At 64.4% G+C, this 41,487-nt stretch carries 57 protein-coding genes; 38 read left to right on the top strand and 19 right to left on the bottom strand.

The window, feature by feature from the left end; all coding sequences use genetic code 11:
* Positions 1-364 precede the first annotated feature (364 nt).
* The 7 genes from pstS to HMPREF2886_RS03005 all read left to right on the top strand — a co-directional run bounded on the left by pstS (position 365) and on the right by HMPREF2886_RS03005 (position 9,197).
* Entirely contained in the window at positions 365-1,336 is a 972-nt protein-coding gene (gene pstS / locus HMPREF2886_RS02975) for a phosphate ABC transporter substrate-binding protein PstS (RefSeq protein ID WP_003096673.1), read from the top strand.
* A 422-nt stretch (positions 1,337-1,758) separates the two neighbouring features.
* Complete coding sequence (locus HMPREF2886_RS02980) at positions 1,759-3,792, top strand: ABC transporter permease subunit (protein WP_083318513.1); 2,034 nt, start codon at positions 1,759-1,761, stop codon at positions 3,790-3,792.
* 19 nt (positions 3,793-3,811) lie between these two features.
* On the top strand, positions 3,812-5,488 hold the full coding sequence (gene pstA, locus HMPREF2886_RS02985) for a phosphate ABC transporter permease PstA (protein ID WP_033978494.1): 1,677 nt from the start codon (positions 3,812-3,814) through the stop codon (positions 5,486-5,488).
* Positions 5,489-5,503: 15 nt separating this feature from the next.
* The gene (pstB, locus tag HMPREF2886_RS02990; RefSeq protein ID WP_003096663.1) at positions 5,504-6,337 is read left to right on the top strand and encodes a phosphate ABC transporter ATP-binding protein PstB; all 834 of its coding nucleotides are present in this window, start codon (positions 5,504-5,506) and stop codon (positions 6,335-6,337) included.
* A gap of 95 nt (positions 6,338-6,432) precedes the next feature.
* Positions 6,433-7,161 (top strand): phosphate signaling complex protein PhoU, encoded by a 729-nt coding sequence (gene phoU, locus HMPREF2886_RS02995; RefSeq protein WP_003096661.1) that lies wholly within the window; start codon positions 6,433-6,435, stop codon positions 7,159-7,161.
* 118 nt (positions 7,162-7,279) lie between these two features.
* Positions 7,280-8,182 carry a response regulator gene (locus HMPREF2886_RS03000; RefSeq protein WP_003096657.1) on the top strand — a complete coding sequence of 301 codons (903 nt, stop codon included), beginning with the start codon at positions 7,280-7,282 and terminating at the stop codon, positions 8,180-8,182.
* Positions 8,183-8,297: 115 nt separating this feature from the next.
* The gene (locus HMPREF2886_RS03005) at positions 8,298-9,197 is read left to right on the top strand and encodes a peptidoglycan DD-metalloendopeptidase family protein (protein ID WP_033973161.1); all 900 of its coding nucleotides are present in this window, start codon (positions 8,298-8,300) and stop codon (positions 9,195-9,197) included.
* Between the two features lie 22 nt (positions 9,198-9,219).
* On the opposite strand, the gene HMPREF2886_RS03010 is transcribed toward HMPREF2886_RS03005, so the two are convergent.
* The 3 genes from HMPREF2886_RS03010 to phoB all read right to left on the bottom strand — a co-directional run bounded on the left by HMPREF2886_RS03010 (position 9,220) and on the right by phoB (position 12,756).
* Positions 9,220-10,560: a hemolysin family protein gene (locus HMPREF2886_RS03010; RefSeq protein WP_003096655.1), complete on the bottom strand. Its 1,341-nt coding sequence runs from the start codon at positions 10,558-10,560 to the stop codon at positions 9,220-9,222.
* A gap of 102 nt (positions 10,561-10,662) precedes the next feature.
* A complete protein-coding gene (gene phoR, locus HMPREF2886_RS03015; protein WP_003121316.1) occupies positions 10,663-11,994 on the bottom strand; it encodes a phosphate regulon sensor histidine kinase PhoR in 1,332 nt (443 codons plus the stop codon).
* 72 nt (positions 11,995-12,066) lie between these two features.
* On the bottom strand, positions 12,067-12,756 hold the full coding sequence (gene phoB / locus HMPREF2886_RS03020) for a phosphate regulon transcriptional regulator PhoB (RefSeq protein ID WP_003096653.1): 690 nt from the start codon (positions 12,754-12,756) through the stop codon (positions 12,067-12,069).
* Positions 12,757-12,932: 176 nt separating this feature from the next.
* Here phoB and HMPREF2886_RS03025 point away from each other — a divergent pair, with 176 nt between their 5' ends.
* On the top strand, positions 12,933-13,316 hold the full coding sequence (locus HMPREF2886_RS03025) for a COG4315 family predicted lipoprotein (RefSeq protein WP_033973159.1): 384 nt from the start codon (positions 12,933-12,935) through the stop codon (positions 13,314-13,316).
* A gap of 23 nt (positions 13,317-13,339) precedes the next feature.
* On the opposite strand, the gene ubiA is transcribed toward HMPREF2886_RS03025, so the two are convergent.
* The 3 genes from ubiA to glcC form a co-directional block, all read right to left on the bottom strand.
* Positions 13,340-14,230: a 4-hydroxybenzoate octaprenyltransferase gene (ubiA, locus tag HMPREF2886_RS03030; protein ID WP_033973158.1), complete on the bottom strand. Its 891-nt coding sequence runs from the start codon at positions 14,228-14,230 to the stop codon at positions 13,340-13,342.
* Between the two features lie 26 nt (positions 14,231-14,256).
* Positions 14,257-14,793, bottom strand: coding sequence for a chorismate lyase (locus HMPREF2886_RS03035; RefSeq protein WP_070746783.1), 537 nt, complete (start codon positions 14,791-14,793; stop codon positions 14,257-14,259).
* A gap of 79 nt (positions 14,794-14,872) precedes the next feature.
* Positions 14,873-15,628 carry a transcriptional regulator GlcC gene (gene glcC, locus HMPREF2886_RS03040; protein ID WP_033973156.1) on the bottom strand — a complete coding sequence of 252 codons (756 nt, stop codon included), beginning with the start codon at positions 15,626-15,628 and terminating at the stop codon, positions 14,873-14,875.
* A gap of 204 nt (positions 15,629-15,832) precedes the next feature.
* Here glcC and glcD point away from each other — a divergent pair, with 204 nt between their 5' ends.
* The 8 genes from glcD (at position 15,833) to HMPREF2886_RS03080 (ending at position 22,385) form a co-directional block, all read left to right on the top strand.
* Entirely contained in the window at positions 15,833-17,332 is a 1,500-nt protein-coding gene (glcD, locus tag HMPREF2886_RS03045) for a glycolate oxidase subunit GlcD (RefSeq protein ID WP_039028181.1), read from the top strand.
* A complete protein-coding gene (glcE, locus tag HMPREF2886_RS03050; protein WP_039028182.1) occupies positions 17,332-18,411 on the top strand; it encodes a glycolate oxidase subunit GlcE in 1,080 nt (359 codons plus the stop codon). The genes glcD and glcE overlap by 1 nt, the downstream gene beginning before the upstream one ends.
* 9 nt (positions 18,412-18,420) lie before the next feature.
* Positions 18,421-19,647, top strand: a complete 1,227-nt coding sequence (gene glcF / locus HMPREF2886_RS03055; protein ID WP_033978490.1) for a glycolate oxidase subunit GlcF — start codon at positions 18,421-18,423, stop codon at positions 19,645-19,647.
* Positions 19,648-19,651: 4 nt separating this feature from the next.
* Positions 19,652-20,053, top strand: coding sequence for a heme-binding protein (locus HMPREF2886_RS03060; protein ID WP_003098332.1), 402 nt, complete (start codon positions 19,652-19,654; stop codon positions 20,051-20,053).
* A 133-nt stretch (positions 20,054-20,186) separates the two neighbouring features.
* Complete coding sequence (locus HMPREF2886_RS03065; protein WP_003098330.1) at positions 20,187-20,354, top strand: rubredoxin; 168 nt, start codon at positions 20,187-20,189, stop codon at positions 20,352-20,354.
* Between the two features lie 183 nt (positions 20,355-20,537).
* Positions 20,538-20,705, top strand: a complete 168-nt coding sequence (locus HMPREF2886_RS03070; RefSeq protein ID WP_003098329.1) for a rubredoxin — start codon at positions 20,538-20,540, stop codon at positions 20,703-20,705.
* Between the two features lie 51 nt (positions 20,706-20,756).
* On the top strand, positions 20,757-21,911 hold the full coding sequence (gene alkT / locus HMPREF2886_RS03075; RefSeq protein ID WP_070746785.1) for a rubredoxin-NAD(+) reductase AlkT: 1,155 nt from the start codon (positions 20,757-20,759) through the stop codon (positions 21,909-21,911).
* Between the two features lie 201 nt (positions 21,912-22,112).
* A complete protein-coding gene (locus HMPREF2886_RS03080; RefSeq protein WP_003096630.1) occupies positions 22,113-22,385 on the top strand; it encodes an HU family DNA-binding protein in 273 nt (90 codons plus the stop codon).
* A gap of 112 nt (positions 22,386-22,497) precedes the next feature.
* Here the strand turns inward: HMPREF2886_RS03080 and HMPREF2886_RS03085 are convergent, their stop codons facing one another.
* From HMPREF2886_RS03085 to HMPREF2886_RS03140, 12 genes are all read right to left on the bottom strand, one after another.
* Complete coding sequence (locus HMPREF2886_RS03085; protein WP_033983168.1) at positions 22,498-23,547, bottom strand: phage integrase; 1,050 nt, start codon at positions 23,545-23,547, stop codon at positions 22,498-22,500.
* The gene (locus HMPREF2886_RS03090; protein ID WP_033983170.1) at positions 23,547-23,789 is read right to left on the bottom strand and encodes a DUF4224 domain-containing protein; all 243 of its coding nucleotides are present in this window, start codon (positions 23,787-23,789) and stop codon (positions 23,547-23,549) included. Before HMPREF2886_RS03090 ends, HMPREF2886_RS03085 begins: the two co-directional genes overlap by 1 nt.
* On the bottom strand, positions 23,773-24,549 hold the full coding sequence (locus HMPREF2886_RS03095; protein WP_033983173.1) for a hypothetical protein: 777 nt from the start codon (positions 24,547-24,549) through the stop codon (positions 23,773-23,775). The genes HMPREF2886_RS03090 and HMPREF2886_RS03095 overlap by 17 nt, the downstream gene beginning before the upstream one ends.
* On the bottom strand, positions 24,546-24,737 hold the full coding sequence (locus HMPREF2886_RS03100; protein ID WP_003085682.1) for a hypothetical protein: 192 nt from the start codon (positions 24,735-24,737) through the stop codon (positions 24,546-24,548). The genes HMPREF2886_RS03095 and HMPREF2886_RS03100 overlap by 4 nt, the downstream gene beginning before the upstream one ends.
* Positions 24,738-24,849: 112 nt before the next feature.
* Positions 24,850-25,512 (bottom strand): hypothetical protein, encoded by a 663-nt coding sequence (locus HMPREF2886_RS03105; RefSeq protein WP_033983175.1) that lies wholly within the window; start codon positions 25,510-25,512, stop codon positions 24,850-24,852.
* A complete protein-coding gene (locus tag HMPREF2886_RS03110) occupies positions 25,509-25,844 on the bottom strand; it encodes a hypothetical protein (RefSeq protein ID WP_033983176.1) in 336 nt (111 codons plus the stop codon). Before HMPREF2886_RS03110 ends, HMPREF2886_RS03105 begins: the two co-directional genes overlap by 4 nt.
* Positions 25,845-25,846: 2 nt before the next feature.
* Positions 25,847-26,077 (bottom strand): Arc family DNA-binding protein, encoded by a 231-nt coding sequence (locus HMPREF2886_RS03115; protein ID WP_033983177.1) that lies wholly within the window; start codon positions 26,075-26,077, stop codon positions 25,847-25,849.
* 43 nt (positions 26,078-26,120) lie between these two features.
* Positions 26,121-26,957, bottom strand: a complete 837-nt coding sequence (locus HMPREF2886_RS03120; RefSeq protein ID WP_033983179.1) for an SPFH domain-containing protein — start codon at positions 26,955-26,957, stop codon at positions 26,121-26,123.
* Complete coding sequence (locus tag HMPREF2886_RS03125) at positions 26,954-27,208, bottom strand: hypothetical protein (protein WP_023085535.1); 255 nt, start codon at positions 27,206-27,208, stop codon at positions 26,954-26,956. The genes HMPREF2886_RS03120 and HMPREF2886_RS03125 overlap by 4 nt, the downstream gene beginning before the upstream one ends.
* Before the next feature lie 99 nt (positions 27,209-27,307).
* Positions 27,308-27,541 carry a hypothetical protein gene (locus HMPREF2886_RS03130; RefSeq protein ID WP_023085534.1) on the bottom strand — a complete coding sequence of 78 codons (234 nt, stop codon included), beginning with the start codon at positions 27,539-27,541 and terminating at the stop codon, positions 27,308-27,310.
* Positions 27,542-27,543: 2 nt separating this feature from the next.
* On the bottom strand, positions 27,544-27,924 hold the full coding sequence (locus tag HMPREF2886_RS03135; protein ID WP_031691378.1) for a response regulator transcription factor: 381 nt from the start codon (positions 27,922-27,924) through the stop codon (positions 27,544-27,546).
* 114 nt (positions 27,925-28,038) lie between these two features.
* Complete coding sequence (locus tag HMPREF2886_RS03140) at positions 28,039-28,809, bottom strand: XRE family transcriptional regulator (RefSeq protein ID WP_078451236.1); 771 nt, start codon at positions 28,807-28,809, stop codon at positions 28,039-28,041.
* A 78-nt stretch (positions 28,810-28,887) separates the two neighbouring features.
* Here HMPREF2886_RS03140 and HMPREF2886_RS32830 point away from each other — a divergent pair, with 78 nt between their 5' ends.
* The 18 genes from HMPREF2886_RS32830 to HMPREF2886_RS03220 all read left to right on the top strand — a co-directional run bounded on the left by HMPREF2886_RS32830 (position 28,888) and on the right by HMPREF2886_RS03220 (position 38,480).
* On the top strand, positions 28,888-29,193 hold the full coding sequence (locus HMPREF2886_RS32830; protein WP_046094960.1) for a helix-turn-helix domain-containing protein: 306 nt from the start codon (positions 28,888-28,890) through the stop codon (positions 29,191-29,193).
* A 525-nt stretch (positions 29,194-29,718) separates the two neighbouring features.
* Positions 29,719-30,030: a hypothetical protein gene (locus tag HMPREF2886_RS03145; protein WP_031691380.1), complete on the top strand. Its 312-nt coding sequence runs from the start codon at positions 29,719-29,721 to the stop codon at positions 30,028-30,030.
* Positions 30,027-30,314 (top strand): DUF3077 domain-containing protein, encoded by a 288-nt coding sequence (locus HMPREF2886_RS03150; protein WP_003119033.1) that lies wholly within the window; start codon positions 30,027-30,029, stop codon positions 30,312-30,314. The genes HMPREF2886_RS03145 and HMPREF2886_RS03150 overlap by 4 nt, the downstream gene beginning before the upstream one ends.
* A complete protein-coding gene (locus HMPREF2886_RS03155) occupies positions 30,311-30,619 on the top strand; it encodes a hypothetical protein (RefSeq protein ID WP_023085532.1) in 309 nt (102 codons plus the stop codon). Before HMPREF2886_RS03150 ends, HMPREF2886_RS03155 begins: the two co-directional genes overlap by 4 nt.
* On the top strand, positions 30,616-30,894 hold the full coding sequence (locus HMPREF2886_RS03160) for a hypothetical protein (protein ID WP_031691381.1): 279 nt from the start codon (positions 30,616-30,618) through the stop codon (positions 30,892-30,894). Before HMPREF2886_RS03155 ends, HMPREF2886_RS03160 begins: the two co-directional genes overlap by 4 nt.
* Entirely contained in the window at positions 30,887-31,120 is a 234-nt protein-coding gene (locus tag HMPREF2886_RS03165; RefSeq protein WP_003119035.1) for a hypothetical protein, read from the top strand. Before HMPREF2886_RS03160 ends, HMPREF2886_RS03165 begins: the two co-directional genes overlap by 8 nt.
* Entirely contained in the window at positions 31,117-31,881 is a 765-nt protein-coding gene (locus tag HMPREF2886_RS03170; RefSeq protein WP_033983181.1) for a Rha family transcriptional regulator, read from the top strand. Before HMPREF2886_RS03165 ends, HMPREF2886_RS03170 begins: the two co-directional genes overlap by 4 nt.
* Positions 31,878-32,108 (top strand): hypothetical protein, encoded by a 231-nt coding sequence (locus HMPREF2886_RS03175; RefSeq protein WP_010791987.1) that lies wholly within the window; start codon positions 31,878-31,880, stop codon positions 32,106-32,108. The genes HMPREF2886_RS03170 and HMPREF2886_RS03175 overlap by 4 nt, the downstream gene beginning before the upstream one ends.
* A complete protein-coding gene (locus HMPREF2886_RS03180; protein WP_023086959.1) occupies positions 32,105-32,944 on the top strand; it encodes a helix-turn-helix domain-containing protein in 840 nt (279 codons plus the stop codon). The genes HMPREF2886_RS03175 and HMPREF2886_RS03180 overlap by 4 nt, the downstream gene beginning before the upstream one ends.
* Positions 32,925-33,740, top strand: coding sequence for an ATP-binding protein (locus HMPREF2886_RS03185; RefSeq protein ID WP_033983184.1), 816 nt, complete (start codon positions 32,925-32,927; stop codon positions 33,738-33,740). Before HMPREF2886_RS03180 ends, HMPREF2886_RS03185 begins: the two co-directional genes overlap by 20 nt.
* Positions 33,737-35,134 carry a replicative DNA helicase gene (locus HMPREF2886_RS03190; protein ID WP_033983186.1) on the top strand — a complete coding sequence of 466 codons (1,398 nt, stop codon included), beginning with the start codon at positions 33,737-33,739 and terminating at the stop codon, positions 35,132-35,134. The genes HMPREF2886_RS03185 and HMPREF2886_RS03190 overlap by 4 nt, the downstream gene beginning before the upstream one ends.
* Complete coding sequence (locus HMPREF2886_RS03195) at positions 35,131-35,409, top strand: hypothetical protein (protein WP_023086962.1); 279 nt, start codon at positions 35,131-35,133, stop codon at positions 35,407-35,409. The genes HMPREF2886_RS03190 and HMPREF2886_RS03195 overlap by 4 nt, the downstream gene beginning before the upstream one ends.
* Positions 35,406-35,795: an antiterminator Q family protein gene (locus tag HMPREF2886_RS03200; RefSeq protein WP_004353175.1), complete on the top strand. Its 390-nt coding sequence runs from the start codon at positions 35,406-35,408 to the stop codon at positions 35,793-35,795. The genes HMPREF2886_RS03195 and HMPREF2886_RS03200 overlap by 4 nt, the downstream gene beginning before the upstream one ends.
* A gap of 529 nt (positions 35,796-36,324) precedes the next feature.
* Positions 36,325-36,969 carry a hypothetical protein gene (locus tag HMPREF2886_RS03205; RefSeq protein WP_031691161.1) on the top strand — a complete coding sequence of 215 codons (645 nt, stop codon included), beginning with the start codon at positions 36,325-36,327 and terminating at the stop codon, positions 36,967-36,969.
* Positions 36,944-37,117 (top strand): hypothetical protein, encoded by a 174-nt coding sequence (locus tag HMPREF2886_RS34550; RefSeq protein ID WP_153575909.1) that lies wholly within the window; start codon positions 36,944-36,946, stop codon positions 37,115-37,117. The genes HMPREF2886_RS03205 and HMPREF2886_RS34550 overlap by 26 nt, the downstream gene beginning before the upstream one ends.
* Positions 37,118-37,294: 177 nt before the next feature.
* The gene (locus HMPREF2886_RS03210; protein ID WP_003123976.1) at positions 37,295-37,627 is read left to right on the top strand and encodes a phage holin, lambda family; all 333 of its coding nucleotides are present in this window, start codon (positions 37,295-37,297) and stop codon (positions 37,625-37,627) included.
* Complete coding sequence (locus HMPREF2886_RS03215; RefSeq protein ID WP_031691159.1) at positions 37,624-38,241, top strand: glycoside hydrolase family 19 protein; 618 nt, start codon at positions 37,624-37,626, stop codon at positions 38,239-38,241. Before HMPREF2886_RS03210 ends, HMPREF2886_RS03215 begins: the two co-directional genes overlap by 4 nt.
* A complete protein-coding gene (locus HMPREF2886_RS03220; RefSeq protein WP_023099060.1) occupies positions 38,241-38,480 on the top strand; it encodes a hypothetical protein in 240 nt (79 codons plus the stop codon). Before HMPREF2886_RS03215 ends, HMPREF2886_RS03220 begins: the two co-directional genes overlap by 1 nt.
* Here HMPREF2886_RS03220 and HMPREF2886_RS34555 read toward each other — a convergent pair.
* On the bottom strand, positions 38,474-38,734 hold the full coding sequence (locus HMPREF2886_RS34555; RefSeq protein ID WP_031691157.1) for a hypothetical protein: 261 nt from the start codon (positions 38,732-38,734) through the stop codon (positions 38,474-38,476). The two genes, HMPREF2886_RS03220 and HMPREF2886_RS34555, sit on opposite strands and share 7 nt — an antisense overlap.
* A gap of 28 nt (positions 38,735-38,762) precedes the next feature.
* Between HMPREF2886_RS34555 and lysC the strand changes: the two genes are divergently transcribed.
* From lysC to HMPREF2886_RS03240, 4 genes are all read left to right on the top strand, one after another.
* The gene (gene lysC, locus HMPREF2886_RS35260) at positions 38,763-39,026 is read left to right on the top strand and encodes an Rz1-like lysis system protein LysC (RefSeq protein ID WP_216356158.1); all 264 of its coding nucleotides are present in this window, start codon (positions 38,763-38,765) and stop codon (positions 39,024-39,026) included.
* A complete protein-coding gene (locus HMPREF2886_RS03230; protein WP_031691155.1) occupies positions 39,023-39,760 on the top strand; it encodes a hypothetical protein in 738 nt (245 codons plus the stop codon). The genes lysC and HMPREF2886_RS03230 overlap by 4 nt, the downstream gene beginning before the upstream one ends.
* A 214-nt stretch (positions 39,761-39,974) precedes the next feature.
* Positions 39,975-40,520, top strand: coding sequence for a terminase small subunit (locus tag HMPREF2886_RS03235; RefSeq protein ID WP_031691153.1), 546 nt, complete (start codon positions 39,975-39,977; stop codon positions 40,518-40,520).
* On the top strand, positions 40,492-41,487 hold a 996-nt coding region (locus HMPREF2886_RS03240; RefSeq protein ID WP_139148384.1), incomplete at its 3' end, for a phage terminase large subunit family protein. The genes HMPREF2886_RS03235 and HMPREF2886_RS03240, both read left to right, overlap by 29 nt.

Here is a 41,487-nt window from a genome sequence, read left to right on the forward strand (position 1 = left end):
TTTGCTTTTGCGCTCGGAAAAAGCGTGCTTGCTCGCTTCTTTTCTCGACGGCGGATGCCGGCGGCGACTGTCACAATTGCCCTGGAAACTACCCATCCTGCATGAAGCGGATGGACGGCTACCTCCCCCAGGCGGATCGAAAACGCGCTCCAGAGGGCCTCCCCGGCCCCTCCATGAAAGGCTGGAGCCCTAGTGTTTCCAGGCTTTTAGGGGTGTGGCAGGGCTTCTCCCAAGGCTTGCGGAAAAATGTCGGAAGGCTGATGGCATTTCATCCAACTGTCACATTCCTTTCATAGAGTCTTCATGCGGCCTGACGATACTGGCCCCCGTTCCATCCAACCCCATCCTGTCCAAGGAGCAAGGCATGAAACTCAAGCGTTTGATGGCGGCCCTGACGTTCGTCGCCGCAGGCGTAGGCGCCGCTTCCGCGGTAGCCGCGATCGACCCGGCGCTGCCGGAATATCAGAAGGCCAGCGGTGTGTCGGGCAACCTGTCGAGCGTCGGCTCCGACACTCTGGCCAACCTGATGACCATGTGGGCCGAGGAGTACAAGCGCCTCTATCCGAACGTGAACATCCAGATCCAGGCTGCCGGTTCTTCCACCGCGCCGCCGGCCCTGACCGAAGGCACCGCCAACCTGGGCCCGATGAGCCGCAAGATGAAGGACGTCGAGTTGCAGGCTTTCGAGCAGAAGTACGGCTATAAGCCGACCGCCGTCCCGGTCGCTGTCGACGCCCTGGCGATCTTCGTGCACAAGGACAACCCGATCAAAGGCCTGACCATGCAGCAGGTCGATGCGATCTTCTCCGCTACCCGCCTGTGCGGCAGCAAGCAGGACGTGAAGACCTGGGGCGACCTGGGCCTGACCGGCGACTGGGCGAAGAAGCCGGTGCAACTGTTCGGCCGCAACTCGGTTTCCGGCACCTACGGCTACTTCAAGGAAGAAGCCCTGTGCAAAGGCGACTTCCGTCCGAACGTCAACGAGCAGCCGGGTTCGGCTTCCGTGGTGCAGTCGGTCAGCCAGTCGCTGAACGGCATCGGCTACTCCGGTATCGGCTACAAGACCGCCAGCGTGAAGACCGTGGCCCTGGCCAAGAAGGAAGGCGCTGCCTTCGTCGAGGACAACGAGCAGAACGCCCTGAACGGCACCTATCCGCTGTCGCGCTTCCTCTACGTCTATGTGAACAAGGCGCCGAACAAGCCGCTGGATCCGCTGGAGGCTCAGTTCCTCAAGCTGGTCCTGTCCAAGACCGGCCAGCAGGTCGTGGTCAAGGACGGCTACATCCCGCTGCCGGCCAAGGTGGCCGAGAAGGCGATCAAGGAACTGGGCCTGTAATCCAGTGACTTGAGCGGATGGCCCAGCGATGGGCCGTCCAGGCATGAAGGCTCTGCCGGCGGGCGCTAGGACCCGCCGGCCTTTCCCGCCAGCGAGGCTCTGCTGGCGGGCTTTGTTGCGTCATGTTGCTGTCATCTGTCTGTCATACAGAGCCTTTAGGGTGTCACCCCATGAACGACATGGCCAACTCCCCGATGAACTCCTCCCTTGCTCCCGAGCGGATTGACTTCAATACGCCAGCCCTGCAACGCAAGCGCCGCATCCGTGCCCTCAAGGACCGCCTGACCCGCTGGTACGTGCTGGTCGGCGGCCTGGCCGTGCTGGCGGCGATCACCCTGATCTTCTTCTACCTGGCCTACGTCGTGCTCCCGCTGTTCCGCGGCGCCGACCTGGAGACCCGCGAAGCGCTGACCCCGGCCTGGATGCAGCAGGCGCAGGTGCCCCTGCTGCTCAGCATCGAGGAGCAGAACCAGGTGGCCATGCGCGTCGGCGGCCAGGGCGAGATCCTCTTTTTCAACGCCAAGACCGGTGTCGAACTGAAGCGTGTCGCTCTGCCGCTTCCGGCGGGCAGCGAGATCCGCTCGATCGCCCAGGACCAGCCGGGCAGCCCGACGGTCGCCCTGGGCCTGTCCAACGGACAGGTGCTGGTGTTCCAGCACACCTACAAGGTCACCTACCCGGACAACAAGAAGACCATCACCCCGGAGATCGCCTTCCCCTACGGCGAGACCCCGATCGGTCTCGATCCGCAGGGCCGCCCGCTGGAGCATGTGAGTATCAATGCCGGCGACGACAGCCTGCTGCTGGCTGGCTCCGTCGACAAGCAACTGCTGCTGTTGAGCATGACTCGCGAAGAGAACATGCTGACCGGCGAAAGCACGCTGGACGAGGAGCGCATCGAACTCCCGCAGATCGCCGAACCGGTGAAAGCCATCTACCTCGACCCGCGCAAGCAGTGGCTGTACGTGATCAACGGACGTGCCACCGCCGATGTGTTCGACCTGCACAGCCGCCAGTTGAACGGTCGCTACAAGCTGCTGGAAGACCCCAACGCCGAGGTCACCGCGAGCACCCAACTGCTGGGCGGAATCTCGCTGCTGGTGGGCGACTCCAAGGGTGGCATCGCCCAGTGGTTCATGGCTCGCGATACCGACGGTGAGCCGCGCCTGTCGCACGTTCGCGACTTCAACCTGGATGGCGCGCCGATCAGCGCCATCGCTCCGGAACAACGGCGCAAGGGCTTCATCGCCCTGGACGAGAAGGGCAACCTCGGCGTCTTCCACAGCACCGCGCCCCGTCCCCTGCTGGTCCAGCCGGTAGCCGACTCTTCCGGGATCATCACCCTGTCGCCGCGGGCCAACCGCCTGCTGCTGGAGCAGGGTGGCAAGATCCACCGTTTCGCCCTGAGCAACCCGCACCCGGAAATCTCCTGGAGCGCGCTCTGGGGCAAGGTCTGGTACGAGAGCTACGACAAGCCGGCCTACGTCTGGCAGTCCACCGCCGCGACCACCGACTTCGAACCGAAGCTGAGCCTCTCGCCGCTGACCTTCGGCACGCTCAAGGCCGCCTTCTACGCGATGATCCTGGCAGCTCCGCTGGCCATCGCGGCTGCCGTCTACACCGCCTATTTCATGGCTCCGGCGATGCGCCGCAAGGTCAAGCCGGTGATCGAGCTGATGGAGGCGCTGCCGACGGTGATCCTCGGCTTCTTCGCCGGCCTGTTCCTGGCACCCTACGTCGAAGGCCACCTGCCGGGGGTGTTCAGCCTGCTGTTGCTGACGCCGCTGGGCATCCTTCTCGCCGGCCTGCTCTGGAGCCGCCTGCCCGAGCGTATCCGCCTGAGCCTGCCGGCCGGCTGGGAGGCCGCGCTGCTGATCCCGGTGGTGCTCGCCGTCGGCGCCTTCGCCCTGTGGCTGAGCCCGCACCTGGAGACCACCTTCTTCGGCGGCGACATGCGCCTCTGGCTGAGCCACGACCTGGGCATCACCTACGACCAGCGCAATGCCCTGATCGTCGGGCTGGCAATGGGCTTCGCGGTGATCCCGAATATCTTCTCGATCGCCGAGGACGCCATCTTCAGCGTGCCGCGCAGCCTCACCTACGGCTCCCTGGCCCTGGGCGCCACGCCCTGGCAGACGCTGACCCGCGTGGTGATCCTGACCGCCAGCCCAGGCATCTTCTCGGCGCTGATGATCGGCATGGGCCGCGCCGTCGGCGAGACCATGATCGTGCTGATGGCGACCGGCAATACCCCGGTGATGGAAGTGAACATCTTCGAGGGGATGCGCACCCTGGCGGCCAACGTCGCGGTGGAGATGCCCGAGTCGGAGGTCGGCGGCAGCCACTACCGCGTGCTGTTCCTCTCGGCGCTGGTACTGCTGACGTTCACCTTCGTGATGAACACCCTGGCAGAGCTGATCCGTCAGCGTCTGCGCAAGAAATACGCGTCGTTGTAAGCGGCGGAGGTATAGCTCTGTGAAACAGAAACAGGAAACCGTCAAAGCCTGGTTCGGCAGCGGCTCGCCCTGGGTGTGGATGAACGCCGGCGCGGTGTCGATCGCGGTGATCATGACCATCGGCCTGCTGGCGGTGATCGCGGTACGCGGCCTCGGCCACTTCTGGCCGGCGAACGTCATCGAGGCGACTTACCAGATCCCTGGCGAAGCCGCCAAGACCGTGATCGGCGAGGTGGTCCAGGCCGAGGAAGTGCCGCGCGCGCGCCTGCGCAGCGCCGGCATGCCGGTCCCGGAGGCCGGCCCCGAATTCATGACCCGCGAGCTGCTCAAGCTGGGCAACCGCGAGCTTTACGGCAGCGATTTCTCCTGGGTCGTCGGCGAGTGGCTGCAGGACATCAAGCGCCCCGAAGCGCTGATGGTTCTCGAACGCCGCGAGTGGGGCAACTTCTACGGCTACCTGCTGAGCGTCAAGGAGAACGGCCAGGTGGTCGCCGAAGGCGACGCCGCGGTAGGCGAGCTGCAGAAGCGCATGCAGCGGGTGGACGACCTCTACGCCAAGCTCTACAAGCTGGAGAAGGGCGACATCGGCGCGATCAACCACGGTCTCGAGCGCCTGCGCCTGAAAGAGCGCAAGTTGCAGTTGGACGGCAAGCTGGACGCCGCCGCCCAGGCCGACCTGGCCGCCGAGCGCAGCGAGCTGCAGGCGCGCTACAAGGTCCTGGAAGAGCAGCTCAACGGCCTGCACCAGGAGTTCAACCGCGACAGCGTGGTAATGCGCGACGCCAGCGGCCGCGAGAGCGAAATCACCCTTGGCAAGCTGGTGCATGCCTACCAGCCCAACGCCATGGGCCTGGGCACCAAGATGACGGTGTACTTCAAGAAGCTCTGGGAGTTCCTCAGCGACGATCCGCGCGAGGCCAATACCGAGGGCGGCATCTTCCCGGCGATCTTCGGCACCGTGATGATGACCCTGGTGATGGCGCTGATCGTCACCCCGTTCGGCGTGATCGCCGCGGTCTACCTGCGCGAGTACGCCAAGCAGGGGCCGCTGACCCGGGTGATCCGCATCGCCGTGAACAACCTCGCCGGCGTACCGGCGATCGTCTACGGCGTGTTCGGCCTGGGCTTCTTCGTCTACGTGCTGGGCGGTTCCATCGACCGGCTGTTCTTCCCCGAGGCCCTGCCGGCGCCGACCTTCGGTACCCCCGGGCTGTTCTGGGCCTCGCTGACCCTGGCGATCCTCGCCGTGCCGGTGGTGATCGTCGCCACCGAGGAAGGCCTGGCGCGGATTCCGCGCGCGGTCCGCGAAGGCTCCCTGGCGCTCGGCGCGACCAAGGCGGAAACGCTGTGGAAGATCGTCCTGCCGATGGCCAGCCCGGCGATGATGACCGGCCTGATCCTCGCCGTGGCTCGTGCCGCCGGCGAAGTGGCGCCGCTGATGCTGGTCGGCGTGGTGAAACTGGCACCGTCGCTGCCGGTCGACGGCAACTATCCGTACGTGCATCTCGACCAGAAGATCATGCACCTCGGTTTCCATATCTACGACGTCGGTTTCCAGAGCCCCAACGTCGAGGCCGCACGGCCGCTGGTATACGCTACGGCGTTGCTGCTGGTCGTGGTGATCGCCCTGCTGAACTTCTCCGCCATCGCGATCCGCAATCGCCTGCGCGAGAAGTACAAGGCCCTGGAAAACTGATTGAGGGAGCTTCCCATGCAAAACGAGACCGCCAGCCACGGCATCAACTTCGATGCGCTCGGCCGCGACCGCCAGAGCCTCGACCTGGCTTCCGAAAGCGTCGAACTGGAAGTGCCCGGGCTGAACCTGTTCTACGGTGCCAAGCAGGCCCTGTTCGACGTCCGGATGAACATTCCGAAGCAGCGCGTGACCGCCTTCATCGGCCCGTCCGGCTGCGGCAAGTCGACCCTGCTGCGCTGCTTCAACCGGATGAACGACCTGGTGGACGGCTGCCGCGTCGAAGGCGAGATCCGCCTCGATGGCCACAACATCTTCGCCAAGGGCGTCGACGTCGCCGAGCTGCGCCGTCGCGTCGGCATGGTGTTCCAGAAGCCCAACCCGTTCCCCAAGAGCATCTACGAGAACGTGGTCTACGGCCTGCGTATCCAGGGCATCAACAAGAAGCGCGTACTTGACGAGGCCGTCGAGTGGGCGCTGAAGGGGGCTGCGCTGTGGGAGGAGGTGAAGGATCGCCTGCACGAGTCCGCCCTCGGCCTGTCCGGTGGCCAGCAGCAGCGCCTGGTGATCGCCCGGACCATCGCGGTGGAACCGGAAGTGCTGCTGCTCGACGAGCCGTGCTCGGCGCTGGACCCGATCTCCACGCTGAAGATCGAAGAGCTGATCTACGAGCTGAAGTCGAAGTTCACCATCGTCATCGTTACCCACAACATGCAGCAGGCCGCGCGGGTTTCCGACTATACGGCGTTCATGTACATGGGCAAGCTGATCGAGTTCGGCGACACCGATACGCTGTTCACCAACCCGGCGAAGAAGCAGACCGAAGACTACATCACCGGCCGCTACGGCTAGCGGCGCGTCCGGGGGCGCGGCGATACCGCTGCCTCCGGCGCTCTCCGTAGCTCGTTGATGTCACCGGTCGCAGCGGCTCCAGAAGGATTCCCCACATGATCAACAAAGACAGTCTCACCCATCACATCTCCCAGCAGTTCAACGCCGAGCTGGAGGATGTGCGCAGCCACCTCCTGGCCATGGGCGGGCTGGTGGAAAAGCAGGTCAACGACGCGGTCAACGCGCTGATCGACGCCGACTCCGGCCTCGCCCAGCAGGTCCGCGAGATCGACGACCAGATCAACCAGATGGAGCGCAACATCGACGAGGAGTGCGTGCGTATCCTCGCCCGGCGCCAGCCGGCGGCTTCCGACCTGCGCCTGATCATCAGCATCTCGAAGTCGGTGATCGACCTCGAGCGGATCGGCGACGAGGCCTCCAAGGTCGCCCGCCGCGCCATCCAGCTGTGCGAGGAGGGCGAGTCGCCGCGCGGCTACGTCGAGGTTCGGCACATCGGCAGCCAGGTGCAGAAGATGGTGCAGGAGGCACTGGACGCCTTCGCCCGCTTCGACGCCGACCTGGCGCTGTCCGTGGCGCAGTACGACAAGACCGTCGATCGCGAATACAAGACCGCCCTGCGCGAGCTGGTCACCTACATGATGGAAGATCCGCGGGCGATATCCCGCGTGCTCAACATCATCTGGGCCCTGCGCTCGCTGGAGCGCATCGGCGACCATGCGCGCAACATCGCCGAGCTGGTGATCTACCTGGTTCGCGGCACCGACGTTCGTCACATCGGCCTGACCCGCATGAAGGAAGAGGTCGAGAACAACCGCGGCGAGTGATCTTCCGCAGGCAAGGCTCCCTTGACCTGGAGCCTTGTTTCTTCGCGCGACTGCAGCAAGGCTTGGCATCCTGCCAGCAGGGGAGGCTATCCTAGGCGGACCTGTCCAGGAGAAGTCGATGAGCAAAGTCAGCGCGCTAGTGGTGGATGACGCCCCCTTCATCCGAGATCTGATGAAGAAAGGGTTGCGCGACAACTTCCCCGGCCTTCATATCGAGGAGGCCGTGAACGGCCGCAAGGCCCAGCAACTGCTCAGTCGGCAGAACGTCGACCTGATCCTCTGCGACTGGGAGATGCCGGAGATGTCCGGCCTCGAACTGCTGACCTGGTGCCGTGCCCAGGAAAACCTCAAGACTACCCCGTTCATCATGGTCACCAGTCGCGGCGACAAGGAGAACGTGGTCCAGGCGATCCAGGCCGGGGTGTCGGACTACATCGGCAAGCCATTCTCCAACGACCAGTTGGTGGCCAAGATCAAGAAGGCCCTGAGCCGCAGCGGCAAGCTGGAAGCCCTGGCGGCCCACGCGCCGCGCCGGGAAATCGCCAGCGGCATGGCCAACGATTCGCTGGCCGCCCTGACCGGCGGTCGCGCCGAGGTGATCAAGCCCGCCGCCAGTCCGGCAAAACCGGCCCCCGCGCCGAAGCCGGCTTCGGCTCCCCAGGCCAGTGCGCGTCCCGCCGGCAGCGGCAACCCGCTGGGCCAGGCGCAATTGCGCCTGCCGCAGAGCAGCATGCCCTGCGTGATCAAGGCGGTCAGCCTGAAGGAAGCGCAACTGGTGGTGAAGCGCGCCGACCCGTTGCCGCAGGTGCTGGAAAGCGCGGTGCTGGACCTCGAGGAAAACAGCGACGTGGCGCGCCTGAACGGCTACCTGCACGCCATCGCCGCGCTGGAGCCGAAGCCGGACAGCGATTGGCTGCTGCTGACCCTGCGTTTCGTCGACCGCGACCCGCAGAAGCTCGACTACCTGTCGCGCCTGATCGCCCGCGGAAGTACCCAGAAGCATTACGTTCCCGGCGCCTGAGCGGTTTTTTCCCGACGATCCGTTCACAGCCCGCTCGCTGTCGTCTCGCCCTGGCAATAAAGCGCTGCTAGTCTTGCCGATTCGGGATAACCAGAACGACATGATCCGTGCAGTCATGCTAGGGCGCCTTCTCCTTCTCTGTGGCCTGTTCGCCGCGGCAGCTCCGGCTGCGGCCCTGACCATCTACAAGTACACCGACGCCAATGGCGTGGTGACCTACTCCGACCGCGCCGTGGCCGGGGCGCAGGTGTTCGTCTTCCGCGACCGGATGGTCGAGCACCTGGAACGGGAAGTGAAGCTGGAGACGAAGAAGCACGCGGGTGGCGAGACCCTGCAGGTGCGCAACGACCTCTACGCGCCGGTCGAGGTCGAGTTGCGAATCCGCAACCCGCGCAATGCCGTCGGGGTGCCCGACGGGCCGATTCGCTGGGTGGTCCCGCCGCGCAGCCAGGTGCGCCTGGCGACCCTGGCGCCGCGCAAGGCCGGCAAGCCGATGAGCTACACGCCGAAGCTGCGCTACGCGCTCGGCGACCCGCGCCAGCAGCCGCTGCTCTATCGCTATCCGCTGCCCTGGCGCGGCGGGCCGTTCCGCCTGTCCCAGGGCGCCAATGGAAAGTACAGCCACTTCACCCCCAAGGGCCGCTACGCGATGGACATCGCCATGCCCGAGGGCACGCCGATCATCGCCGCCCGCGGCGGCACCGTGGTGAAGATCGAGAACAACCAGAGCGGGCGCGGCAACAATCCCTCGGGCAACTTCGTCCGCATCCTGCACGACGACGGCACCATGGGCGTCTACCTGCACCTGATGCGCCATTCGGTGCTGGTCGCCGAGGGCCAGCGGGTCCAGGTCGGCACGCCGCTGGCGCGCTCCGGCAACACCGGCAACAGCAGCGGGCCGCACCTGCACTTCGTGATCCAGCGCAACGTCGGCCTGGCGCTGGAGTCGATTCCCTACGACTTCGCCCAGCCGGTCGACAGCCTGCCGAACTTCGCCATCGTCCGCGAGCCTTGAAAGCCGCCGGTGCCAGCTCGTCTCAGTCGAGCTTGACCACCTTGGCCAGGACGATCTTCGGACCGCGCATCTTCTTCACGATGATCCGCAGGCCCTCGGTGTCGAGGACCTCCTCTTCCTCCGGTACCCGCTTCAGGGTGTCGTAGACCAGCCCGGCGAGAGTGTCCGCCTCGACATGATCGAGGTCGATGCCGAGCAGGCGCTCGAGCTTGAACAGCGGTGTGTCGCCGCGCACCAGCAGCTTGCCCGGCTGATAGGCGAGGATGCCGCGCTCGGTCTTGCGGTGTTCGTCCTGGATGTCGCCGACCAGCACTTCCAGCACGTCCTCCATGGTCAGGAAGCCGACCACCTTGTGATCGGCCTCTTCCACCACGGCGAAGTGCGCGCCGCCCTTGCGGAACTGCTCCAGCAGGCGCGACAGCGGGGTGTGCTTGGTGACGATCTCCAGCGGGCGCACCAGTTCGTCGAGGTCGAAGGTCTCCGGCAGGCTGTCCAGGGCGGACAGCGCCAGCAGCAGGTCCTTGATGTGCAGCAGGCCGATGAACTCGCCCTTGTGGCTGTCCCAGACCGGGTAGCGGCTGTACTTGTGGCGACGGATCACAGCGAGGATGTCCGCCAGCGGCGCGTCGTGCTCGAGGTAGACCAGGTCTTCGCGGGAGTTGGCCCAGTCGACCACCTCCAGCTCGCCCAGCTCCACCGCCGAGGCCAGCACGCGCATGCCCTGGTCGCTGGGGTCCTGGGCGCGGCTGGAGTGGAGGATCAGCTTCAGTTCGTCGCGGCTGTAGTGATGCTCGTGGTGCGGGCCGGGCTCGCCCTGGCCGGCGATCTTGAGGATGGCGTTGGCGCTGGCGTTGAGCAGCCAGATCGCCGGGTACATCAGCCAGTAGAAAAGGTACAGCGGCACCGCCGTCCACAGCGATAGCAGTTCCGGCTTGCGGATCGCCCAGGACTTGGGCGCCAGCTCGCCGACCACGATGTGCAGGTAGGAAATGATGAAGAACGCGGTGAAGAAGGAGATCCCGCGGATCAGTTCGTCGGAATGCACGCCGATCATCGCCAGCAGCGGTTCCAGGAGTTCGGCGAAGGCCGGCTCGCCGACCCAGCCCAGGCCCAGGGAGGCCAGGGTGATGCCCAGCTGGCAGGCGGACAGGTAGGCGTCCAGCTGGTTGTGTACCTTGCGCAGGATGGCGCCGCGCCAGCCGTGCTGCTTGGCGATGGTTTCCACGCGGGTGGCGCGGAGCTTGACCATGGCGAACTCGGCGGCGACGAAGAAGCCGTTGAGCAGGACGAGGAAAAGCGCGAAGAGGATCAGGCCGGCATCGGCGAAATAGGTGGCGATGCTGGTACTAGGAGAAGGGTCCATGGGGGTGTGCGGTAGCCAAAAGGCCCTTAAGAATGAGGGGCTGTGTCGTCGCTTGCAAGTCTTGGCCGTACCGACGCCGGCGGCGCGGCACCGCGACGAGGCTCACTTTGGCGCCTTGCGCTCGGCCTCGGCGACCTGCGCCGGAGCGAAATGGCAGGTGAAGGTGCTGCCCTTGCCGGGCACGCTGCTGATTTCCAGGCGCGCGCGGTGGCGGATCAGCACGTGCTTGACGATGGCCAGGCCGAGGCCGGTGCCGCCGGTGTTGGAGGCGCGGCTGGAGTCCACCCGGTAGAAGCGCTCGGTCAGGCGCGGCAGGTGCTTGGGGTCGACGCCGATACCGGTGTCCTGCACCGACAGGTGCGCGCCCTGTTCGTCGGCCCACCAGCGGATGCGGATCTCGCCTTCGTCGGGGGTGTACTTCACCGCGTTGAATACCAGGTTGGAGAAGGCGCTGCGCAGTTCCGCCTCGCTGCCCTTGAGCTGCACAGCGGGTGCGGCGTCCAGGCTGATGCGGTGGTTGCGCCCGGCGGACAGGGCCTGGGCGTCGTTACGGATGCTGGCGAGGAGAGCGTCCACCGCCACCGGCTTGTTGTCGCCGGGGTAGTCGGTGGCCTCCAGCTTGGCCAGCAGGAGCAGGTCGTTGAGCAGGTTCTGCATGCGTCCGGCCTGCTGCTGCATTTGCTGCAGGGCGCGCAGCCAGCGCGGGTTCACATCCTCGACGTTGTCGAGGAGGGTCTCCAGGTAGCCGGCGATCACCGTCAACGGCGTGCGCAGCTCGTGGGAGACGTTGGCCACGAAGTCCTTGCGCATCTGCTCCAGCTGGTGGACGCGGGTGACGTCGCGGACCAGCATCAGGTGCTCGCGATTGCCGTAGAGGGTGATGTGGAATTGCAGGCGCAGGCGCTCGTTGATCGGCGAGGGGATTTCCAGCGGCTCGCGGTAATCCTCCTGGTCGAAGTATTCCTTGAAGCGCGGATGGCGGATCAGGTTGCTCACCGGCTGGCCACCGTCCTGCGGGGTCTTCAGGCCGAGCAGGTTTTCCGCGGCGAGGTTCCACCATTCCAGGTTGCCGTCGCTGTCGAGCATGATCACCGCGTCACGCAGCGCCGCGGTGGACTCCTGGATCCGGTCGATCACCGCCTGCAGGCGGCCGCGGGCGCGCTGGTTGCGGCGTTGCAGGTGGTAGATATTGTCGAAGACTTCGCCCCAGAGGCCGTAGCTGTCCGGCGGCGGCTCGTCTGGCTGGTGGTTGCGCAGCCACTGGTGCAGGCGCAGTAGCTGCCAGAGGGTCCAGCCGAGGTAGAGAGCCAGGCCGAGGGCCAGGGCCCAGCCGTAATGGCCGCTGACCACGCCGAGTACGAGGCTGGCGGCCAGCACGAGAAGCAGGTGGCGGATCAGCGCTCCACGCCAGTCTTGGTTCACGACGGATTGCATCCTGTCCAGTGGCGGTCCGTCACGGACCGTCCGGGGGAAACGACTCCGGCCGCCGCGCGGCCGGGAGCCGGGTCAGCTCTTGGTGGAGAAACGATAGCCGGTCCCGCGGACAGTCTGAACCAGATTTTCGTAGACCTCGCCGAGCGCCTTGCGCAGGCGGCGGATATGCACGTCGACGGTGCGCTCCTCGACATAGACGTTGCCGCCCCAGACCTGGTCGAGCAGTTGGCCGCGGGTATAGGCGCGTTCCTGGTGAGTCATGAAGAACTGCAGCAGGCGGTACTCGGTGGGGCCCATCTCGGCCGGCTTGCCGTCGATGGTCACGCGGTGGCTGATCGGGTCCAGCAGCAGGCCGCCGACCTCGATCGGCGCCTCGCTGTCGCCAGGCCCGGTGCGGCGCAGCACGGCCTTCAGGCGGGCGACCAGCTCGCGGGGCGAGAACGGCTTGGTGATGTAGTCGTCGGCGCCGACCTCCAGGCCCTGGATCTTGTTGTCCTCCTCGCCCTTGGCGGTGAGCATGATGATCGGGATGTCGACGGTCAGTTCGTCACGCTTCAGGCGTCGCGCCAGTTCGATGCCGGAAGTGCCGGGAAGCATCCAGTCGAGCAGGATCAGGTCCGGCTTGCGGTCGACGATCACCGCGTGCGCCTGCTGGGTGTTTTCCGCCTCCAGGCACTCGTAGCCGGCCATCTCCAGGGCCACGGCGATCATCTCGCGAATCGGTGCTTCGTCATCAACGATGAGGATTGTCTTGCCAACCATGGTCTTGCCTCGGGTCGATCTGTCTTGCGCCGCATTAGATAACGAAATTGTGTCAGGTATGTGACACAACGGCGTAGTTTCCGCCGACTGCCCGCGGCGGGGCTATGCTCAACAGGTTCCGGTGCCGTCCCCGCGGGCGGCGAACGCTCCACCTGAAGACACAGGAGAGAGACGCGATGAACAGAATCCACCTGGCGCTGGGTCTGGCGCTGGCCCTGCCGGCGTTCGCCGCGCTGGCCCAGGAAACGGTGGCGCCGGCCACCGAGAAGGACGGCGTGCTGGTCGATGGCAAGGGCATGACGCTCTATACCTACGACAAGGACAGCGAAGGGCAATCCGCCTGTTCCGGGCCGTGCGCGAAGAACTGGCCGCCGCTGGCAGCGGCCCAGGGAGCGCAGGCCAGCGGCGACTGGAGCCTGGTCGCTCGCGAGGACGGCACCCAGCAGTGGGCCTACTACGGCAAGCCCCTTTATACCTTCATCCAGGACAAGAAGCCTGGCGACAAGAACGGTGACGGCAAGATGGGCGCCTGGCACGTCGCCCAGCCGGACATGGACTAGACGGTCGCCGGCCTGCGCGCCGCTCAACGCAGCGCGTAGTCGGCGACCGTGCCGAGGAAGATCGCCAGGCCAGCCCAGTGGTTGTGCAGGAAGGCGCGGAAGCAGGCCTGCGGGTCGCGGTCGCGGGTCGACCAGGCTTCCCAGGCGAAGCAGGCCGCCGCCACCGCCAGGCCGAGGTAGAAGCACAGGCCCAGTTCGAAGCGGTTGCCGGCCAGCGCTAGCAGGAGCAGGGTCAGGCCCTGCAGGCTGCCGATGATCAGGCGGTCGGCATCGCCGAAGAGGATCGCGGTAGACTTGATGCCGATCTTCAGGTCGTCCTCGCGGTCGGTCATCGCGTAGTAGGAGTCATAGGCGACCGTCCACAGCACGTTGGCCAGGAACAGCAGCCAGGCGCTGGCCGGCAATTCGCCGCGCTCGGCGGTGAAGGCCATCAGGATGCCCCAGGAATAGGCGGCGCCCAGCACCACCTGCGGATAGTAGGTGTAGCGCTTCATGAAGGGGTAGAGCGAGGCCACGGCTACCGCGCCGAACGACAGCCAGACGGTCGTTGCGTTGGTCAGCAGGACCAGGCCGAAGCTCAGCGCGACCAGGACGGCGAAGGTGATCCAGGCCTCGCGCACGCTGATCTTGCCGGTGGCCAGCGGGCGCGCCTTGGTGCGTGCGACGTGGCCGTCGAAATTACGGTCGGCGAAATCGTTGATCACGCAGCCGGCGGCGCGCATCAGGATGACGCCGAGGACGAAGATCAGCAGGTTCTTCAGTTCCGGCACGCCGTCCGCAGCGATCCACAGCGACCAGAGGGTCGGCCAGAGCAGCAGGTAGATGCCGATCGGCCGGTCCAGCCGCACCAGTTGGACGAAGTCCCAGGCGCGGGGATGCAGGCGGGCCAGCGGCTTGATCAGGGTGACGAACATGGGGACCTCCGGAGTCGACCGGGGGATTATACGTCGGCGATTCCCGCCTGGTCCCACAGGCGCGGTAGGAACACCTCCGCCACCAGCACCCCGAGCGCGCCGCGGGAAAACCGTGAGCGACGGCCCCAGAGACCCTCGGCGCGGACCTCGGCGGGCAGGCCGGCCGCCGGATAGCGGCAGACTTCGATGGGCCCGCGCTCGAAGGCGCTGTCGCTGAACAGCAACTCGCCCAGCGAGCGGGTGCCGAGCAGCGCCAGGTCGAAGCCCGAGCCTTCCAGGGCGCTGCGCGCCGCCACGCTGCGGGCGAACACCCAGGGACGATCGTGGCCATGCAGGTAGACCTCGCGGACCCAGCCGCTGCTGCCGGGAGGGACGTCGAGCCCCTGGCATTCGTCGTCGCGCAGGGTCTGCCAGCCTTCCAGCAGGGGTTCGACGCGGAACGCGCCGTCGGCCAGGGCGGTCAGGCGCCGGGTCAGCGACCCCTCGTCGAACAGCCAGTCGAGGACGGCGGGGGAGACGCTGGACAGTTGGTCGGCGCGAAGCCAGAGCGCAGTGCTGGGCATGACGGGACTACGAGACGGCGGCAGAAGGCGGCGAGGGTAGCACGTTCGGTCGGCGGCCGGTCTGCGACGCGGTGGCGAGTCACCCCCAGCCGTTCAGGCGCAGGGTGGCGCGGACCAGGCGCTGTTCTTCCTGCTCGATCTCCCGCAGGTTGTCGCGGATGCTGTGGATATGTTCGCGCGCCGCCCGTTGCGCCTGGTCCGGCTGGCGCTCGCGGAGGGCCGCGTAGAGGCGCGCGTGCTGGCGGTCGATCTGGCGTTTCTGCGGCGGCCGGTGATAGAGGTTGTTCACCGAGGCGAACACCGTGCTCAGGAGCAGTTCGTTGAGCGATTGCAGGGTATGCACCAGCACCGGATTGTGCGATGCCTCGCTGATCGCCCGGTGGAACGCGTGGTCGCGGCGGGCGTGCTCGCGGGGATCGATCGGCTGGGTTTCCTCGTGGCTGGCGAGCATCTCTTCGTAGCGCCGGGCGAGCAGGACGAAGTCTGCCCCGGTGCCGCGTAGCGCTGCCAGACGGGCCGCCTCGCCCTCCAGCAGGGCGCGGACTTCGAGCAGGTCGTAGAGGGTGCGTGGCTGGGAGCCGAACAGGTGCATCAGCGGGCTGGCGTCGGCGTTGCGGTCGAGGTCGGCGACGAACGACCCACGGCCATGCTCGGTGTCGATGATGCCGCGCCCGCGCAGCGCCCGCAGGCCCTCGCGCAGGGCCGAGCGCGAGCAGCCGAGCTTGGCCACCAGGCGCCGCTCGGATGGCAGTGCCTGGCCGACCTTGAGCACGCCGTCGACGATCAGCCGCTCGATACGCTCGGCGACCTGGTCGGCCACCCGCTGTTTCTGCATGGAAGCTCCCGTTGCACTGGTAGGACCAGTTGGCTGTCGTTACTCACTATAGAAGCTCAGGGACTTTCTAGCATGCGCCTCATGCCCATGGCTCCTGGCGATACTGGTAGGACCAGTTCGACGCCTGCTGGACCCCAGCGTCCGCGCGGTACAGGCTGTGGACGCTTGCTGATCCCGCCGACAACCACAACAAGGACAGCCGCCATGAACATCCTCTACGACGAGCGTCTGGACGGTCCGCTGCCGCAGGTGGACAAGGAGGGCCTGCTGGCCGAGTTGCGCCTCCGCCTGCCCGACCTCGAGCTGCTGCACGCCGCGGAAGACCTGCGTCCCTACGAGTGCGACGGACTCTCGGCGTATCGCTGCACGCCGTTGCTGGTGGCATTGCCGGAACGCATCGAACAGGTTCAGGGCCTGCTCGCCCTCTGCCATCGGCTGAAGGTGCCGGTCGTGGCGCGCGGTGCCGGTACCGGCCTGTCCGGCGGCGCGCTGCCGCTGGAGAACGGCGTGCTGCTGGTGATGGCGCGTTTCCGGCGGATCCTCGAGATCGATCCGCTGGGTCGTTTCGCCCGAGTCCAGCCTGGCGTGCGCAACCTGGCGATCTCCCAGGCCGCTGCCCCCCATGGTCTGTACTACGCACCGGACCCGTCCTCGCAGATCGCCTGCTCCATCGGCGGCAACGTCGCGGAGAACGCCGGCGGCGTGCATTGCCTGAAGTACGGCCTGACCGTGCACAACCTGTTGCAGGTGGACATCGTGACCCTGGAGGGCGAGCGCCTGAGCCTGGGGTCCAGCGCCCTGGACAGCGCCGGCTTCGACCTGCTGGCGCTGTTCACCGGTTCCGAAGGGCTGCTCGGCGTGGTGGTGGAGGTCACCGTCAGGCTGTTGCCGCGCCCGCCACTGGCGAAGGTCCTGCTGGCCAGCTTCGACGATGTGGAAAGCGCCGGGCGGGCGGTGGCCGACCTGATCGGTGCCGGCATCGTCCCGGCCGGGCTGGAAATGATGGACAACCTGTCGATCCGCGCCGCCGAGGACTTCATCCACGCCGGCTACCCGGTCGACGCGGCGGCGATCCTGCTCTGCGAACTGGACGGCGTGGAAGCCGACGTGCACGAGGATTGCGAGCGGGTCCGCGAGCTGTTCGAGGCGGCTGGCGCCACCTCGGTGCGACAGGCCCAAGACGAGGCCGAGCGCCAGCGCTTCTGGGCCGGGCGCAAGAATGCGTTTCCGGCGGTCGGGCGGATTTCCCCCGATTACTACTGCATGGACGGCAGCATCCCGCGCCGCGAGCTGCCGCGCGTGCTGCATGGCATCGCCGAGCTTTCGCGCGAATACGGCCTGCGGGTGGCCAACGTATTCCACGCCGGCGACGGCAACATGCACCCGCTGATCCTCTTCGACGCCAACCTGCCGGGCGAGCTGGAGCGCGCCGAAGCGCTGGGCGGCAGGATCCTCGAGTTATGCGTGGCGGTAGGCGGCAGCATCACCGGCGAACATGGCGTCGGCCGCGAGAAGATCAACCAGATGTGCGCTCAGTTCAATGCCGACGAGCTGACCCTGTTCCACGCCGTGAAGGCGGCATTCGACCCGGCCGGGCTGCTCAATCCCGGCAAGAACGTGCCCACCCTGCATCGCTGCGCCGAGTTCGGCGCCATGCACGTCCACCACGGTCGACTGCCGTTCCCTGAACTGGAGCGTTTCTGATGAGCCAGCCGTATTTCGATCCGGACGCTGGCGCCGACCATGCCGGCGCGCTGCTCGAGCGGGTCCGCGACGCCCTGGCGCGCCGCGCGCCGCTGCGCATCGTCGGCGGCGATAGCAAGGCATTCCTCGGCAGGCCGGTTGCGGGCGAGCCGCTGGCGCTCGCCGAACACCGCGGGATCGTCGCCTACGATCCCTGCGAACTGGTGATCACCGCCCGTGCCGGTACGCCGCTGGACGAGCTACAGGCCGTGCTGGCGCGCGGCGGGCAGATGCTTGCCTGCGAGGCGCCGGGGTTCGGCGGCCGGGCGACGGTCGGCGGGGTGCTCGCCAGCGGCCTGTCCGGACCGCGCCGGCCCTGGGCGGGAGCGGTACGCGATTTCGTCCTCGGCACGCGGCTGATCAGTGGCCTGGGCACCCACCTGCGCTTCGGCGGCGAGGTGATGAAGAACGTCGCCGGCTACGACCTGTCGCGGCTGCTGGCGGGCAGCTTCGGTTGCCTCGGGGTGGTCACCGAAGTGTCCTTCAAGGTGCTGCCCATGCCGCGCTGCCAGGCCGGCCTGAGCCTGGACCTGCCGGTGGCGACGGCGTTGCGCAAGCTGGCCGAGTGGGGAGGCCAGCCATTGCCGATCAGTGCGGCCTGCCACGACGGCGAAGCCCTGCGCCTGCGCCTGGAGGGCGGCGAGGGCTCGGTACGCTCGGCGCGCGACCGCCTCGGTGGCGAAGCGCTCGATGACGGCTTCTGGGCCGACCTGCGCGAGCAGCGCCTGCCGTTCTTCGACGACCCGCGACCGCTCTGGCGCCTGTCGCTGCCGGCGCTGGCGCCGGAGACGCCGTTGCCCGGCCGTCAGTTGCTGGACTGGGGCGGGGCGCTGCGCTGGCTGAAGAGCGACGCGCCGGCCGCGGACATCCGCGCGTGGGCCGCCGCCCATGGCGGCCACGCCACCTGCTACCGCGCCGGCCATCTCGATGCGCCGTTCCAGCCGCTACCGCCTGGACTGCTCGGCCTGCACCGGGCACTCAAACGCCAGCTCGACCCGCAGGGCATCTTCAATCCCGGGCGGATGTACGCCGAACTCTGAGGAGGCGCGATGCAAACCAACCTCTGCGATTCCGCCCGGCAACGCGCCGAGGCCGCCGAAGCCGAGCGCATCCTGCGCAGCTGCGTGCACTGCGGTTTCTGCAACGCTACCTGCCCGACCTACCAGGAGCTGGGTGACGAACTCGACGGCCCGCGCGGACGGATCTACCTGATCAAGCAGTTCCTCGAGCGCGACGAGGCCAGCGAGCGCACCCGCCTGCACCTCGATCGCTGCCTGAGCTGCCGCAATTGCGAAACCACCTGCCCGTCCGGAGTCGAATACCACAAGCTGCTGGATATCGGCCGCGACCTCCTCGCCGAACGCCTGCCGCGCGGCTTCCGGCAGCGCCTGCTGCGCGGCGGGCTGCGCCTGCTGGCCCCGCGCCCGGGGTTGTTCGGCGCGCTGGCCGGCGCTGCCGGGCGGCTGAGGCCTCTGCTGCCTGCGGCGATGCAGGGCAAGCTGCCACGTCGGGTCGCGGCGCCGGGCAGGCGGCCGCAGCCCCGGCATGCGCGGCGCGTGCTGCTGCTCGAAGGTTGCGTGCAGCCGGCGCTGTCGCCGAACACCAACGCCGCCGCCGCGCGGGTTCTGGACCGCCTGGGAATCAGTGTGACGCCGGCGGCCGCGGCCGGATGCTGCGGCGCGCTGGATTTCCACCTGGATGCGCAGGAGCGCGGCCGCCAGCGCGCGCGGCGCAATATCGACGCCTGGTGGCCACTGCTGCGCGAGGGTGCCGAGGCCATCGTGCAGACCGCCAGCGGCTGTGGCGCCTTCGTCAAGGACTACGCCTACCTGCTGCGCGACGATCCACGGTACGTGGACAAGGCGCGCGAGGTCGCCGCCGCTGCCCGCGACCTGGTGGAAGTGCTTCGCGACGAGCCGCTGGAGTCCCTCGGCCTGCGCTGCGACCAGCGCCTGGCGTTCCACTGCCCATGCACACTGCAGCACGCGCAACGACTGGGCGGGGCCGTGGAGTCGGTGCTGCGGCGACTGGGCTTCCATCTCACCGAGGTGGCCGACGGTCATCTCTGCTGCGGGTCCGCCGGCACCTACTCGCTGACCCAGCCGGCGCTGTCCCGGCGTCTGCGCGACAACCGCCTGGACGCCCTGGAAAGCGGTGCGCCGGATGTCATCGCCACGGCCAACGTCGGTTGCCAGGCCCATCTCGACGGGGCCGGACGGACCCCGGTACGCCACTGGATCGAGCTGCTCGACCAGGCCTTGCCCGGAGGAGAGTGAAACCATGCACAGCAAGCCGGTACTCGGCCGCGAGGAGGTCGCCCGCGTCCTTGGCGCGGCCCGCGAGGAGGCACAGCGCCAAGGCTGGGCGGTGAGCATCGCGGTGGTCGACGACGGCGGCCACCCGCTGGCACTGGAGCGCCTCGACGGCTGCGCGCCGATCGGTGCCTACATCGCGACGGAAAAGGCCCGCAGCGCCGCCCTCGGGCGCCGGGAAACGAAGCGCTACGAGGACATGATCAACGGCGGACGCAGCGCCTTCCTCTCGGTGCCGCTGCTGCAGGCCACCCTGGAGGGCGGCGTGCCGATCCTGGTGGACGGACAGGTGGTCGGCGCGGTCGGGGTTTCCGGCGTACGCGCCGAAGAGGACGCCCGGGTGGCGCGGATCGGAGCCGAGGGGTTGTGAGGCGACCGGTGGGCACCACCCATCTTTGGTTGGCCCGTTCGGCACCACCTTGCCTTTCGGGCAGGTTGGCGGACAGGGTGGATTTGTTATAGGTTGCCGGCGCTGAACCGTGGTAACCCGCCCGAGGTAAACAATGAAGAAGTGGCAATGCGTGGTGTGTGGACTGATCTATGACGAGGCCAAAGGCTGGCCGGAAGAAGGCATCGAGGCGGGAACGCGCTGGGAAGACGTGCCTGAAGACTGGCTGTGCCCCGACTGCGGCGTCGGCAAGCTGGACTTCGAGATGATCGAAATCGGCTGAGCCCCGCTCGCCGGCGAAGAAGGCGGCCCTGGCCGCCTTTTTTCATGCCTGGCCAGCGGCCGTCCAGGGGTTATCCTTGGGACTTGGGTCCGGTCATTGACTGTCCTGCCGGGAACGCCCGGCAGCCTTGCCGTTGGCCGGCCACCGACGCTGAGCTAGGTTCGACGAACGAGGAGGGTAGCTATGCGCAAGTGGCAATGCGTGGTCTGCGGCTTCATCTACGACGAAGCCCTGGGCCTGCCCGAAGAAGGCATTCCGGCGGGAACCCGTTGGGAAGACATCCCGGCGGACTGGGTCTGCCCGGACTGCGGTGTCGGCAAGATCGATTTCGAGATGATCGAGATCGCCTGAACGAAATCCACAGAAGCGGCGCCCGGCGCCGGCAATCACAGAGGAACGGAAATGAGCGAGCGTGCGCCCCTGGTAATCATCGGAACCGGCCTGGCGGGCTACAACCTGGCCCGCGAGTGGCGCAAGCTGGACAGCGAGACGCCGCTGCTGATGATCACCGCCGACGACGGCCGTTCCTATTCCAAGCCGATGCTCTCCACCGGCTTCTCGAAGAACAAGGACGCCGACGGCCTGGCCATGGCCGAACCGGGCGCCATGGCCGAGCAACTGAACGCACGCATCCTGACCCATACCCGGGTCACCGGTATCGATCCGGGCCACCAGCGGATCTGGATCGGCGAGGAAGAGGTGCGTTATCGCGACCTGGTCCTGGCCTGGGGCGCGGAGCCGATCCGGGTGCCGGTCGAGGGCGATGCCCAGGACGCGCTCTACCCGATCAACGACCTGGAAGACTACGCGCGCTTCCGCCAGGCGGCTGCCGGCAAGCGCCGGGTACTGCTGCTCGGTGCGGGGCTGATCGGTTGCGAATTCGCCAACGACCTCTCCAGCGGCGGCTACCAGCTCGACGTGGTGGCGCCTTGCGAGCAGGTCATGCCGGGCCTGCTCCACCCGGCCGCGGCAAAGGCCGTGCAGGCAGGCCTGGAAGGCCTCGGCGTGCGCTTCCACCTGGGGCCGGTGCTGGCCAGCCTGAAGAAGGCCGGCGAGGGGTTGGAAGCGCATCTTTCGGATGGCGAGGTGATTCCCTGCGACCTGGTGGTCTCCGCCGTCGGCCTGCGTCCGCGCACCGAACTGGCCTTCGCCGCCGGGCTGGCGGTCAACCGCGGGATCGTTGTCGACCGCTCGCTGCGCACCTCCCACGCCAACATCTACGCGCTGGGCGACTGCGCCGAAGTGGACGGCCTCAACCTGCTCTATGTGATGCCGCTGATGGCCTGCGCACGCGCGCTGGCGCAGACCCTCGCCGGCAACCCCAGCCAGGTGGCCTACGGTTCCATGCCGGTGACGGTGAAGACCCCGGCTTGCCCGCTGGTGGTGTCGCCGCCGCCGCGCGGAATGGATGGCCAATGGCTAGTGGAAGGCTCTGGAACGGACCTCAAGGTCCTGTGCCGGGATACCGCTGGTCGAGTGATCGGTTATGCCCTGACCGGAGCGGCGGTGAACGAAAAATTGGCCCTGAACAAAGAGTTACCCGGCCTCATGGCTTGAATGCCATTGGTTCCGGCCGTTATGCCGTCGAGACTTGCGGCAAAATTGTCGGACGATACTGGCGCAGTCCTCGGGAGCATGCCATCCTCCATCGCGTCTACCGCAGTCTAGAGCCTATGGTTCCGGTGGACTGCGGTGCCTTTGAGCGCTGCTGGGAAGACAGCACGGACACAAAAACAACAAACCGTCAAAGAGGCAACTATGCGTAAACCAGAACTAGCCGCCGCTATCGCCGAAAAGGCCGATCTCACCAAGGAACAGGCCAATCGCGTTCTCAACGCCCTGTTGGATGAAATCACCGGCGCGCTGAACCGCAAGGACAGCGTGACCCTGGTCGGTTTCGGCACCTTCCTGCAACGCCATCGCGGAGCCCGCACGGGGAAGAACCCGCAGACCGGCCAGCCGGTGAAGATCAAGGCCAGCAACACCGTCGCCTTCAAGCCGGGCAAGGCCCTGCGCGACGCGGTCAACTGACCGCCGAGAGCCCGGAGTCAGAGCGGCTCCGGGCTAGAATAAAAAGTATTTTATTTTCATGTGCTTGCGGATAATTATTTCCGCAACTTTCGAATCGTTTCCGCAATTTGCATCACTTCGTAGGATCTACAGCCTTCCCAATGCGGCGATAAATCCGGCGTGTCATTCCCTGCGTAGTGTGGCCAAGAAGGTCGGATGCCTGCTCCAGGCTTTCGATATCGGATGCCGCTTTTGGCCTGATATCGCGGAACTGAAAGTTCATTATCGATTTCGCTAGTTCAGCATCGCCTGCCTTTGCGGCCTTCTCCGCTGCCGCCTTCCTTGCTGGCTCGAAGCGAAGGCGTAGCATTTTTTCTGAGATGGGCTTGCCCTCCGGGGTAGCTGCCAAGGTTGGCGCTGATCGGTCTAGCTGATCTAGTAGCTCCCCCAGGGCTGTTTGTGATCCGTCAGTTCGGCGCAATCTGATACGAAGCTTCATGGCGGTCTTGCCCTGTCCAACGAACAGGTACTCTCCATCCACATCTGCCCAGCGCATCTTGCGTACATCCGCCGGGCGCTGGCCGGTCAGATAGGCGAGATCCATGGTGAGCCGCAGATCGCTTGTCGCCTCCTCGTACACTGCATTCCATATCTCGTCGGTGATGTACACATCCCTTGGAGCCTCCTTGTTGCGCTTCACCCCTCGACACGGGTTCTCCCTGTCCGTGAGTCCCCATTCCCTCGCCATGTTGAAAGCGTGGGAGAGAAGGGCGATCTCTCGATTTGCCCGTACGGGTGCCGACCTAGCGTCCCGGTACTGGGCGATTACATTCGGGGTCAGGGCCTCAAGCGGGGCGGACTCGAAAGACTTCATCAACTGGCGTATGGCTTTCTGGTTCTGCTCCTGAGTGGACTTGGCCTTCCCTGGAACCACGTCCCGCTCATACCGACGCAGCAGATCGCCGACTGTCCTGGTGGCCACCGGCACGGCCTTTCTCTCCAGCTTCGCCCACTTCTCCCGAGCCTCATCCAAGTCCGTGCCCAGCGGGATCTCCTTGCGCCTCCCCTCAGCATCCCGCCCGTCGTAGTAGTAGCCAACCCAGACCTTTCCTGACTTCATCGTCCGGGTACGCTTGATCATGCGAGGCGGCAGGCCCCGGTTCTTGTTGCTCCGCGGTCTCATTATCTAACCCTGGACAGGTCCAGGCTCCACTTCTCGGTTGCTTCCATCGTCGGCTTCACGCCGGCCAGCTTTAGGCGGGCATATACGCGCCCAACTATCGGGCGGTTCGCCGCGGTCACGGCGTACTTCCAGCCGTACCTATTCAGCCACTCGATCTGCTGGCTCGGGTACTTGCGCCCAGTCAGCTCGGTGACTTCCTCTTCAGACAGGAACTCGGATACAGGGCTAGTCGAGCTTCCCATTCCCTATCTCCTCTTCGTGGCGCACTACGACCAGGCGCCGCGGTGCTTCGTGCCGCCCGCGGGCAACCAACTCACCGTCAACCACCTCCTCCTTTCGCTCCACCGTGCGGATCGATCCGTCCTGGCTGTGGACGGTGAGTGCCGGTCGCCGAATCTGCACCGTTCCGTCTGGCGCCATCTCCTGCCGCGGGGCGCCGTAGAAAGGGCCGCCCGGGGCGAACGGGTCAGGGATGACCGACGGATTTTCAAGCAGGAACTTCTGGAACAGGTTCTGGACCGCGGCGGTAAGTGGCCCAGTGTCCCCTCGGTTGGAGCGGCCACTCTTGTGGTTCGCGCTGTCCTCGAACTCCCCGCCAATCCATAGCAGGCCGCCAACGATTCCGGCGTCGCCCGCGCAGACCTCGGCAGCCTCGGCACGGTGGGCATGATTCACCCCCAGGAGATCGCACAGGTCGTCGAACGACAGGGCCTGCTCGATCATGGCTGAGCTTCCGATAAGCCAAGCCCCGCTCTCCTCCATGGCCTGTCTCGCTGCTCTGGTACGCTTCCGATATGCCGCTCGCTCGCGCTCCAGCGCCTGCTCGGTGAACGGCATGCCCTTGAGGAGCCGACGACACACCCGGCGATACTCGGCGAAACTGGCGTTGCGATCGGCATGCACCGCGCGGACGAACATCCGGAGGGCCGCCAAACGGACGCGCAGGTTACGGCGACTGTTGGCGTAGATATCGATCAGTCGGTGCAACGTTGCGCCCTTCATGACCGGCTCTCCTTGTTCGTGTCGCAGATCCGCAGGTCGACGCCGCAGGCCTGGACCAGCTCGGTCAACTCGCCGAGCTTGGTGTTGGGGTTCTGCATCGCCTGGCCCAGGCGGACCAACTGCTGGCCGAGGGTGGCGAGCGGGGTGGGGCGATACCCTGGTGGTGGCGGAATATCGGAGCCTCTCATCACTGACATACCTCCCAGATGAACAGATTCTTGAACGGCTGGAGCGCTGCACCGGCGGCAACAGTGGCCAGGCCAAGCAGCGCGATGAGTGCGATAGCGGTCAGTGCTTTTCTCATGCCCCGCTCCCTGCCGCCTGCTGGCGCCTCAGCGCGTTGATCACCGCCTCTACGGCCTCGATCTCAACCACTCCCACGTAGCCATCCGTCATCCCGACTTGCTCGATCCAGTGCTCCAGGATCAGCAGGCTTTCCTCAAGCTCGCGGAGGGCCGAATCCTCCTTGGCCTGTCCGTCGATCAGCGCAATGATGTGGTCAGGCATGGTCAAGGCCTCGTAACGCACCATCAGGTTCGAGGCCTCCTCCCCGCTGAGCTGCGGGTTCTTGAGCGCGATAGCAATTCGGCGAAGTTCGGTGTGATCGCCGACCAATCCCGGCGCGGGGTGGGGTCGCTCGCCGGCATTACCCGGTCCAGAAACAGGTTCGCGGCCAGGGTTGCCCGGCTCCGAACCGGCTCCAGCGCCACTCAACGCCGCCAGCGCGATCTGTCGCATGTTCGCCGCCGGGAGGTCGTCCTGCTCGGGGCAGGGGAACTCGGCGATGGTGCGGAGCGCCAGGAGGGCTCGCTCGAGCGGAATCTCTCCTGCACCCTCGGTGCCGGCCAGGTGTTTCGCTACCGTTTCCCGGATGACGCGCAGCGCGTTCATGGCTTGGAGCGAGCTACCGTCCTGGCCAAGCTTGGCGGTCAGATCGATCTGTTTAAACAGGGCATGGGTCATAGGTCACCCCCTTTCTCGGCGCTGCGCACCGCCTGGTAGGCGAGGGCGTAGCAAGCCATTTGCACCAGCAGGCTCGAAGCCGCGAGTGCAGGGTGATCTGTGACGGCCAGGGCCGCCACGTGCAGAGCGCCGGTAGGGATGGAGAGCCAAGGACGGGCGAGCAGGTTTGTGGCTCCCTGCCCCTTGATGCCGCCGGCGAATATCAGCAGCCAGCAGAGAACATTCGTGGCCGCCGCCACATAGAAGGCGAACTGGTGAAGCGACCCCTGACCGAAATACAGGCACGCGCTGAGCAGCAGGCTGATCGCGGTGCCGATGAGTGCTTGCTTCATGGTCAGTGCCCTCCGGTGGCAGCGGTCAGAGCATCGAGGAGCGCTTGCTTCCGGCGCTGACCGTGCAGGTACTCGCGCAAGGCGATGATGACCACGCTGTTCATGCTGCGTTCATCGCGCCTGGCCTCGGCTTCCACCTCGGCCCTCAGGCCGTCCGGCAGTCGGACAACGAACTTGTCCATGTTCCGGCTGGTGCTGGCCGGCAGTTCGGTTACAACGGTTGCTCGTTTCATGGAATCTCCAGTGGCGCCATCGCTGGCGCCGGGGCGAGGGTGGCTACTTGCTGATGCCGATGAAGGGAAGCGGGGATCCGCTGGCCATGTAGGTGGGCAGCTTTCCGTCCCACTTCTCGACGGCGTTGAGGGTCACGACGTCTGGGTTCGAGCGCAGCGCCTGGGCGCGGATCTCGATCGCCTTCGCATCGGCGGTGGCCAGGGTCAGCTTCGCGTCCGCCTCGCCTTGGGCTCGGGCGCGCTCCTTGTCGGCTTCGGCCTTGGCTTGGGCGACCTCGTTACGGCGCTGCTCGGCCATCTGAGTGGCCTGTATCTTCGCGTTGAGGCTCTGCGTGACCTGCGGCGGGAGGACCAGGTCGGATGCGTAGTAGATGCGCTCGATGTTGATGCCGATGGGCGCCACCTGGTCGCGCACGCGCTTCTCAACGGCCAGCAGCAGGTCCGCCTTGCCGGCGCCATAGACGCTCTCGACTGGAAGCTTCGAGGCAACATCGTTGAAGGCATCGCGCACCATGTTCCGCAGGAACTTGTTCGTGATTTCCTCGATACCCGCCCGGTACTTCTGGAGCAGCGTCGTCACCTTGTCGGGAGATACCGAGTAGGTGATGCCGACGGCGCCGCCGACCTTCATGCCCTCAACGGTCTGGAAGCTGATCGCTTCCTCGCCGCCCCAGGTCTCGGTCTGCGTGAAGGTGGGGAACAGGTAGAGCTCCTCGTTCACGCCTACCCAGTAGCGCCCAGTTCCGACCTCACGCGTCTCCACACCCTTCTCGGAGCCGTAGAGATTAACGATCACGCCGACGTTGCCGGCAGGCACCTTCGAACAGCCTGCCAGGACGGCGAGCAGGCACAGCATTGCAGCAGCGGGAATCCGCTTCATTGGTCTTTCTCCTTGCTGGTGGTGGCCGCTTGTTCGCGGCGGGTGTTGGCGAGGTGGATGCCGAGGCAGACCGAGGCGATCAACCAGACGCCGGGGATGGCGAATCCCGCGAAAACCAGAACGTCGTCGCGACTGCTGACCAGGGCCGGCCCAATACCGCCCACCAGGGCGACTGACAGTCCGGCATAGGCCAGCAGCGCGATACAGATCAGGAAGAGCTTCCCGGGCTTGATGAAAGGTTTCTTGTCCATGCTTTCCTCCAGGCAAGCCGATGGCCTGCCGCGGTTGTTGGCTTTCGCGAAAATCGGTTGATTACTGCGGGGCTGCTTCGACGCGTTCGGTCTGCCGCGTCAGATCAGTCCTCTCTGTTGCAGGTCGTTCAGTTCTGCTTCAGCAAATGCGGCCGCTGCCTTCAGGTCTGCCACGGTAAGCTCGTCGACCGACTTTCCCAGGCCCTGGATGTGCCGGGCGAAAGCGCGCTGTGCCGGCCCGTTGTAGCCATGGCAGAAGTCGGCTGCGGCGCGCAGTTCACCGTCGAGCTGTAGCGCCAGGATGTTGAGAGGATCGTTTCTGTCCCAGGCCATGATCACGCCACCCAGGCCACGCCATCGCGGCGAGCAGTCAGGCGAGTTTCGATCTTCCTTTCGCCGCCACGGCGGCTGCGCATCATGTGGTCATCGTTGAGCAGTGGCTGACCGGCGACGAGGAAGGCAAGGGCGATCACGGCGGGCGAGATAAGCCCGCGGCGGATTGCTTCCGCTACCAAAGGTGTGCGCCTGTAAACTCCGAGCTTGTGCATTACGCTCTCGAGCCTGCCTTTGATGGACCTTGGCGAAAGCCCATCCCGGCGCGCGATCTCCTTGTCGGTCATGCCGGATGCCAAGCTCAAAAGACAGGCGAGTTCTCGCTCTGCAAGCAGCGCTCCGGTCGACCCTTTCCATGCTCCAATTTGGATGACACTATCCATTTACGAGTACCATTGGTTCCGCTTTTTTGTAGATTGGACCGTTGGTTCCCTTGTGTCAAGTACCAAAAGTACTATCTCGATGCGAGAAAAAGGGCGCAGATAGCGCCCTTTGTGTCAATTGTAAAATGTGGCAGACCAGAACACTCTTCCTAAAATGGACAGCTCGGCCTGCACCATCTGCTCCAGTGTGTACTCTTCGTCGGGGTGCTCGTCCCTGTTGAAACTCCGTAAGCGAATACCGCCGCCAGGGAGGCGATAGAGTTGCTTTACACGGAGTTGCCCGTAGTGAGATAGCGCATAGATTTTTCCATCAACTACTTGCTGGTCACCAGTATTTATTGCAACGGTGCTTCCGTCCGGTAGCAGCGGTTCCATCGAGTTTCCGCTCACGCTAACACACACCGCCTTGTCGAACTGGACGCCATAACGGCGAAGGGTGTGTTTCCCGAACCGGAGCTTCGCCTTGGTGCTGACTTCTAAGGCCAGTCTTCCAGACCCTGCAGACAATTCAACTTCCTTCAGGAAAGGCACCTCTACCTCGTCGTCATCAACGGGCGTCGAGTCGTCCCAAATCGAGAAGGGAACGATCTCGCCTTCTGGCTCGGGTGTAAGCGGAGCCTGCTGGTTGTACGGCGCTATGCGGACCATGGACCCTGTTCCCCAGGCCAGCCAACCTATCTCAACACCAAGGAGCCTAGCGAGAGACTCCATCTTCTCCGCGTTCGGGCGCGCCTCGCCATTCAGCCACTTCCCCACGGCTTTAGGCGTGATACCCAGCGCACGAGCAAGCCGCGCCGCCGTGCCATAGGCAGGGTAGCCAGCGTCCGCGGCAGCTTGCTTCAGGCGCTTCGCAAAAGCTTCTCGATTTTCTTCGGGCGATACCATCAGTCCATTCTCTCGTGGCTTGACGGAACTTTCAGTTCCTGTTTATCTTGTACTATCGGTACTTTCTAGGCGTTGAAAATGAACCTGATCAAAGAAGCCGTCCTCCTTGCGGGCGGAACCAGTAAAGCCGCCAAGGCTTGCGGTGTCAGCCCTCGTGCAGTCAACAAGTGGGTCAGGAATGGTCGGTTGCCTAGGACCGAGCATTCTGGTGAGACAAACCATGCGCAGCGTCTTTCTGAGGCGTCGGGCGGAAGTTTTTCCGCTGCCGAGCTGCTGAGGTTATTGAAGGCTTCTGTTCATGGCGAAGAGGTTACCCGCCTCGGAACTGACGGTTCAGCGCTAAACGTACCTGTTCAGGCATCCAGTGTCGAGGTGGCTCCGTGAGCATTTGGCCTGCGGTGTTCGGCCGAGGGGTATCTCGATGCCTGCCAAGCGGATCAGTTTCGCATGCTAAACCGCCACGGTCCGAATCATTAAACCCGGTTAAAAGCCCAGGAGCTCTCTGCTGGTGGAAGCTCTGCACAGAAATCCGGGGTGAGGCGCCCGAAAAAGGGGCACTGGCTACCCACTATTCCTATGAGCGTTCCGCGCGGAGTCTGGTCAGGGTGACCATCAGCAGGGCCTCTTCAAGGCCTTCGTTTACATGGGCGCTTGGGATATTTCTAAACGGGTGCAGGCTGTCTGCGTCGTTCAACGAAATTCGGGAGCTTGCACTTTGAAAAAGTCTGATACGCGCGTTCGCGCTCCTTCCACAAAGCCGCCCTGACCTGGGCTGCGCTTTTCAGAATGTGTGGAGGATAGGGATTCCCTGTCTCCAGACAGCAAAAAGCCCCGCTTTCGCGAGGCCCTTAGTCGGTAGTCGTTGCAGCGACTGCCTAGGTACTTCTTTGTCTCAAGGGAGACATAAACATGCAACTCAAAAATATCAAAACGTCAAGCCAGGCGCAACAGCCAGTGACCACTGAGGAGGTCGGCTTTCTCCTGACTCCCAACGGGCTCTGTGCGCTCCAGGTCTGCGAGGGGGTTCCCATCGTAGAGGTGATGCAGCGATACGAGGAGTCGCTCAACGCTCTCTGCGTTTTGCTCAGGCGCATGGCCAGGGACGTCGATCACCCTATGAACGACTCCGAGGCGGAAGCTATCGCGCTGCTCACCGAGGTGGTGGCGGCGATGCACAGTAGCTGCGTGCGGGGCTTGGATGCAGCGGGAGGTGCGGCATGAACGCGCTTCTGAGAGCTCGCCCTATCGACCCGGAGAACAGCTTCTTCAAGGTCAACCCAGGACTTTCCAAGCGGGAAGCATTGGACGAGGCCAGCGTCATTCTGGCCGGGCTCAGCGACATCCTCATCTCCCTCGTCGAGGGTAGCCCCATGGATGGCAATGGCTACCACGCGCTGGCGTACCTGAGTGATGCGGCAAAGGCTCTGGTGGATGCCGCCATCCCTCTGCCCGCGGAGGAGGCGGAAATCGCCGCTGCGCTCAATGCAAAGGAGCGCCGCCAATGAACCTCTCGACGCTGCTCAGCAGTCTGTGCTCCCGGGTCCCGGGTGAAGACCTGACCGATAAACAGATTCTCTCCATCAAGTCAGACCTGGGGTCGGCTCGGCAAGCGGCTCAGAACATGGCGCTTGGTGTCGCCGCGGTCGGGAATCTGCTGGCGAACGTTGGCGCTGAAGGCGAAGTCGGCCAGGAAACCTCAGAGCGTCTCGGCTGGTTTCTGGAGGAGATCGGGGGGGCCATCTTCATGTTGGTTGAGCTCGAGCAGGTCTGCACGGATCGCATCAACCGGCAGAAGGAGGCTCAGCAATGAGGGCCACTCTGGGTATCAGCTTCCGGGCGACTGCGCCCGTTGATCTTTCGAAGGGAGGTCAGAAAGCGAATGTCCTGTGCGTGATGGATGACATCGATGCCGACCTCGCATTGGACAGCGCAGTCGACCTGCTTGACGCGATTCAAGGCGGGCTCCTCGACATCCTCGACGAGCCGAGTGTTAGTCGTCGCGTAGTCCTACTTCTTCATGCGGCCGAGACAGCCACTGCCCTGGTCCGTGCTGCCCTGGAGGGTGGGGAGGTGGCCAATGACTAGGCGCATTGGAGCGAAAGCACTCGGTGACCAGCTCTACAGCTATATCGGCGCCATCCAGGACTTGGCTACCGCAGTCCGCGAAGACTTGGCTTTCGAAGGTTGCGAGCCGGGCCCACGCCTGACCGGCGACCAGGTGGATGCGATCCATCTGTCGATTATCACTATCGCCAGGTTGGCTGGCGAAGACTTGATCCAACTGCTGACCGAGCTGGAGGTGCCGGCATGACTGATCTGGCCCCCTTCGGCGGCCAGGCCGCCACCATGACCAGCCGCGAGATCGCGGATCTTGTTGGGTCGCGTCACGACAACGTACGCGTGACCATTGAGCGACTGGCCGAGCGCGGGGTGATTGCTTTACCTGCAATGCAGGAAAAGCCCACCGCTGGCCGCCCCACTCAGGAGTACGTCTTCACCGGCGACCAGGGCAAGCGCGACAGCATCATCGTCGTCGCCCAGCTCTGCCCGGAGTTCACCGCGCGGCTGGTGGATCGCTGGCAGGAACTGGAACAGCAGGCTTCCCGGCCACTGACCGCCGCCGAGCAACTACTGGCCAGCGTGCAACTCACCGTCGATCTGGAGCGGCGGCAGCGGCTGACCGAGCAGCAGGTGGCAGCGCTGACCGAAACCGTCGGCGACATGGACCGATCGCACCCGCTGCTCGACTCGATCCCCAACGGCATGGAGAGCATCACCGCTATCCGGCAGCGGATAGGGAAGCAGTACGGCCTTCCGCCCAGGGTGATCGACGCGGTGGTGCGCGACATGCCGCACAGCCCGCGCCCCTTCGCCATGGTGCGCAGCAAGCACGAGGAACTGAACGCGCGCCCCTACGCGGTCTGGGCAAAGGCCGAGATCAGCAGGCTGTTCGAGCGCTTCGTGCGCGGCTGCACCTTCGTGACCCAACACCGAGCCACGCACCCGGATTTCGGCGCCGGCCGGGAGCGCTTCCAGATGCGCGGCCCCCCTTCGCAGGAGATCGGCGAATGACCACACAACCGAAACCGGGCCGGATCACCACCAGCCCCAGCGGCCGCCCGGTGATCGCCGGGCCCTGGCCGTCCTACCGTCAATTCCGCGACCTGCCCGAGCGTGAGCGTTGGGTGCTCTACGGCCACGCCAAGGCATGCCGCGGTGCTCTTGAAGATCAAGGGTTCCTCATGGCCGAGGGATACCACGACTTCGTGAAGCGCGTTACCGAGGAGTTAGACATATGAGCGTTCAGGCCATGACCTGGGCACTGGAGCAGCAGGTCGTTACCGATGCCGCCATGAGGCATGTGCTGTTGTGCTTGGCGAACTATGCCAACGAGGCGGGAAAGGGGGCGTTCCCTTCTATCGCCACGCTGAGCAGTGATACAGGGCTATCCGAGCGGACTGTCCAGTACAAGCTCCGGTCCCTCGAGGAGGCTGGTGTTATTCGCCGTGGAAACCAGGCAATCGCTGCCGCCTACATCTCGCACCGGGATCGCCTGCCGATGGTGTACGACCTCTCGATGGAACGGGGTGCAACGGTTGCACCGGGTGCAAATGACGACGTAACGGGGTGCAAACCACGACGTAACGGGGTGCAACTGACGACACAACGGGGTGCAACGGTTGCACCCGATCCGTCACTTAACCACCAAAGAACCACCAAAGAACCTAAAGAGCATGTCCAAACCGGCGAAACCGGTTCGGACGACGTGGGTGATCGGAAGGGAAAAACCGAGTCTGGGAAACGGCCGGCCAAGCCCAATCCTCTGGATGGTTTCGAGGAGTTTTACCAGGCCTACCCAAAGCACAAGGATCGAGCGAAGGCGGAGAAGGCTTGGCGGAAGATCGACCCTGCTCTGCACCCTGTGATCATGGCGGCGCTTCCGAAGCACTGCCGACAGCGTGATTGGCTGAAGGACAACGGCCAGTTCGTTCCGCTGCCGGCCAGTTGGCTCAACGGGCGACGATGGGAAGACGAGATAGCCCCTGATGCTGGCCCGGCATCGAGCTTCACCAACCTCCCCAAACACACCCCCGACATGTACCAGGACCGCGACGATGGCAGAGCAAATTTTTAACTTCTGGCGTAAACCCAACCGCAAGAGCGAAGAAAGCCCTTCTCTTCGCTGCCCGGTTCACGGTGACTACCACTCGATCCAGGTGGAGCAGTTTGATGGTAGCTACTTGACCTGGTCTTGCTCTCGGTGTGTTTGGGATGGGGTGAATCGCGAGCCGGGGAGCGAGGAGTTTTCGGTGGCCCTGGCGGAGAAAACCCAACGCAAGATCAACGAGTTGCTGGTTGGTTCTGGCATCCCCGCTCGCTACCGGGCCAGCACTTTCGAGACTTACCGCACCGACGGCAAGGCGGAGAAGGCGGCGGTGCTGGAAGCATGCCGGGAGTATGCCGAGCGATTCGTGGAGAACTTCCAGGACGGCCGCTGCCTCTTGCTCCTGGGCAACCTTGGGACGGGCAAGACCCATCTCGCGTGCTCAATCGTCCAGTACGTCGTACGGAACCTTCAGGCCCAAGCAGTGATCACCTCGGCGTCGGAGATAATCCGTGTGGCTAAGGGGGCGATGAACCGGGCGGCGAAGTACACCGAACGGGACACTCTCGAAGAGCTGGCGGGCTTCGACCTGTTGGTGATCGACGAGCTCGGCGCGCAGAGCGGTACCGAGTACGAATTGGGTCTGCTCCATGAGGTGATTGACCGCCGGTATCGGGAGATGCGGCCTACGGTGGTGGTTTCGAACATGAGCGCGCAGGAGGTCGCCAAGTACATCGGTGATCGTGCGGTGGATCGTCTCCGCGAGAACGGCGGCAAGGCTGTTGGCTTCACCTGGGGCTCCGCTCGCCGGGAGGTTCTGGAGTGAGCCGAGAGCTGTACAGCGAAGAGGCTGAGTTCGGCGTGCTCGGCGCTATCTTGCAGTCCGCGCTCCAGCAGAATCAGGCGCTGGTTGACGAGGCCTTGTCCAGCGTGACCGCCGCCGATTTCTACTTCGAGGATAACGCCGCGCTGTTCCAGGCGATCAAGGATTGCTACGAGGAAGGGATTCCCGTCGATCCGGTGACCGTGGGAGTGGTCCGCGATGTGCTGCCCAGCGGCGCGAAGCTCATTCCCTATGCCGGGAACATTGCCCGCAATGTGCCTTCGGTGGCGAACTGGAGGACGTACGTCCGGCACGTCCGGGAGCGGTCCATCCTACGCTGCTTGATCGACACGGCCGAGTCGGTGAAGGCTTCCGCCACGGATGACCGGCCGTTGCCTGAGATCATCGCCAGAGCGCAGCAGGCGATGGCGGACCTGCGCGACCTCGATGACGAGGCGCCGAAGTACAAGCGGCTCGACGAGGTGTTGCTCAAGGCTGTCGACGTTATCGATGACAAGTTCAACGGCCGCGCGCCTCAGTGGCCCGGCACTGGCCTAGCCGATCTCGACAAGCTAGTTCGCGGCATCCGCCCTCGGAAGCTCACCGTTATCGCCGGCCTTCCCGGCAGTGGCAAGACCACACTTGCCCTGCAGATCGCCCAGTACAACGCCTGCGAGGCAGGGGAGCCCTGGCTGGTGTTCTCCCTGGAAATGCCTGAGGAGGAGTTGGGCGTGCGCTCCATCGCCTCGCTGGGGGGAGTGGACCTGAAGCGCTTGGACGATCCGCAGCAACTGGGTGACGACGACTGGCCGCGCATCACATCTGCGGTGGCCAAGGCCAAGGGGGCGCCCTTGTTCATCTGCGACGATCCCAACGTGACCGCCAGCCAGATCCGCAGCACCGCGCGGCGTGTCAAGCGTGAGCACGGCTTGGCCGGCATCGTCGTCGACTACCTGGGCCTGATTCCACCGGAGGCGAAAGGGCGCACGCGCAGCGAGGAGGTGGGTAAGACCAACAAGGCGCTGTTGCGCCTGGCCAAGGAACTCGGTGTGCCGGTCATTGAACTGGCGCAGCTCAACCGCGACTCGACCAAGCGCCCCGGCAAGCGCCCGCAGTCGAGCGACCTGCGCGACTCGGGGGAGATCGAGGCCGACGCCAGTTGCATCCTGATGGTCCACCGGGACATGGACAGCGAGGCCGGCCAGAACGGAATCACGGAGATCCTGATGACCAAGTGCCGACACGCGCCACCGGGCATGTGTCTGCTCCAGCAGCAGGGAATGTATGGACGATTCGTCAACTTCGCGGGCTCGCGTGAAATGAGCCAAGAGGAGGTTGAAATGGGGCGTACCTACTTCGCCAACAAGCACGGCAAGAAAAAAGGGAAGGCGGCATGAGCAACGTACAACCGATGGCACCCCGCAAGGTCATGACCAGGCTGGAGCGGGAGTTTCTCAAGGTGGCCGGCCAGGAGCTGGCGCAGGTCAAGGTGGGTGGTGCTGCGGCACTGTCCGCCCTCTTGCAGATGGTCGCCAACTGGCACGGCGACCGCGGCACGCTGGGCTTCCACGATTACGGTCGGCTCTGGCTGCAGGACGGCAACGCAAAGGGCGCGGCGGTGGAAACGCTGCTGCGCGATCTGTTTGGCCTGAACGGTCCGGGGGCGGCATGAGCAGAACTCGAACCTACGTGGACAAGCTGCTGGGCGATACCGAGTATCTCCTCGAACAGTGGGGGTGGTGGCGCATGGATGGGATGGGGGTTCCCGGGTATGTGTCGCCGGCCGCCGCTATCATGAGCCAAGCCATGCCAATGTCGAGCCCCAAGGCCTACCACGTCACTGACGATATGGCCTTGGCCGTCGACCGGGTCATTGCTCGACTCATTGACAGGGCGCCGCAGGCTGGTGATTTCGTGTGGCTCTACTACGGCGCGAAGTGGCCGGCCCTGCGCATCGCGCGTGAACACCAGATCGGCGAGGCGAAGGTCAGGGAGACTCTGAAGTTGGCGGTGGGCTGGGTCGATAGCGCCCTGGAGCGGTTCCGCGAGAGCGCTTGAGGAATAGCTTTACACGCGGAATAAGGGGTGTTTTCATCCCAGCGTGAATTGCTGTGAACGCAGCGTGACGCACTCGAAACCCGGCCCCTGGCGCCGGGTTTTTTATTGCGTAGATTGGCTTGGCGCGGCATCATCACGCCCCCGTCTGACTCGATGTTTTCCGTCCTTGGCTTTCAGCGAGATGGACGGGAAGCCCGGTTGCCCCCGCTCCGGGCTTTTTCATTCGAAGGTCAGAAACTCGGTAGACGGCAGTCTCACCTGCCACATCAAAGTGACGGGTTACCGACCCACAAGGCCTTCACCCTCTCATATGGCCACCAGGTCCGGGGCGAGCCCCAGAGCCGCCGCAGTGGAGACCGTTTGTAGTGGCGATTGCTCACTTTTGTTCGTTTTCTTGCGCTACTCATCGCCCACTTCCTATTAATTCTGGTAGTGAATTGTGGCGAAATGATATTGCCTGAAGGCTAGGCTCTGCTTATCATCGCGCCCCCTAATGCACGGTTTTCTAGGGACGGGTATGGATGGTGGAATGAGTACGGCAGTCGAACTGGTGGGGATGAGCAAGGCTAGACGCGCTCTTGAACTCACGGCCGTAGTGAATGTCGAAACGGTGCGTCCTTTGGTGGAGGCTCTAGGCGAGGCTGAAGCACACGAGCTGATCGAGATCCATATCCGCCACAACGCCGGTGGTGAGGTAGACACTCTCTTTGCATTGATCCATGCTATCGTTCACACGAAGGCTCAGGTTGAGATCACGATCGGTCGATATCTGATGAGCGCAGCTGCTACTTTGTGGCTGTGGTTCTGGCTGTGGCCGGTTCCGCATGTACGGTCTCTGATGCCGCTTAAGCCGGCTGTGTTGATGTACCACCGTCCTCGGCAGCAGTGTGCTAGCAACGGTGATTACTACTGCTTTGCCGAGAGCATGAAGGATACAGACCCCGTCAAGCAGTCGCTGATGGGTAAGATTAAAGTGTTTGACAACCTTTTCGATGCACTTTTGCGTCGTCTGGGTTGGAGCAGTTTGAGTAGCGCGGAGTTGCTGCTCGAGGATGTGCCGTATCAGCATCAACTGCAACACATGAAAGAGGCGTACTACGGGAATAAAGATGTCGTTCTTCCCGTCTATCCCGACCAAGGAGCAACAGATGAAGACGTTCGCACTGAGCAATAAGGCATTCAATAGCGTTGGCGAAGTCAAGCCAAGCCTTGAAACCTCGCTGGAGCAGTTGCGTCGGTTCAAGGAGGCTGACACCAATCTGCAACAGGTTTGTGTTCAGCGCGGGATTGAGACACCGAAGCTTGTAGCCCAAGCTAAGTAATTCTCCATCGGAAAACCCGGCAATATGCCGGGTTTTTTTGTTTCTACCCTTCTGCAGGTGGTGCATTGCGCTGCGGGGAGCGCGGCCCCCCCTTGTAAGGCCGTACCTGCACCCATCCCTGGCCCAGCCCTCGCGCTGGGCTTTTTCATTTCCGCCCCGGCGAGGGGAACCGAGACGATGAAGATGCCTGACAAACCCGACACTTGGGCGGCTGTGCTCGCCTGGCTGAGCCAGCATGCGCCGATCATCTACGCCTCCCTGCTGTCGTGGGCCATGGCCATGGCCAGGATCATCTACGGCGGCGGCACGCGCCGGCAGGCGCTTCTGGAGGGCGCGCTGTGTGGTGGGCTGGCGCTGACGATCATCAGCGGCTTCGAGTTCTTTGGCGTGCCGCAGAGCATGGCCACCTTCATTGGTGGCTGGATCGGCTTCCTGGGCGTCGAGAAGATCCGTGACCTGGCCGACCGTTACGCTGGGATCAAGCTGCCGCGTCGAGGGTCTGGCGAATGAAGATCACTGCCGATCAACTCGACCGCGCTACTGGCTGCGGTGCCGCTACTGCCTCGGCTTGGGTCGAGCACATCAACGGCGCCATGGCCCGGTTCGAGATCAACACGGCTGAGCGGGTGGCGATGTTCCTGGCTCAGGTCGGACACGAAAGCCAGAGCCTCAAGCGTCTGATCGAGAACCTGAACTACTCCGCCGAATTGTTGCTCCGTACTTGGCCGAAGCGGTTCACGCCGGCAGAGGCGAAGCAGTACGCACGCCAGCCTGAGCGCATCGCGAACCGCGTCTACGCAAACCGGATGGGCAACGGGTCGCCGGATACGGGCGATGGGTATCGATACCGGGGACGCGGCCTGATCATGATTACGGGCCACGACAACTACGCGGAAGCTGCACGCGCCCTGGCGCTGCCGCTGGTAGCGCAGCCTGAACTGCTGGAGCAACGGACCTGGGCAGCAATTGCCGCGGGTTGGTTCTGGCAGTCGCGGGGTTTAAACGACCTGGCTGACCAAGGCCGATTCGAGAAGATTACTCTCCGCATAAACGGATCGTTCACCGGGGCTGAGGATCGCAACGCCCGGCTCGAATGGGCGCGTGCTGCGCTCAAGGGGGAATGATGCTCGGGTTCACGACGAAAGCCGAAGCTCGACAGATCGGCGTCTCGCACCATGGGAGCTATTACGGCATTCCGATGTGGCTGGGGGATGTCGATAGCTATTGCCCGCTGGCGTTCGCCAAGTGGGCGCCGCTTGAACTTGTCGTCTCCCTGTTCTCGGTCATCGAGGGCATCGTCAACTCGATGCTCGATCAAGAGCCGACGTTCAAGTTCAAGGTTGGTCGGAGGATCGATCAGTGACCTGGCGGCCATGGTTGGTGGTCGCCCTGGTAACCGCGCTGGTGTTTTGGCGCATGGATCACCTGGCACAGGATCGCGAAGCTGAGCAACGCCGCGCCGAAGCTGCTGAGACCGAGCGTGACCGTAAACAGCAGATGATCGACCTGCAGGCCGGCGTTCTCGCTGAACAGCAACGCCAACTCGGCCGCGTCGCCGAGATCGAACGGCAAACCCGCCAGCTTGGCCAGGCCTTGGAGATACAGGGTACGCGCCACGCTGCGGCGTTACGGGAGTTGAAAGAGAATGACCAGGCTGTTCGCGACTGGCTGCGTGCTGGCATCCCTGCTGGCCTTGGCCGGATGTACGCCCGCCCCGAAACCACTGATCCCAGCGCCTACCGCGCAGCAGACCAAGTGCCCGCTGACGCCGTGTCGGCTCCCCGGCCGTCCGCCGCTAGCGAACGGTGAAGATGCAACCGCGGCGATCGATGCTGTTGAGGCTGCGTTGACAGCGTGCGCGGTCCAAGTCCTGGACTGCATCGAGCGTCAGCGAGTGGATGAGCGATGAGAGGCAGTATCTCCGCCCGAGATCTCGATGATGCGGTGGCGTCTCTACGGGTCCTCTGTGGCGACCTGCCGAACAAAGTGTTGGCCGACGCCTTGAACCACACCGCGAACCAGGCGAATCAGGCCCTAGTCGGGGAGATCGACCAGGTCTTCGACCGGCCGACACCGTTCACCCGTAACGCCATCCGCATCCTGCATGCCACCTCACGCCGGCTTGAGGCGGCCTTGTGGGTGAAGGACGAAAAGGACCATGCCTCGAAGGGGCAGTCGCCGGAGGACTGGGTAGCTCCCCAGGTCTTCGGAGGGCCGAGGGTGGACAAGGCGTCGGAGCGGAACCTCCGGGCCCGGGGCATCCTGCCGGCGGGCATGTTCGTGGTTCCAGCGGAGGGCGCCCGGCTGGACCAGTACGGCAACATGAGCCGCGGCCAGATGATCCAGATCCTTTCCGGCCTGGGCGCCCTGGAATACCGAGCGGGGTTCAAAGGAAACGCCACCCAGTCGGCGCGTTCCTTGGCGAGGGGACACCAACTCGCGTACTTCGTGATGCACCGTGGCCGCCGACCGATTGGCGTCGCCGAGCGCCGTGGACGGATGTTGACCATGGTCCTCGCCTTCGTCCGCCAGCCTCAGTACCGCGTGCGCTTCCAATTTCACGAAGTCGTTCGGCGTGTTGCCGAGGACGACGCGCGCCTAGAGGCGAACATCGAGCGGGCCCTGGCGAAAGCGTTGCGCTGAACCGTTGGCGGGTGGCTTGGCCGGGCGGAGCGGGGTTAGTTCAACCCGGGCCGGCGGTGGCCACTTGCAGGTGGGGTGTCGCGAAAAGCGGGGCAGTGACGTGCTACTCGTAAAGCACCGGGGGCCCCTGAAGCGTGGCCCTTGGAGAGGGTAATTCGAACCCCGCTTTTCCACTATGTATGGCCCAAATTCTGAGGTTGGTTGTTGTGTTGTTATGAGCAAACCAGATATCACTCGGCAGCCTCACTGGCTCAACAAAAGCCGGATGGCGACGAGCCTCGGTATAAGCACGCAAGCCTTTGATAAATGGGGCGTCGAGCCGGTTGCAAGGATTGGCCGAGAGGCCTTCTATGACGTCCGCTCGGTACTGGAAAACCGCCTCGACTTCGCGGAGCGGAAACACCAACCAGACGGTGATGTTCCGGAAGGCATCGACCCGCTGGCAGAACATAAGCTGACGCAGGAGCGTCTGCGCCTCACTTCGGCCCAGGCCGACGCCCAGGAGAAGAAGAACCTGGTCGCCGACAAGCATCTGGTGCCTACCGAATTTGCGGTCTTCGCCCTGGGCAAGATCGCTGCCCAGATTGGTTCAATTCTCGACACGGTGCCCTTGAAGTTGCGCCGCAAGCACCCGGACCTCGACGTGCGGCACGTCGAGGCGCTGCAGCGAGAGATCGCTCTGGCGCGCAACCGCGCTTCTGAGTTGGGCGATCTACTCCCGGGTATGCTGCATGAATATGTCGAGTCCTTGGCTGAATGACCTGCAGAAGCAAGTTCGCCTCGGCCTTGAGTCCCTATTCCGCGAACCACCGCTGACTGCGGTGGAGTGGGCGGACAAGCATTTCTATTTGTCGTCCGAGTCCTCTTACCAGGAAGGAAAGTGGGAAACCGCAGCGTTCCAGGTTGGAATCCTGAACGCGATGGGCAACGACCTGATCCGCGTGGTGAACCTGATCAAGTCTGCACGGGTCGGCTACACCAAGATGCTGATGGCGAACATCGGCTACAAGCTCCAGCACAAAAAGCGCAACGTGCTGAGCTACTGCCCGACGGACCCTGACGCCGAAGAGCTGATGAAGCGGCACGTTGAGTCGTTCATCCGCGATGTTCCGGTCTTACTCGCCCTCGCGCCGTGGTATGGGAAGAAGCACCGGGACAACACCCTCGCCGCGAAGAAGTTCAGCCACCAGAAGATGCTCTGGTGCCTGGGCGGTAAGGCCGCGCGAAACTACCGCGAGAAGTCGCCCGACGAGGTCATCTACGACGAGCTGTCGAAATTCGACGCCGACATTGAGGGCGAGGGCTCGCCAACCTTTCTCGGCGACAAGCGCCTGGAGGGGGCCACCTTCAAGAAGTCGATCCGCGGTTCCACACCGGGGACGGTGGGCGAGTGCCAGATCACAAAGGCTGCTGAAGAGTCGCCGCATTTCATGCGCTTTCACATCCGCTGCCCGCATTGCCACGGAGAACAGTTCCTGAAGTGGGGCGGCAAGGACTGCTCGTTCGGCATCAAATACGAGACCAACGCGCTGGGTGAGGCGGAGAAGGCCTGGTACACCTGCGAGCACAACGGCTGCGTGATCGAGTATCACGAAGCGGTAGAGGCCGCGAACGATGGCCGCTGGATTTGTGAGCGGACCGGCCTCTGGACGTATGATTCCATGGACTGGTTCAAGGCTGACGGCGAGCCAGCCCGTACGCCTCGCTCTGTCACTTTCCACATCTGG

The sequence above is a fragment of the Pseudomonas sp. HMSC066A08 genome (assembly GCF_001813025.1).
Lineage (GTDB): Bacteria > Pseudomonadota > Gammaproteobacteria > Pseudomonadales > Pseudomonadaceae > Pseudomonas > Pseudomonas aeruginosa.

Bases quoted from the DNA above. Each gene is read 5' to 3' on its own strand.
- pstS (WP_003096673.1), top strand. From the start codon at position 365: ATGAAACTCAAGCGTTTGATGGCGGCCCTGACGTTCGTCGCCGCAGGC.
- HMPREF2886_RS02980 (WP_083318513.1), top strand. From the start codon at position 1,759: ATGCAGCAGGCGCAGGTGCCCCTGCTGCTCAGCATCGAGGAGCAGAAC.
- pstB (WP_003096663.1), top strand. From the start codon at position 5,504: ATGCAAAACGAGACCGCCAGCCACGGCATCAACTTCGATGCGCTCGGC.
- phoU (WP_003096661.1), top strand. From the start codon at position 6,433: ATGATCAACAAAGACAGTCTCACCCATCACATCTCCCAGCAGTTCAAC.
- HMPREF2886_RS03000 (WP_003096657.1), top strand. From the start codon at position 7,280: ATGAGCAAAGTCAGCGCGCTAGTGGTGGATGACGCCCCCTTCATCCGA.
- HMPREF2886_RS03005 (WP_033973161.1), top strand. From the start codon at position 8,298: ATGCTAGGGCGCCTTCTCCTTCTCTGTGGCCTGTTCGCCGCGGCAGCT.
- HMPREF2886_RS03010 (WP_003096655.1), bottom strand. From the start codon at position 10,560: ATGGACCCTTCTCCTAGTACCAGCATCGCCACCTATTTCGCCGATGCC.
- phoR (WP_003121316.1), bottom strand. From the start codon at position 11,994: ATGCAATCCGTCGTGAACCAAGACTGGCGTGGAGCGCTGATCCGCCAC.
- phoB (WP_003096653.1), bottom strand. From the start codon at position 12,756: ATGGTTGGCAAGACAATCCTCATCGTTGATGACGAAGCACCGATTCGC.
- HMPREF2886_RS03025 (WP_033973159.1), top strand. From the start codon at position 12,933: ATGAACAGAATCCACCTGGCGCTGGGTCTGGCGCTGGCCCTGCCGGCG.
- ubiA (WP_033973158.1), bottom strand. From the start codon at position 14,230: ATGTTCGTCACCCTGATCAAGCCGCTGGCCCGCCTGCATCCCCGCGCC.
- HMPREF2886_RS03035 (WP_070746783.1), bottom strand. From the start codon at position 14,793: ATGCCCAGCACTGCGCTCTGGCTTCGCGCCGACCAACTGTCCAGCGTC.
- glcC (WP_033973156.1), bottom strand. From the start codon at position 15,628: ATGCAGAAACAGCGGGTGGCCGACCAGGTCGCCGAGCGTATCGAGCGG.
- glcD (WP_039028181.1), top strand. From the start codon at position 15,833: ATGAACATCCTCTACGACGAGCGTCTGGACGGTCCGCTGCCGCAGGTG.
- glcE (WP_039028182.1), top strand. From the start codon at position 17,332: ATGAGCCAGCCGTATTTCGATCCGGACGCTGGCGCCGACCATGCCGGC.
- glcF (WP_033978490.1), top strand. From the start codon at position 18,421: ATGCAAACCAACCTCTGCGATTCCGCCCGGCAACGCGCCGAGGCCGCC.
- HMPREF2886_RS03060 (WP_003098332.1), top strand. From the start codon at position 19,652: ATGCACAGCAAGCCGGTACTCGGCCGCGAGGAGGTCGCCCGCGTCCTT.
- HMPREF2886_RS03065 (WP_003098330.1), top strand. From the start codon at position 20,187: ATGAAGAAGTGGCAATGCGTGGTGTGTGGACTGATCTATGACGAGGCC.
- HMPREF2886_RS03070 (WP_003098329.1), top strand. From the start codon at position 20,538: ATGCGCAAGTGGCAATGCGTGGTCTGCGGCTTCATCTACGACGAAGCC.
- alkT (WP_070746785.1), top strand. From the start codon at position 20,757: ATGAGCGAGCGTGCGCCCCTGGTAATCATCGGAACCGGCCTGGCGGGC.
- HMPREF2886_RS03080 (WP_003096630.1), top strand. From the start codon at position 22,113: ATGCGTAAACCAGAACTAGCCGCCGCTATCGCCGAAAAGGCCGATCTC.
- HMPREF2886_RS03085 (WP_033983168.1), bottom strand. From the start codon at position 23,547: ATGAGACCGCGGAGCAACAAGAACCGGGGCCTGCCGCCTCGCATGATC.
- HMPREF2886_RS03090 (WP_033983170.1), bottom strand. From the start codon at position 23,789: ATGGGAAGCTCGACTAGCCCTGTATCCGAGTTCCTGTCTGAAGAGGAA.
- HMPREF2886_RS03095 (WP_033983173.1), bottom strand. From the start codon at position 24,549: ATGAAGGGCGCAACGTTGCACCGACTGATCGATATCTACGCCAACAGT.
- HMPREF2886_RS03100 (WP_003085682.1), bottom strand. From the start codon at position 24,737: ATGAGAGGCTCCGATATTCCGCCACCACCAGGGTATCGCCCCACCCCG.
- HMPREF2886_RS03105 (WP_033983175.1), bottom strand. From the start codon at position 25,512: ATGACCCATGCCCTGTTTAAACAGATCGATCTGACCGCCAAGCTTGGC.
- HMPREF2886_RS03110 (WP_033983176.1), bottom strand. From the start codon at position 25,844: ATGAAGCAAGCACTCATCGGCACCGCGATCAGCCTGCTGCTCAGCGCG.
- HMPREF2886_RS03115 (WP_033983177.1), bottom strand. From the start codon at position 26,077: ATGAAACGAGCAACCGTTGTAACCGAACTGCCGGCCAGCACCAGCCGG.
- HMPREF2886_RS03120 (WP_033983179.1), bottom strand. From the start codon at position 26,957: ATGAAGCGGATTCCCGCTGCTGCAATGCTGTGCCTGCTCGCCGTCCTG.
- HMPREF2886_RS03125 (WP_023085535.1), bottom strand. From the start codon at position 27,208: ATGGACAAGAAACCTTTCATCAAGCCCGGGAAGCTCTTCCTGATCTGT.
- HMPREF2886_RS03130 (WP_023085534.1), bottom strand. From the start codon at position 27,541: ATGGCCTGGGACAGAAACGATCCTCTCAACATCCTGGCGCTACAGCTC.
- HMPREF2886_RS03135 (WP_031691378.1), bottom strand. From the start codon at position 27,924: ATGGATAGTGTCATCCAAATTGGAGCATGGAAAGGGTCGACCGGAGCG.
- HMPREF2886_RS03140 (WP_078451236.1), bottom strand. From the start codon at position 28,809: ATGGTATCGCCCGAAGAAAATCGAGAAGCTTTTGCGAAGCGCCTGAAG.
- HMPREF2886_RS32830 (WP_046094960.1), top strand. From the start codon at position 28,888: ATGAACCTGATCAAAGAAGCCGTCCTCCTTGCGGGCGGAACCAGTAAA.
- HMPREF2886_RS03145 (WP_031691380.1), top strand. From the start codon at position 29,719: ATGCAACTCAAAAATATCAAAACGTCAAGCCAGGCGCAACAGCCAGTG.
- HMPREF2886_RS03150 (WP_003119033.1), top strand. From the start codon at position 30,027: ATGAACGCGCTTCTGAGAGCTCGCCCTATCGACCCGGAGAACAGCTTC.
- HMPREF2886_RS03155 (WP_023085532.1), top strand. From the start codon at position 30,311: ATGAACCTCTCGACGCTGCTCAGCAGTCTGTGCTCCCGGGTCCCGGGT.
- HMPREF2886_RS03160 (WP_031691381.1), top strand. From the start codon at position 30,616: ATGAGGGCCACTCTGGGTATCAGCTTCCGGGCGACTGCGCCCGTTGAT.
- HMPREF2886_RS03165 (WP_003119035.1), top strand. From the start codon at position 30,887: ATGACTAGGCGCATTGGAGCGAAAGCACTCGGTGACCAGCTCTACAGC.
- HMPREF2886_RS03170 (WP_033983181.1), top strand. From the start codon at position 31,117: ATGACTGATCTGGCCCCCTTCGGCGGCCAGGCCGCCACCATGACCAGC.
- HMPREF2886_RS03175 (WP_010791987.1), top strand. From the start codon at position 31,878: ATGACCACACAACCGAAACCGGGCCGGATCACCACCAGCCCCAGCGGC.
- HMPREF2886_RS03180 (WP_023086959.1), top strand. From the start codon at position 32,105: ATGAGCGTTCAGGCCATGACCTGGGCACTGGAGCAGCAGGTCGTTACC.
- HMPREF2886_RS03185 (WP_033983184.1), top strand. From the start codon at position 32,925: ATGGCAGAGCAAATTTTTAACTTCTGGCGTAAACCCAACCGCAAGAGC.
- HMPREF2886_RS03195 (WP_023086962.1), top strand. From the start codon at position 35,131: ATGAGCAACGTACAACCGATGGCACCCCGCAAGGTCATGACCAGGCTG.
- HMPREF2886_RS03200 (WP_004353175.1), top strand. From the start codon at position 35,406: ATGAGCAGAACTCGAACCTACGTGGACAAGCTGCTGGGCGATACCGAG.
- HMPREF2886_RS03205 (WP_031691161.1), top strand. From the start codon at position 36,325: ATGAGTACGGCAGTCGAACTGGTGGGGATGAGCAAGGCTAGACGCGCT.
- HMPREF2886_RS34550 (WP_153575909.1), top strand. From the start codon at position 36,944: ATGAAGACGTTCGCACTGAGCAATAAGGCATTCAATAGCGTTGGCGAA.
- HMPREF2886_RS03210 (WP_003123976.1), top strand. From the start codon at position 37,295: ATGAAGATGCCTGACAAACCCGACACTTGGGCGGCTGTGCTCGCCTGG.
- HMPREF2886_RS03215 (WP_031691159.1), top strand. From the start codon at position 37,624: ATGAAGATCACTGCCGATCAACTCGACCGCGCTACTGGCTGCGGTGCC.
- HMPREF2886_RS03220 (WP_023099060.1), top strand. From the start codon at position 38,241: ATGCTCGGGTTCACGACGAAAGCCGAAGCTCGACAGATCGGCGTCTCG.
- lysC (WP_216356158.1), top strand. From the start codon at position 38,763: ATGACCAGGCTGTTCGCGACTGGCTGCGTGCTGGCATCCCTGCTGGCC.
- HMPREF2886_RS03230 (WP_031691155.1), top strand. From the start codon at position 39,023: ATGAGAGGCAGTATCTCCGCCCGAGATCTCGATGATGCGGTGGCGTCT.
- HMPREF2886_RS03235 (WP_031691153.1), top strand. From the start codon at position 39,975: ATGAGCAAACCAGATATCACTCGGCAGCCTCACTGGCTCAACAAAAGC.